This is a genomic window from Neoasaia chiangmaiensis (genome assembly GCF_002005465.1).
Classification (GTDB): Bacteria; Pseudomonadota; Alphaproteobacteria; order Acetobacterales; family Acetobacteraceae; genus Neoasaia; species Neoasaia chiangmaiensis.
Window position 1 is genome coordinate 1,992,501 of the sequence record NZ_CP014691.1, and the last position, 55,824, is coordinate 2,048,324.

53 protein-coding genes, 1 tRNA gene, 2 rRNA genes and 6 pseudogenes (2 of these 62 running past the window's edge) are annotated in these 55,824 nt (G+C 61.5%); 29 read left to right on the top strand and 33 right to left on the bottom strand.

Translation table 11 applies throughout. The annotated features are described in order from the left end of the window. From A0U93_RS09445 to A0U93_RS09455, 3 genes are all read left to right on the top strand, one after another. A 23S ribosomal RNA gene (locus A0U93_RS09445) occupies positions 1-2,383 on the top strand; it begins 356 nt to the left of the window's first position. 117 nt (positions 2,384-2,500) lie between these two features. Continuing rightward, a 5S ribosomal RNA gene (rrf, locus tag A0U93_RS09450) occupies positions 2,501-2,615 on the top strand. Positions 2,616-2,642: 27 nt separating this feature from the next. After that, positions 2,643-2,719 (top strand) — tRNA-Met (locus tag A0U93_RS09455). A gap of 171 nt (positions 2,720-2,890) precedes the next feature. Here A0U93_RS09455 and A0U93_RS09460 read toward each other — a convergent pair. Beyond that, complete coding sequence (locus A0U93_RS09460; protein WP_077807133.1) at positions 2,891-3,298, bottom strand: MerR family transcriptional regulator; 408 nt, start codon at positions 3,296-3,298, stop codon at positions 2,891-2,893. Positions 3,299-3,384: 86 nt separating this feature from the next. On the opposite strand from A0U93_RS09460, the gene A0U93_RS09465 reads away from it, so the two are divergent. Next, positions 3,385-4,044: a cation transporter gene (locus A0U93_RS09465; protein ID WP_077807134.1), complete on the top strand. Its 660-nt coding sequence runs from the start codon at positions 3,385-3,387 to the stop codon at positions 4,042-4,044. Between the two features lie 335 nt (positions 4,045-4,379). On the opposite strand, the gene A0U93_RS09470 is transcribed toward A0U93_RS09465, so the two are convergent. After that, positions 4,380-4,871, bottom strand: coding sequence for a PIN domain-containing protein (locus A0U93_RS09470; protein WP_048850366.1), 492 nt, complete (start codon positions 4,869-4,871; stop codon positions 4,380-4,382). A 3-nt stretch (positions 4,872-4,874) separates the two neighbouring features. Next, positions 4,875-5,969 (bottom strand): helix-turn-helix domain-containing protein, encoded by a 1,095-nt coding sequence (locus tag A0U93_RS09475; protein ID WP_211273997.1) that lies wholly within the window; start codon positions 5,967-5,969, stop codon positions 4,875-4,877. Between the two features lie 178 nt (positions 5,970-6,147). Here A0U93_RS09475 and A0U93_RS09480 point away from each other — a divergent pair, with 178 nt between their 5' ends. After that, the gene (locus tag A0U93_RS09480) at positions 6,148-6,858 is read left to right on the top strand and encodes an SDR family oxidoreductase (RefSeq protein WP_077808447.1); all 711 of its coding nucleotides are present in this window, start codon (positions 6,148-6,150) and stop codon (positions 6,856-6,858) included. 72 nt (positions 6,859-6,930) lie between these two features. Further along, positions 6,931-7,143: a siderophore-interacting protein gene (locus tag A0U93_RS09485; RefSeq protein ID WP_255318277.1), complete on the top strand. Its 213-nt coding sequence runs from the start codon at positions 6,931-6,933 to the stop codon at positions 7,141-7,143. Between the two features lie 97 nt (positions 7,144-7,240). Here A0U93_RS09485 and A0U93_RS09490 read toward each other — a convergent pair. The 3 genes and pseudogenes from A0U93_RS09490 to A0U93_RS09500 all read right to left on the bottom strand — a co-directional run bounded on the left by A0U93_RS09490 (position 7,241) and on the right by A0U93_RS09500 (position 9,958). Beyond that, a pseudogene (locus A0U93_RS09490) lies at positions 7,241-8,223 on the bottom strand (IS481 family transposase). 271 nt (positions 8,224-8,494) lie between these two features. Next, a pseudogene (locus tag A0U93_RS09495) lies at positions 8,495-8,605 on the bottom strand (TrbG/VirB9 family P-type conjugative transfer protein); the annotation flags it as partial. Positions 8,606-8,983: 378 nt separating this feature from the next. Continuing rightward, positions 8,984-9,958, bottom strand: coding sequence for a LysR substrate-binding domain-containing protein (locus tag A0U93_RS09500; protein ID WP_342743026.1), 975 nt, complete (start codon positions 9,956-9,958; stop codon positions 8,984-8,986). A gap of 108 nt (positions 9,959-10,066) precedes the next feature. Between A0U93_RS09500 and A0U93_RS09505 the strand changes: the two genes are divergently transcribed. From A0U93_RS09505 to A0U93_RS09540, 8 genes are all read left to right on the top strand, one after another. Continuing rightward, positions 10,067-11,695, top strand: a complete 1,629-nt coding sequence (locus A0U93_RS09505) for an MFS transporter (protein WP_245824796.1) — start codon at positions 10,067-10,069, stop codon at positions 11,693-11,695. 30 nt (positions 11,696-11,725) lie between these two features. Beyond that, complete coding sequence (locus A0U93_RS09510) at positions 11,726-12,802, top strand: HlyD family secretion protein (RefSeq protein ID WP_077807137.1); 1,077 nt, start codon at positions 11,726-11,728, stop codon at positions 12,800-12,802. Beyond that, positions 12,789-14,300, top strand: a complete 1,512-nt coding sequence (locus tag A0U93_RS09515) for an efflux transporter outer membrane subunit (protein WP_077807138.1) — start codon at positions 12,789-12,791, stop codon at positions 14,298-14,300. Before A0U93_RS09510 ends, A0U93_RS09515 begins: the two co-directional genes overlap by 14 nt. Then, positions 14,297-15,010, top strand: a complete 714-nt coding sequence (locus tag A0U93_RS09520; RefSeq protein WP_077807139.1) for a pirin family protein — start codon at positions 14,297-14,299, stop codon at positions 15,008-15,010. The genes A0U93_RS09515 and A0U93_RS09520 overlap by 4 nt, the downstream gene beginning before the upstream one ends. 265 nt (positions 15,011-15,275) lie before the next feature. Further along, positions 15,276-16,478 carry a DUF932 domain-containing protein gene (locus A0U93_RS09525; protein ID WP_077807140.1) on the top strand — a complete coding sequence of 401 codons (1,203 nt, stop codon included), beginning with the start codon at positions 15,276-15,278 and terminating at the stop codon, positions 16,476-16,478. 83 nt (positions 16,479-16,561) lie between these two features. Next, positions 16,562-17,002, top strand: coding sequence for a hypothetical protein (locus A0U93_RS09530; protein ID WP_077807141.1), 441 nt, complete (start codon positions 16,562-16,564; stop codon positions 17,000-17,002). Continuing rightward, positions 16,989-18,035 (top strand): DUF7146 domain-containing protein, encoded by a 1,047-nt coding sequence (locus A0U93_RS09535; RefSeq protein ID WP_077807142.1) that lies wholly within the window; start codon positions 16,989-16,991, stop codon positions 18,033-18,035. The genes A0U93_RS09530 and A0U93_RS09535 overlap by 14 nt, the downstream gene beginning before the upstream one ends. 257 nt (positions 18,036-18,292) lie before the next feature. Further along, positions 18,293-19,219, top strand: a complete 927-nt coding sequence (locus tag A0U93_RS09540; protein ID WP_077807143.1) for a DUF2493 domain-containing protein — start codon at positions 18,293-18,295, stop codon at positions 19,217-19,219. Positions 19,220-19,228: 9 nt separating this feature from the next. Here the strand turns inward: A0U93_RS09540 and A0U93_RS09545 are convergent, their stop codons facing one another. Further along, on the bottom strand, positions 19,229-19,438 hold the full coding sequence (locus A0U93_RS09545) for a hypothetical protein (RefSeq protein WP_077807144.1): 210 nt from the start codon (positions 19,436-19,438) through the stop codon (positions 19,229-19,231). Positions 19,439-19,602: 164 nt separating this feature from the next. On the opposite strand from A0U93_RS09545, the gene A0U93_RS09550 reads away from it, so the two are divergent. Further along, entirely contained in the window at positions 19,603-20,043 is a 441-nt protein-coding gene (locus A0U93_RS09550; RefSeq protein ID WP_077807145.1) for a hypothetical protein, read from the top strand. Positions 20,044-20,645: 602 nt separating this feature from the next. Continuing rightward, positions 20,646-20,957 (top strand): annotated as a pseudogene (locus A0U93_RS09565) (DUF736 domain-containing protein); the annotation flags it as partial. 3 nt (positions 20,958-20,960) lie between these two features. Here A0U93_RS09565 and A0U93_RS09570 read toward each other — a convergent pair. From A0U93_RS09570 to A0U93_RS17115, 9 genes and pseudogenes are all read right to left on the bottom strand, one after another. After that, positions 20,961-22,916 (bottom strand): annotated as a pseudogene (locus A0U93_RS09570) (conjugal transfer protein TraG); the annotation flags it as partial. Between the two features lie 47 nt (positions 22,917-22,963). Then, positions 22,964-23,164 (bottom strand): hypothetical protein, encoded by a 201-nt coding sequence (locus A0U93_RS09575; RefSeq protein WP_077807147.1) that lies wholly within the window; start codon positions 23,162-23,164, stop codon positions 22,964-22,966. A gap of 163 nt (positions 23,165-23,327) precedes the next feature. Further along, entirely contained in the window at positions 23,328-23,621 is a 294-nt protein-coding gene (locus tag A0U93_RS09580) for a type II toxin-antitoxin system RelE/ParE family toxin (RefSeq protein ID WP_077807148.1), read from the bottom strand. Further along, entirely contained in the window at positions 23,618-23,890 is a 273-nt protein-coding gene (locus tag A0U93_RS09585) for a ribbon-helix-helix domain-containing protein (RefSeq protein ID WP_077807149.1), read from the bottom strand. The genes A0U93_RS09580 and A0U93_RS09585 overlap by 4 nt, the downstream gene beginning before the upstream one ends. 88 nt (positions 23,891-23,978) lie before the next feature. Next, a complete protein-coding gene (locus A0U93_RS09590) occupies positions 23,979-25,733 on the bottom strand; it encodes a relaxase/mobilization nuclease domain-containing protein (RefSeq protein WP_077807150.1) in 1,755 nt (584 codons plus the stop codon). A gap of 246 nt (positions 25,734-25,979) precedes the next feature. Further along, positions 25,980-26,681 (bottom strand): lytic transglycosylase domain-containing protein, encoded by a 702-nt coding sequence (locus A0U93_RS09595; protein ID WP_077807151.1) that lies wholly within the window; start codon positions 26,679-26,681, stop codon positions 25,980-25,982. Then, positions 26,668-27,006, bottom strand: a complete 339-nt coding sequence (locus tag A0U93_RS09600) for a DUF736 domain-containing protein (protein ID WP_077807152.1) — start codon at positions 27,004-27,006, stop codon at positions 26,668-26,670. Before A0U93_RS09600 ends, A0U93_RS09595 begins: the two co-directional genes overlap by 14 nt. Position 27,007: 1 nt before the next feature. Further along, positions 27,008-27,550: a S26 family signal peptidase gene (locus A0U93_RS09605; RefSeq protein WP_077807153.1), complete on the bottom strand. Its 543-nt coding sequence runs from the start codon at positions 27,548-27,550 to the stop codon at positions 27,008-27,010. 141 nt (positions 27,551-27,691) lie between these two features. Next, positions 27,692-27,898 carry a hypothetical protein gene (locus A0U93_RS17115; RefSeq protein ID WP_174807238.1) on the bottom strand — a complete coding sequence of 69 codons (207 nt, stop codon included), beginning with the start codon at positions 27,896-27,898 and terminating at the stop codon, positions 27,692-27,694. Between the two features lie 8 nt (positions 27,899-27,906). Between A0U93_RS17115 and trbB the strand changes: the two are divergent. From trbB to A0U93_RS09635, 5 genes and pseudogenes are all read left to right on the top strand, one after another. Continuing rightward, a pseudogene (gene trbB / locus A0U93_RS09615) lies at positions 27,907-28,629 on the top strand (P-type conjugative transfer ATPase TrbB); the annotation flags it as partial. After that, positions 28,626-28,952, top strand: coding sequence for a TrbC/VirB2 family protein (locus tag A0U93_RS09620; RefSeq protein WP_025829632.1), 327 nt, complete (start codon positions 28,626-28,628; stop codon positions 28,950-28,952). The pseudogene trbB and the gene A0U93_RS09620, both read left to right, overlap by 4 nt. Continuing rightward, positions 28,952-29,218, top strand: a complete 267-nt coding sequence (locus tag A0U93_RS09625; protein ID WP_077807154.1) for a VirB3 family type IV secretion system protein — start codon at positions 28,952-28,954, stop codon at positions 29,216-29,218. Before A0U93_RS09620 ends, A0U93_RS09625 begins: the two co-directional genes overlap by 1 nt. 7 nt (positions 29,219-29,225) lie before the next feature. Next, positions 29,226-30,218, top strand: a complete 993-nt coding sequence (locus tag A0U93_RS16795; RefSeq protein ID WP_147150857.1) for a TrbI/VirB10 family protein — start codon at positions 29,226-29,228, stop codon at positions 30,216-30,218. After that, on the top strand, positions 30,215-30,448 hold the full coding sequence (locus tag A0U93_RS09635; protein WP_077807155.1) for a DUF2274 domain-containing protein: 234 nt from the start codon (positions 30,215-30,217) through the stop codon (positions 30,446-30,448). Before A0U93_RS16795 ends, A0U93_RS09635 begins: the two co-directional genes overlap by 4 nt. Here the strand turns inward: A0U93_RS09635 and A0U93_RS09640 are convergent. Beyond that, a complete protein-coding gene (locus A0U93_RS09640; RefSeq protein ID WP_077807156.1) occupies positions 30,432-31,310 on the bottom strand; it encodes a LysR family transcriptional regulator in 879 nt (292 codons plus the stop codon). The two genes, A0U93_RS09635 and A0U93_RS09640, sit on opposite strands and share 17 nt — an antisense overlap. A gap of 108 nt (positions 31,311-31,418) precedes the next feature. Next, on the bottom strand, positions 31,419-32,906 hold the full coding sequence (locus A0U93_RS09645) for an efflux transporter outer membrane subunit (protein WP_077808449.1): 1,488 nt from the start codon (positions 32,904-32,906) through the stop codon (positions 31,419-31,421). Positions 32,907-33,042: 136 nt separating this feature from the next. Here A0U93_RS09645 and A0U93_RS09650 point away from each other — a divergent pair, with 136 nt between their 5' ends. The 4 genes from A0U93_RS09650 to A0U93_RS17120 all read left to right on the top strand — a co-directional run bounded on the left by A0U93_RS09650 (position 33,043) and on the right by A0U93_RS17120 (position 38,530). Continuing rightward, the gene (locus A0U93_RS09650) at positions 33,043-33,651 is read left to right on the top strand and encodes a TetR/AcrR family transcriptional regulator (RefSeq protein WP_077807157.1); all 609 of its coding nucleotides are present in this window, start codon (positions 33,043-33,045) and stop codon (positions 33,649-33,651) included. Positions 33,652-33,737: 86 nt separating this feature from the next. Beyond that, a complete protein-coding gene (locus tag A0U93_RS09655; protein WP_077807158.1) occupies positions 33,738-34,838 on the top strand; it encodes an efflux RND transporter periplasmic adaptor subunit in 1,101 nt (366 codons plus the stop codon). Continuing rightward, positions 34,835-37,945: an efflux RND transporter permease subunit gene (locus A0U93_RS09660; protein ID WP_077807159.1), complete on the top strand. Its 3,111-nt coding sequence runs from the start codon at positions 34,835-34,837 to the stop codon at positions 37,943-37,945. The genes A0U93_RS09655 and A0U93_RS09660 overlap by 4 nt, the downstream gene beginning before the upstream one ends. A 372-nt stretch (positions 37,946-38,317) precedes the next feature. Beyond that, the gene (locus A0U93_RS17120; RefSeq protein ID WP_408887679.1) at positions 38,318-38,530 is read left to right on the top strand and encodes a GNAT family N-acetyltransferase; all 213 of its coding nucleotides are present in this window, start codon (positions 38,318-38,320) and stop codon (positions 38,528-38,530) included. A 234-nt stretch (positions 38,531-38,764) separates the two neighbouring features. Here A0U93_RS17120 and A0U93_RS09665 read toward each other — a convergent pair whose 3' ends face one another. Next, complete coding sequence (locus A0U93_RS09665; RefSeq protein ID WP_077807160.1) at positions 38,765-39,505, bottom strand: SDR family oxidoreductase; 741 nt, start codon at positions 39,503-39,505, stop codon at positions 38,765-38,767. 99 nt (positions 39,506-39,604) lie between these two features. Between A0U93_RS09665 and A0U93_RS09670 the strand changes: the two genes are divergently transcribed. Continuing rightward, entirely contained in the window at positions 39,605-40,222 is a 618-nt protein-coding gene (locus tag A0U93_RS09670) for a TetR/AcrR family transcriptional regulator (protein ID WP_077808450.1), read from the top strand. Between the two features lie 29 nt (positions 40,223-40,251). Here A0U93_RS09670 and A0U93_RS09675 read toward each other — a convergent pair whose 3' ends face one another. The 3 genes from A0U93_RS09675 to A0U93_RS09685 are packed head-to-tail and all read right to left on the bottom strand — an operon-like array spanning position 40,252 to position 42,923. Continuing rightward, entirely contained in the window at positions 40,252-40,668 is a 417-nt protein-coding gene (locus tag A0U93_RS09675; protein WP_245824800.1) for a muconolactone Delta-isomerase family protein, read from the bottom strand. A 25-nt stretch (positions 40,669-40,693) separates the two neighbouring features. Beyond that, positions 40,694-42,133 carry an MATE family efflux transporter gene (locus A0U93_RS09680; RefSeq protein WP_077808451.1) on the bottom strand — a complete coding sequence of 480 codons (1,440 nt, stop codon included), beginning with the start codon at positions 42,131-42,133 and terminating at the stop codon, positions 40,694-40,696. 10 nt (positions 42,134-42,143) lie between these two features. Then, positions 42,144-42,923: an SDR family NAD(P)-dependent oxidoreductase gene (locus tag A0U93_RS09685; protein ID WP_077807162.1), complete on the bottom strand. Its 780-nt coding sequence runs from the start codon at positions 42,921-42,923 to the stop codon at positions 42,144-42,146. A gap of 113 nt (positions 42,924-43,036) precedes the next feature. Here A0U93_RS09685 and A0U93_RS09690 point away from each other — a divergent pair, with 113 nt between their 5' ends. Next, positions 43,037-43,645, top strand: a complete 609-nt coding sequence (locus A0U93_RS09690; protein ID WP_077807163.1) for a TetR/AcrR family transcriptional regulator — start codon at positions 43,037-43,039, stop codon at positions 43,643-43,645. A gap of 4 nt (positions 43,646-43,649) precedes the next feature. On the opposite strand, the gene A0U93_RS09695 is transcribed toward A0U93_RS09690, so the two are convergent. Beyond that, a complete protein-coding gene (locus A0U93_RS09695) occupies positions 43,650-44,471 on the bottom strand; it encodes an alpha/beta fold hydrolase (RefSeq protein WP_077807164.1) in 822 nt (273 codons plus the stop codon). A 116-nt stretch (positions 44,472-44,587) separates the two neighbouring features. Between A0U93_RS09695 and A0U93_RS09700 the strand changes: the two genes are divergently transcribed. Continuing rightward, positions 44,588-45,610 (top strand): GlxA family transcriptional regulator, encoded by a 1,023-nt coding sequence (locus A0U93_RS09700; RefSeq protein ID WP_077807165.1) that lies wholly within the window; start codon positions 44,588-44,590, stop codon positions 45,608-45,610. Between the two features lie 135 nt (positions 45,611-45,745). Here A0U93_RS09700 and A0U93_RS16960 read toward each other — a convergent pair whose 3' ends face one another. Together A0U93_RS16960 and A0U93_RS16965 are read right to left on the bottom strand one after the other, a co-directional pair. Then, positions 45,746-46,105: an SDR family NAD(P)-dependent oxidoreductase gene (locus A0U93_RS16960; protein WP_211273998.1), complete on the bottom strand. Its 360-nt coding sequence runs from the start codon at positions 46,103-46,105 to the stop codon at positions 45,746-45,748. Beyond that, entirely contained in the window at positions 46,056-46,421 is a 366-nt protein-coding gene (locus A0U93_RS16965; RefSeq protein ID WP_371862844.1) for an SDR family NAD(P)-dependent oxidoreductase, read from the bottom strand. The genes A0U93_RS16960 and A0U93_RS16965 overlap by 50 nt, the downstream gene beginning before the upstream one ends. A gap of 109 nt (positions 46,422-46,530) precedes the next feature. Here A0U93_RS16965 and A0U93_RS09710 point away from each other — a divergent pair. Beyond that, positions 46,531-46,716 (top strand): annotated as a pseudogene (locus tag A0U93_RS09710) (transposase); the annotation flags it as partial. Positions 46,717-47,048: 332 nt separating this feature from the next. Here the strand turns inward: A0U93_RS09710 and A0U93_RS09715 are convergent. The 8 genes from A0U93_RS09715 to A0U93_RS09750 all read right to left on the bottom strand — a co-directional run. After that, the gene (locus tag A0U93_RS09715; RefSeq protein ID WP_245824801.1) at positions 47,049-47,741 is read right to left on the bottom strand and encodes a hypothetical protein; all 693 of its coding nucleotides are present in this window, start codon (positions 47,739-47,741) and stop codon (positions 47,049-47,051) included. Between the two features lie 127 nt (positions 47,742-47,868). Further along, the gene (locus tag A0U93_RS09720; protein ID WP_077808452.1) at positions 47,869-48,897 is read right to left on the bottom strand and encodes a methionine synthase; all 1,029 of its coding nucleotides are present in this window, start codon (positions 48,895-48,897) and stop codon (positions 47,869-47,871) included. A gap of 26 nt (positions 48,898-48,923) precedes the next feature. Next, positions 48,924-49,907, bottom strand: coding sequence for a DUF1852 domain-containing protein (locus A0U93_RS09725; protein ID WP_077807166.1), 984 nt, complete (start codon positions 49,905-49,907; stop codon positions 48,924-48,926). A 375-nt stretch (positions 49,908-50,282) separates the two neighbouring features. After that, on the bottom strand, positions 50,283-51,479 hold the full coding sequence (locus A0U93_RS09730) for a cytochrome-c peroxidase (RefSeq protein ID WP_077807167.1): 1,197 nt from the start codon (positions 51,477-51,479) through the stop codon (positions 50,283-50,285). Between the two features lie 7 nt (positions 51,480-51,486). Further along, positions 51,487-52,728, bottom strand: coding sequence for an alkaline phosphatase family protein (locus tag A0U93_RS09735; protein WP_169852734.1), 1,242 nt, complete (start codon positions 52,726-52,728; stop codon positions 51,487-51,489). A 286-nt stretch (positions 52,729-53,014) separates the two neighbouring features. After that, entirely contained in the window at positions 53,015-53,971 is a 957-nt protein-coding gene (locus A0U93_RS09740) for a D-ribose ABC transporter substrate-binding protein (protein WP_077807169.1), read from the bottom strand. A 62-nt stretch (positions 53,972-54,033) separates the two neighbouring features. Then, positions 54,034-55,152: an ABC transporter permease gene (locus A0U93_RS09745; protein ID WP_077807170.1), complete on the bottom strand. Its 1,119-nt coding sequence runs from the start codon at positions 55,150-55,152 to the stop codon at positions 54,034-54,036. A 23-nt stretch (positions 55,153-55,175) separates the two neighbouring features. Further along, a protein-coding gene (locus A0U93_RS09750) for a sugar ABC transporter ATP-binding protein (RefSeq protein WP_077807171.1) crosses the window boundary here: on the bottom strand, positions 55,176-55,824 show its end. 896 nt of this gene lie beyond the right edge of the window; only the last 649 of its 1,545 coding nucleotides appear in the window; the start codon falls outside the window, past its right edge; it ends in the stop codon at positions 55,176-55,178.

Sequence of the window (55,824 nt, forward strand, 5' to 3'; positions counted from 1 at the left end):
TAGGGCGGGGCACGTGAAACCCTGTCTGAACATGGGGGGACCACCCTCCAAGCCTAAATACTCCCTGGTGACCGATAGCGAACAAGTACCGTGAGGGAAAGGTGAAAAGCACCCCGATGAGGGGAGTGAAAGAGACCTGAAACCGGATGCCTACAAGCAGTCGGAGCCTCTTATGGGGTGACGGCGTACCTTTTGTATAATGGGTCAGCGAGTTTCTGTTTGCAGCGAGCTTAAGCCGTTAGGTGTAGGCGTAGCGAAAGCGAGTCTGAATAGGGCGCATGAGTTGCTGGCAGAAGACCCGAAACCGAGTGATCTAGCCATGGCCAGGCTGAAGGTGCGGTAACACGCACTGGAGGGCCGAACCCACGCCTGTTGAAAAAGTCGGGGATGAGCTGTGGCTAGGGGTGAAAGGCCAATCAAACTCGGAGATAGCTGGTTCTCCGCGAAATCTATTGAGGTAGATCGTCTGGTATTGCCCTCGGGGGTAGAGCACTGGATGGGCTAGGGGGGCCCAAAGCCTTACCAAACCTAACCAAACTCCGAATACCGAGGAGTATGAGCCAGACAGACAGACAGTGGGTGCTAAGGTCCATTGTCGAGAGGGAAACAGCCCAGACCACCAGCTAAGGCCCCCAAATCGTGGCTAAGTGGGAAAGGATGTGGGGATTCCAAAACAACCAGGAGGTTGGCTTAGAAGCAGCCATCCTTTAAAGAAAGCGTAATAGCTCACTGGTCTAATAGAAACCCTGCGCCGAAAATGTAACGGGGCTCAAGCCACGTGCCGAAGCTGTGGGTGCATTCTTTGAATGCGCGGTAGCGGAGCGTTCCGTAGGTCTGCGAAGGAGACGGGGTGACCCTCTCTGGAGATATCGGAAGTGCGAATGCTGACATGAGTAGCGACAAACAGTGCGAGAAACACTGTCGCCGAAAGTCCAAGGGTTCCTGCGCAAGGTTAATCCACGCAGGGTGAGCCGGCCCCTAAGGCGAGGGCGAGAGCCGTAGTCGATGGGAACCAGTTGAATATTACTGGGCCTGCCAGAAGTGACGAATGCAAGATGTTGTCTGGTCTTATTGGATTGATCAGGCTTTTGGCGCATTCCGGGAAATAGCTCTGGCGTATAGACCGTACCCGAAACCGACACAGGTGGACTGGTAGAGTATACCAAGGCGCTTGAGAGAACGATGCTGAAGGAACTAGGCAAATTGCTCGTGTAACTTCGGGATAAACGAGACCCGATCGTGGGCAACCATGACCGGGTGGCACAGACCAGGGGGTAGCGACTGTTTAGTAAAAACACAGGGCTGTGCGAAGTCGAGAGACGACGTATACGGCCTGACGCCTGCCCGGTGCCGGAAGGTTAAGAGGAGATGTGCAAGCATTGAATTGAAGCCCCGGTAAACGGCGGCCGTAACTATAACGGTCCTAAGGTAGCGAAATTCCTTGTCGGGTAAGTTCCGACCTGCACGAATGGCGTAACGACTTCCCCGCTGTCTCCAGCATCGGCTCAGCGAAATTGAATTCCCCGTGAAGATGCGGGGTACCCGCGGTCAGACGGAAAGACCCTATGAACCTTTACTGCAGCTTTGCAGTGGCATCAGAGACATTCTGTGTAGGATAGGTGGGAGGCTTTGAAACCGGGGCGCCAGTTCCGGTGGAGCCATCCTTGAAATACCACCCTGAATTTTTCTGATGTCTAACCGAGACCAGTCTAGCCTGGTCCGGGACCCTGCATGGTGGGCAGTTTGACTGGGGCGGTCGCCTCCCAAAGTGTAACGGAGGCGCGCGATGGTGGGCTCAGGTCGGTCGGACATCGACTGTTGAGTGCAATGGCATAAGCCCGCCTGACTGCGAGAGTGACAGCTCGAGCAGAGACGAAAGTCGGCCATAGTGATCCGGTGGTCCCACGTGGACGGGCCATCGCTCAACGGATAAAAGGTACTCTAGGGATAACAGGCTGATCTCCCCCAAGAGTCCACATCGACGGGGAGGTTTGGCACCTCGATGTCGGCTCATCACATCCTGGGGCTGGAGCAGGTCCCAAGGGTTCGGCTGTTCGCCGATTAAAGTGGTACGTGAGCTGGGTTTAGAACGTCGTGAGACAGTTCGGTCCCTATCTGCCGTGGGTGTATGAGACTTGAGAGGATTTGTCCCTAGTACGAGAGGACCGGGATGAACATACCTCTGGTGCACCGGTTGTCGCGCCAGCGGCACAGCCGGGTAGCTAAGTATGGACGGGATAACCGCTGAAAGCATCTAAGCGGGAAACCCACCTCAAAACGAGGTCTCACAGGGCCGTGCAAGACCAGCACGTCAATAGGCCGGGTGTGGAAGCGCAGTAATGCGCGCAGCTAACCGGTCCTAATCGCCCCTATCGCTCACACAACGCCTCCTCACCACAGCGTGACGGTAGGCACACACATGCACAGCAGTCATCCACGCAACACACACACACAACCCATCACCAACCTATCCCACCCCCAAAAAGGGTGGTTCAGAAGACCTGGTGGCCATGGCGGGAGACTTCCACCCGATCCCTTCCCGAACTCGGCCGTGAAACGCCCCAGCGCCTATGATACTGCATCTCAAGATGCGGAAAAGTCGGTCGCCGCCAGGTCCCCTGAACTACCCACACAATCACCAACGCGGGGTGGAGCAGCCCGGTAGCTCGTCAGGCTCATAACCTGAAGGCCGCAGGTTCAAATCCTGCCCCCGCAACCATGAATTAAGCGACTGATATCGCACACTAAAACCCGCCCTCACCGGCGGGTTTTTTGTTGCCCAAATCACCCCGCAGGAAACACATAGGAAACAAACGGAGTCAAAAACGCACGTAGATCGCCCCTGGAACGGAGCCATCTCACGATTGTGTGATTTTCGTTGCGACCAGAATTATCCGCGCGGTGCCAGAGCCTCGATAATCCGGCAATCGGCGATCGTGCCATGGTCGCAGTTTGCGATCATGGTGGCGAGTTCCTTTCGCAGTGCGCGCAGGTCGTGCAGCTTGCGGTCGATTTCAGCCAAATGGGCACGTGCCACGATATCCACCGCCTCGCAGGATTGATCCTTGCGGTCAGCAAGGGCAAGGAGCGTGGCGACCTGTTCCATCGAAAAGCCGAGATCGCGTGCCCGGCGGATGAAGCTCAGGCGGCCGAGATGCTCTGCGCTGTAAGCCCGGTAATTCCTGGCCGTGCGGGGTTGCGCCGGCAGAAGCCCGGATTTCTCGTAGAAACGGATCGTTTCGACCTTCGTGCCCGTGGCACGCGCCAGATCACCGATGCTCCAGACTTCCGGATCCATAGGCACTTCCGGTTCCATAGGCTTGACCCTGTAGTGGCTACAGGGTGCATGATGGTCATCTCCCCCGTTGTTGTCGAGGCATCGTCATGGCATGCTCCTGCTGTCCCGCTTCCTCCGCTGCCCAGAATGATGCCGCCCCGCACTGGCGCCGTGCGCTCTGGATCGCCCTGATAATCAATGCCGGGTTCTTCGCGGCCGAGATCGTCATGGGGATGATGGCCGGGTCAGCGGCCCTTGAGGCCGACGTGCTGGATTTCTTCGGCGATGCGGCGAATTACGCGATCAGCCTGTCCGTCGCCGGTATGGTGCTGGGGTGGCGTAGTCGGGCGGCCCTACTGAAAGGCGTGACGATGCTGGTTTTTGCCTGTTGGGTGCTGGGCAACACGGCCTGGCACGCCTGGGCCGGCACGTTGCCGCAGGCGGAAACGATGGGCGTTGTCGGCGCACTGGCACTGGCCGCCAATGCCGGCGTGGCCGGGATGTTCTGGCGCTTCCGGGACGGTGACGCGAACATGCGCTCCGTGTGGATCTGCAGCCGCAACGACGCGATCGGCAACCTTGCGGTGCTGCTGGCTGCCCTGGGCGTGTTCGGGACGGGAGCCGGCTGGCCCGATGTCGCGGTCGCCGCGATCATGGGCGGTCTCGGCCTGCATGGCGGGTGGCAGATCGTCTGTCATGCCTGGCGTGAAGGACAGGGAGTTTCACATCGGCGCGGCGAGCCTGCTATTCCCGGCAGCGCAGCTTGAACGGGAGAACGCTGGGGAGCATGTCGGCTTACGCCTTCATCTCGGTCATACAGGCGGTTGGGAGAGTTTCCCGAAAGCCGACATAAATCATCCGACGTTCTACCGGCAAAGGCGGATAGCGGATTTGCGCACGGATTCTACCCAGTCGAGGTTCGAATCTCACTAGGCGGGCCATGCGAGATACCGATGGGCACGATACCTACTCTATAGCCCTATCAATTGAATAGTGACTTCTAGCGCAACCTATTGAAATAGTTGTGCATTATGGATAATAGTGAATTCGCGGGTTCCACCGCCGTAAGGTCGGGATAGAGATATGCCAATTCCGCAGTCGGTCATTGAGTAAAGCGCGCCAATCGGCGCCGCACCTCGTTCGCGGGCAATCTACATCGAGGATGGGCAAATAGGCTGCTCAGCCCCCCATGCAAGCGATCAAAGGCCACATGATTGCCGTCCGCCAACTGATCAAAGAGCCAGAGAACGCCGTGCATATCGATCCGTTCGGCGATTGCCAGTTCGCGTAGTGTGCCGTCTCCGGTTAGCAGCCCCCAACCCCGAGCCTCGGCGATGGCGAACGCGAAAGTATCCGGAACCGAGAGTCGGCTATGCTGACGATTGACGGCAGTCGCGCGCCGCAACTCGACAGGCGTTAGTTCTTCTATTCGTAATCCAAGCTGCATCAGCCTGTCGCCGAGTTCGCCGGCCAGCTCCCTGCCGTAGAGCAGATCGGGCACGGCAAACTCGAACGGCAGAAGGAACATCTCCTCAAGCAGGTTGGCCCTTTCCAGATCAATCAGAACCGATGTGTCGGAAACGAGTACTGGCACGGGTCAAACCGCCACCTGATCAAGTCGCTTGTCGAGTTCGCGCACGGAAATCCCGAGAAGCTCTGCCGCGCGCGATTCTCCTATGACGCCCTCAGCAAGAGCGCGGAAGCATAGACGCTCAAAACGACGTGGCTCCTCAACTTCAGGAGCCAGGCTCTCAGGTTCCTCGTACGGAGCTGCCCGCCAACCTCGCTCGGCGAAGACTTTGAACAGCCGCGCGCAGGCAGGTTGGCTAATAATGCCGAGATCCTTACAGCGATAAGCGAGCGCCTGGACACTCACACCGAACCGTTTTTTCAGAGCGACCAGTTCGCCGATACTAATCGATGAACGGTGGGCGCCGACTTCCGCCCGGAGAACATCGGCCGGCATCAGGAAGGCGCCAGCGAACCGATGCGCCGCCTTCTCCTCATCGACTCCATCCGATGGGGCGATAACCATGTGACCAAGCTCGTGCGCCAGATTGAACCTTTTACGTTCGGACCAAGTGCTCCGCTTGACCACGATCACGCGTGCAGCGTCCCGCTCCTTGCGGCGCACCTTGGCGGCAAGTCCATCGACATTGTCGAGATCGAGCGAAAGCACCTTGATACCGCGCTCTTCCAGAAGCTCGGCAAGCTGTGGAATCGGATCATTGCCCAGGCCCCAATCCTCGCGAACCGACCGGGCGGCGTCTTCCGCATCGCGTATCTCCGCAACCGGGTGCGGTGCGCTGCGCGGCTGCTCCCATTCAACGCTTCGCATATGAAGCATGTCTTCCACTGCGAGGTAACGCTCCAGCATATGGATGGCGCGCGCTTCTAGAGCAGCCTCTTCCTTCGAGGACGTCCCGACCTTTTTGCGAAAATCCACGCCCTCAAGCGAAAGCTCGTCCTCACTCAAGAGATATTCCTCCGAGACGTGGAGCGCCTTGGCGAGAGCAATCAGAACCCGAGAACTCGGCATGTCCTCATTGCGCTCGTACTTGCCTATCGCCTGTGCGGACACGAGCCCATCCATCGCATCGGCAAGCGCACGCAGAGAGAGGCCTGACGCGGATCGCGCGACCTTTAGCTTGTTTCCGATCATGGTGGCCTCCTTACGGCGTTCGGTTTCCATGTCTACGATATAGAGTGAATTCTGTAAACCGAAACCTCTTGAAACAAGGTTAATTGGCGCCCATACTAACGCTAATGGTCGGACAGCCGACGATTTTGTAAACCGAATGCGTCGACACGGGGGCGGCCTGTTCCCGATCGCTTCGATCAGCATCAGCAGCAGGCCCACAGGAACCATCATGGCTCTCACCAATACCGAGCTTCGCTACTACGACAGCAATGTGCTCCGCCTTCCGGCGGACAAGCGCAAGGAATATCACGCACAAGTCGATCGGCTGATCGAGGAACTGCGCAAGAGTGTAAAGGGCAAGACCGAGATCAAGATCACCAAGGTCGTGAAGGCCGGCTCGTTCGCCAAGTTCACGATCCTGCGCAAGACGACGTATGACCCCGTCGACGTCGATGTGGTGTTTTACATTTCCGGTCGCGACGCGAGCAAGGAAACGCTCGATAGCCTGACCGACGCCGACTGGCAGGCACACCTCGCAGTCAACCTGACCGGCACCTTCAACGGCCTGCGCGAGGGTGCGCGGCGCGTGCGCGACGGCGGGCGTATCGTCAGCCTGTCGACCAGCATCGTCGGCACCTATCTGCCGGCGCACGGTGTCTATGTCGCAACCAAGGCGGCGGTGGAGGCGCTTACCCGTGTGCTTGCCAAGGAACTCGGCCCGCGCGGCATCACCGTCAACGCGGTTGCGCCCGGCCCGGTCGGGACCGAACTGTTCTTCACCGGTCGCCCGCCGGCGGTGGTCGAGCGGATTGTCGCGGACGTGCCGATGGGTCGGCTCGGAACGCCCGAGGATGTCGCGCGGGTGGTGGCGTTCCTCGCCGGTCCCGATGGCGGCTGGGTCAGCGGCCAGGTCATCCGCGCTAACGGTGGTCGGAACTGACGTGTCGGCGACGACCGTCTCTCCGATCTTCGAGCGCGTCCGCCACGACGTGCGCGTGCGCCGGTTGTCGGCATCGATCAGGTGACGCCAAGTATGCGATGCATGAGGCTGGCCGGCAACGACTTCGCCGACTTCGACAGTCGCGGGTTCGGCGATCATTTCAGGCTGCTGCTGCCGCAGGCGGGCGGCAGGGTCGAGCGAGGCGATTACACGCCTCGCCGCCTCGATCGCCAAGTGCATCGCCTTTCCGTCGGTCTGGGCCGGCCTCATGGTATTGGGACATGAATGTGCCGGCATGACACGGGGACGGCTCTCGTTTCGGACCACCCGCCTGCGCAGCGGATACTATCGCCGGGTCGTCTTTGATCAAGGCTGGGCTGAGTTAATTGTCAGGTTGTGAGACGTCATCGGCGTAGACCATGATACGGTCGACGTCGTTCATCATGCTGGCCTCACTCGTGGTTTTATAGCTGCGATTGTGCAGACGTGGTCTTTTCTTGAGGCGCTCGGCGACTTTCGCGGTGGGCGAAATGCCGCCCAGAACCCGCTGTCGGCGTTGGTTGTAGGCGTGGTTGAACCCGTGCAGCAGGGCTTCGAGATCCGCTGGTGTGCGACGTTGATCGGCAGAACCTCGGTTGCGATACGACCATTGAACCGCTCGACCATGCCGTTCGTCTGAGGGGAATACGCTCGGGTTCGCCGACGATCGACATCCTGGCAGGCTTTCTCGAAGGCGTCCGCAGTGAAGCACGAGCCTCGGTCAGTCAGGATATGCGTAACCCGGAAGGGAAAGGCGGCTTTGGCGGCCTTGAGAAACTCGACGGCATTGGGTGCATTCTCGGCGTCGTAGACGGCCAGATGCACGAAGCGCGAGCAGCGATCGATCGCGACGTAGAGGAACCGTTTGCGGGCCTCGCCATCTGCGGTCTGCAGCTTCGGCAGATGCTTCACGTCGATATGGACGTAGCCCAGGTCATAATCCCGGAAGGTGCCCTCTCCCCGCGCCGGGCGGACCTTCGCCGGCCGACGATTGAGGCCTGCGTCCTTGAGGATGCGCCAGACGCTGTCGCGGTTGAGGTGGGGCAGGAAGTGCCGCAGCACAAAGGTCAGGTCATCAAGCCCGAACTCGGTGGCGCGACGCAGATGGCAGACGATCGCGCGTTCTTCCGCGGGCGCTTTCCAGGCCAGCACTCGGGGCTTGCTGCTCCGGTCGGTGCATTCCTCAACTCCGCGCTTGCGCCACTTGCGCACCGTCTCGTCGCTGATGCCGAAGCGTCGGGCCAGCACCCCGGTCGCGTCCGTCGAGCGTGCGATCTCTGTCCGGACGGAAGGTGTCGTGCGGGCTTGCGGATGGATCTGGTGCATCAACGATCTCTCCGGCGTTCAACGTCAAACCAGGGGGCGTAGGCAGCAATAGCCCACGATACCTCATCCCAATGACGTCTCACAATATCACAGTTAATCAGTGCGTTTTGATGTCCGTTAGATTCGCTATGCATTAGCTGTCGCCGATTACGGCAGCTTCTCCCGCGCAGTGCGCGCTTCCGAGAAGTCGACGCTCATCGGGAGTATTCCCAAGCTGGAATGAACAGTCGACGTGGCTGACCGGCGCTCCCCGCCCGCCGAATAGACCGCCGTGGACGCGCTGGGTCGCGCCCGATTCGCTCTCGGTGTCGCCGAGGATCCAACGCACCGTATCGCCGGCCGCGACCGAGCCGGCGCCGGCCAGTTCCTCACCCCCTGTTAAGCGAGGCAAGAGAGCACACCCTGATTATTGCCCCGACCGCGCAGGGAACGCCCTGTTGACCAAGATGATGGTCGCAGCGAAACACGCCACGAAGGTACGAAGCCATGACTGACAAGCAGACGATCGAAACGCGGATACAATCTGTAGTAAGTTCCCTCACCAACCCGTCCTCTCTCAGGCCGGTTTATAGCTTACGCCCCTGTCCGAAAAACGGGGACCACCTCTCTGCAAGTAACAAGATGCCGCCTTAATGCGAACGCTTGGGCGTTCATCACAGGCCTTGCAAATTCTGCAGAAGCGATGACTAAAAATAGCTATAACTTCCATTTTGTTGATCAGAATCATATTAAATTTTTGATATTCAGACAGAATTTAAAATCAAGATGCTTGCCCATCTTCAAAGACATAGCCGCGAATTACTTCCCCAACGGTCTGTCGTAACCAACGACGAAGCGGATCGGCTTCATAGCGTGGGTGCCAGGCATGAAAAATGGTAACCGGCTCCAGTTCAAACGGGAAAACGAAGGCACGAAACTGCTTATCGATCGGACGCTGACGCGAAATAAATATATCGGGCAGAGAAAGAATCATATCGCTGTAGGGCAGACCGTCCAGCGCTGAAAAATAAGTCGGAACAACGAGTGCAACGTTACGCAAAAGACCAAACTGTTCTTCCAGAACCACGTCGATAGGGCCCTGGCGTCTGCCCCGACGTGAAACGGCAATGTGGTCATACTGCGTCAAGGTTTTAGGGGTTATCGGTGCGTCGAAGACTGGATGATCGCTGCGCGCGAGGCCGACAACTCGCGTGCTGAAAAGCGTCTGTCGTCGGATTTCTGCCTGCAGTTCCCGCGTGGCACCGATATAGAGGTCAACTTCCCCCTTTCTCAAGGCTTCAGTCTCATCACCGTCAGCCTCCGGCGCGAAACGCAGATGGCATCCCGGGCAATCACGCCGCAGGGCATTCAGGATCGGCGCCGCAAAAATCGCCATGACCGCATCGGCGGCCCGAATGGTCAGTGACGGCGCCATGGTTGCGAGTTCAGGCAACGCCTGCTGCTGCGCCATCGACCGGGTCGTTGCAAGAACATCCTGAAGAAATGGCTGAAGTTCCAGCGCTCGTGGCGTCAGGACCATTTTCCGCCCGCTCGGGACCAGAATGGGGTCACGAAAGGTCGTGCGGATCCGGGCCAGCGTGCGACTGACCGTGGCGCTGCTGAGGCGTAGCCGCCGCGCCGCACCGGAAACGCTGCTTTCCTCCAGGAGTGCCTGAAGCGTGTAAAGCAGGTTGAGATCGTATTGCCTGGCCATCCGGCAAGTCTGACAGAAGGGCCCGTCTTGCGACAAGCGCATCGTCGGTCTTCAGGCATGACGGAATAGGCAATTCACCTTTAGCAATTACGCAGTATTCCGTTGCAGAATCCGTCATTAATCCGGCGAGCCTGATGAGGAGACAGGCTCGTGCTCGACAAGGTCGCTGCCGAACACACCATACAAAGCAGGCCGCCCACACCGCCGCCGCCCGCGATCCCGCCGTTCAGCTTCCGTCTGGCGACGGGCATGGTGGGGGTACTTCTGGCCGTGCTGCTGGCGGGCTTCAACGAGCATGTCACGGAAATCGGGCTCACCGACATCAGCGGTCAAATGCATCTCAGCCACGATGACGCAACGTGGCTGACCGCACTGTTCGAGGCCTTCAACATCTCGGCCATGGCATTCGCGCCGTGGTGCGGCGCCACCTTCTCCATTCGCCGCGTGACAATGACGGCCACGGCGACGGCAGGATTTCTCGGGCTCGTGGCGCCTTTCATGCCCGATCTCGGGTCCATGCTGGTCCTGCGCTGCGTGCAGGGTCTGGCATGCGGCAGCCTGCCGCCGATGCTGATGACGGTCGCGCTGCGCTACCTGCCGCCGAACATCAAGATCTATGGCCTCGGCGCCTATGCGCTGACGTCGACCTTCGGACCCAACATGGGCTTGCCGCTGACCGGCATCATGTTCGAGGATTTCAGCTGGCAGTTCCTGTTCTGGGAGATCGTACCGCTTTGTGCCCTGTCGATCGCGTGCGTGGCCTGGGGCCTGCCGCAGGATCCGCTGCGGCTGGAGCGGTTCCGGCAGTTCGACTGGCGCGGCCTCGTCACGGGCCTGCCTGGCATTTGTATGATCGTCATCGCCCTTGAACAAGGCGATCGGCTGGACTGGTTCCGTTCACCGCTGATCACGCATCTGTTCTTCGGTGGCGGTTTCCTGTTCATCCTGTTCATGATCAACGAATGGACACATCCGCTGCCGTTCTTTCGCGCCTCGTTGTTGAAGAACCGCAATGTCTCCGCGTCGCTCATTACGCTGGCCGGCGCTCTGATGCTGGCGGCGGTGACACTCGATATCCCGTCGGAATACCTGACAGAGGTCCGGAATTATCGGCCGATCCAGATGGTGCCGATGGGACTTCTGCTGGCTGTGCCCCAGTTGGTCGTGCTGCCGCTGGTGGCGGCACTGTGCAATATCCGTGCTGTCGACAGCCGCCATGTTCTGATCGCCGCTTTGGCCATTCAGGGCTTCTCGTATTTCCTCGGCACCTGGATCGATGCCGATTGGGTGCGTGAGAACTTCTACGTCATCTTGCTCCTGCAGGTCGCCAGCCAGCCGATGATGGTGATTGCCGATCTGGTGATCGTTACCATGGGACTTGGCCCCGCCGACGGCCCGTTCATTTCGGGTCTGTTCAATGTCACCAAGGGCTTGGCCAACGCGATCGCGGCCGGTGTCGTGGACGCGCTGATGCGCCGTCGCGAGCAGTATCACTCCACGATGCTGCTCGACCATTATGGCAACCAACGCTTCGCCATGCAGGGCATGGGCGATCCGACGGCCGGCGAACTCGCTCCTCGTATTGCCGACCCCGCGCATGTGGACGGTACGGCAATCGGACTCTTCCACAAGGTCGTCGCCGAGCAATCGATGATTCTGGCATGTGCCGACATCTACGTCGTCATGATTGGCGTCTGCGCGGCCCTGATCGTCCTCAATTCATTCTTGCCGACGCGGGTATATCCGCCGCGCGCGCCCATCGCTGCACCAAGCCGATAATTGCCCCGCCTGTTTTCTTCTGGAGTTCCTATGTCTCGAACCCGAACCGCCCTGCTCGCGGGCGGCTGCATTCTCGTTTTAGCCGGTGTGGCCTATGCCGGGGATCGTCTCGTCCTGGGAGACGGCGTCCGCGTCGAAACCAACGACGCCTACGTGACGGCCGACTTCACGCTCGTTGCGCCGAAGGTGGCCGGACGCATCGACCGCGTGGAGGCGCAGGACAACGAGCACGTTCGCGCGGGTCAGGAACTGGCCCATATCGAAGACGACGACTACCACGCGGCGCTCGACGTGGCGCGCGGCAACGTTGCGACGGCGCACGCGGATGTGCAGAACCTGCAAGCCGAGCTGGACCGTCAGGAATCGGTTATCGACGGCGCGAAAGCGTCCGTGCAGTCCGACGAGGCTGCACAGGTCTTCGCCCAACAAAATGCCATGCGCTACCGCAACCTGTCGGCCGGGGGCGCCGCCACGACCGAACAGCAGCAAAGCGCTTTCGCGCAGTCACGTCAGGCGCAAGCCGCCATCGTGCGCGATCAGGCGGCGGTTGTGGCGGCGACGCGTCAGGTTCCCATTCTTCAGGCGCAACTCGCGCGCGCCCAAGGTGCGTTGATCCGCGCGCAAGGCCAGGAGCGTCAGGCGGCACTCGATCTGTCCTACTGCACGGTTCCCGCGCCGGTTTCCGGCGTGGTGGGCGCGCGTGGCGTGCGCGTGGGCGCGTATGTCCGTCCCGGCACGGCCCTGCTGGCGGTGGTGCCGACGCAGGCGGCGTATGTGGTGGCCAATTTCCAGGAAACGCAATTGAGCAACGTCCGTCCCGGTCAGGTGGCGACGGTATGGGTCGATACATTCCCCGGTCATCCGCTCGCCGCACATGTGGATTCGGTCGCGCCCGCGACTGGCGTAGCCTTCGCGCCCATCCAGCCGGATAACGCGACGGGCAATTTTACCAAGGTCGTGCAGCGTCTGCCGGTGAAACTGGTCTTCGATCCGAGCCAGCCTTATGCGTCGCGTGTGCGCGTCGGCATGTCTGTGGAAGCGCGCATCGACACAGGCAGTCATCCCGAAGGTCCGCATGGTCAGGATGCCCGCTATGCATGGAATTAAACACGCCGGGCTGGCAATCTGTCTGACGCTCGGCGCCTGTAATGTCGGCCCGAATTTCAAACCGCCCGCGACGATCGCCCCGCGCGACTGGCATCAGAGCACCGCGCCTGCCGCAAGCCGCACATTGCAGACACGTATCGACCCGCAATGGTGGCGGATCTATCGCGATCCGATCCTGAGCGATCTGGAGGCGCAGGTCGCCAACGCCAATTTCGACCTCAAGGCAGCCGCCTATCGTTATGCCGAGAGTCTGGATGAACGGCGTATCGCGGGCGCCGCGCAATTCCCACAAGCGACGGCCAATGCGTCCTATGCCCGTGAGCGCGCGAGCCCGAACGGTGTGCTGGGTCTGCTCGGAACGCTGGATAATCCGGGCGCCGGCGACATTGCGAACGGCACACAAGGATTTGGCCCTACCTACCTGCCTGGGCGCTCCGGAGCAGGTTCCTTCAACCTGCCGCAATTCGGCCTGGGCGCTTCGTGGGAAGTCGATTTCTGGGGCCATGTCCGCCGACAGGTCGAATCCGCCGATGCCGCCACGCAGGCGACGAACGACGTGCGCCGCGATCTTCTGGTCTCGCTGATGGCCCGGACGGCGCAGGATTATGTCGACCTGCGCAGCGTCCAAGCGCAGATTGCGATCGTCAATCAGAACCTCGATATCGCGCGCCATAGCGTTCAACTCACGACACTGCGCTTCAGCCAGGGCGCGGCGACACGCATGGACGTGGCGGATGCGACCGGACAACTGAACACGTTCGAATCCCGCCTGCCGGTGCTGAAGCGGCAGGAAGTGCATCTCATCAATGCGCTGAGCTTTCTCGTGGCGCGCCCGCCCGGTGCGCTGACGGCGCAGCTTGGGCCACCGCGTAACATTCCGTCGGTGCCGCAGAATGTACCGGTGGGTTTACCCTCTGAATTGGCGGAACGGCGTCCCGATATTCGCGTCGCTGCCGAGCGGCTGCATGCGGCAACGGCAAACGTGGGTGTGGCAATTGCCGATTTCTTTCCGCGTGTGACCCTGACCGGTAGTCTCGACATTCAGGCCTTGCAGTTTAGCGGCCTCGGCACCTGGGCATCGCGCCAATACGGCTTCGGCCCCACCGTCAGTTTGCCGATTTTCCAGGGCGGGCGTTTGATCGGACAGTTGAAACTGCGGCGCGAGCAGCAGCGTGAAGCCGCGGTGATGTTCCAGAGCACAGTGCTGAAAGCCTGGCAGGAGATCGACGACGCCATGGCCGATTTCTCGACTGCGCAAGCACAGCGCGACCGTCTGGCGGCGGCCGTTGCCCAGAACCGCGAGGCGGTGCGGATCGCGCAGGTGCAATATGCACAAGGCTCCGCTGACTTCCTGAACGTCCTGACGTTGCAGAACGCCTTGTTATCGACACAGCGAGATCTCGTATCCGCAACGGCGGATGTCTCGGGTTCCGTGGCGCGGCTCTATCGCGCGCTGGGTGGCGGCTGGGAAACAAAGTATCCGGAGCATCATGCATGATCGAACTTCGTCGGATTTCCGCGCCCTTCGAACAGGACGGTGCCTGCCTTCAGTGTCATTTCACGTTCGCGGGACAAGGCGACCCGCGACACGTTCACTGGGGTCACCTGCGCGCGCTGAACGAAGGGCAGATCGATCCGGGGGGCGCCTATCGTCTTGGCCCGCATCAGGATGTTGATATTCTCACGCTGGTTCTGGACGGAACAATGCGCGCCTCCGTCGCGGAACGACCGGATGTGATTCTGAAAACCGGCGACTTTCATCTGGCGCGCACAGGCGTTGGCGTCGCATCGCTGAGGTGGGCAGGGCGTGCACGCTTCGTCCAGCTCTGGCTACTGTCCGAGGAAGAAGGCGGCCGGCCCGAAAGCGTTTTCCACCATTGTCAGCGTCATCATGAAAGCGGGCGCCTGGTTATCCTTGCCAGTGGCTTCACCGAGGATGCGCCGGAGGACAAGGACGAGGGTATTGAGGATGAACCACTCCCTCTTGCCTGCAACGCTCGCATTATGCAGGCCTGGCTTGCCGCAGGTCAAAGCACCGCCTACGAAACCGCCCCGGACCGGCTGCTTTATGTCGCCATTCTCTCGGGCGCTCTTCAGATCAACGACGTCCTCGTCAAGCAGGGTGTCGCCATCCAAGGTGGCCTGGGCATAAAAATCCTGGCCCGAGACGATGCCAATTTTCTATTGGTCGATACGTCGCCCCGCTGACGCAACTCAACAAGTGGATCTTATCATTCTCCTTCTCTGTCTTTCTCCTCGTGTCCGCTTATCCATGGCGTGCTGGATGAGCGGACATTCCGCCTCCCCCCCATTGCAGTCGTGATTTCCGGTAGATGACGGGGACGCCGTGTTCCGGAACGAGGGGCTAGGTGTCTCTGGGATTGGATGGGATCCCGCGTGGGAAGTGGTGATCAGAGGAAGAGGGCGGCTTCGCCTTTGGTGCCGAATAACCGGCATCAGAGGAGAGTTTTCCATGACCACGACCACCATCCTGCCCCCTGCGTCCCGCGGTGCTGCGTCCGGCGGCTTCAGGATCGACCCTTCGCGCGGGGAGCGCAGCGCCCGCGTTTCGTCCGAGTGGTTCTCGCGCCCCGATGACGAGCGCTACCTGTCCTTGTCCGACCTGCATGCCGCCACACTTGCCCGTGCCGAGCGCGCCACGGCCCGCACGGTGGAGAGCCGAGCCATTCGCGTGGAGGCGTCGCGCGACAATGCCGAGCGCCTGACCCTGAGCGTGCCGGGACAGAATGACCCGATTGCGCCCACGCACTGGTCGTTCGGTCAGATGTGCAGCCTGGTCGGCGCGCCATCGTCATACCTGCGTAACCTGCCGGCCCCACTGGCGGCGATCAACCTGCAGCACGGTCTGCTGTCGCACCGCGCCGAACTGGTGAAAACGCTGGAAACCGAGGACGGCCGCGTCGAGCTACGCGCCGTCACGGGGCCGGATTACGGCCGCATCTGGGATCATGAACTGGTCGGCGCGGTGCGGAAAATTGCCGGTGACGGCACAGGCGATACCAACTGGAAGGTGCCGGGTGTGATCGACTGGGCGACCATGACCCATAATCCCTATGTCGACATTACGAAAGAAACCACGACGCTCTACGCATCGGATCGCGATGTCTTCCTGTTCCTTGTCGACGATACATACCCGATCGAGGCCGGACGCCTGCCCAATGGTGACCCCGATCTCTATTTCCGGGGCTTCTATGCCTGGAATTCGGAAGTCGGCAGCAAGAGCCTCGGCATCGCCTCCTTCTATCTGCGCGGGGTGTGCCAAAATCGCATGCTCTGGGGCGTGGAAAATTTCGAACAGATCACGATCCGGCATAGCAAGTTCGCCGCCTCGCGTTTCGTGCATCAGGCAACGCCCGCGTTGCGGAATTTCGCCACGGCCAGCCCGGTCTCGTTCGTCTCCGGCATTCAGGCCTCGCGTCGGGCGTTGGTGGCGAAGACCGACGAGGACCGCGAGAGCTTCCTGCGTCGGCGTGGGTTCTCGAAACCGGAAACCACCAAAATCATCGAAACTGTGCTGCACGAGGAGGGGCGCAAGCCCGAGAGCGTGTTCGATTTCGTGCAGGGGATTACCGCACTGGCGCGGACGAAAGCCAATCAGGACACGCGGCTGGATCTGGAGGAGAAGGCCCGCAGGCTGATGGAGCGTGTGTCCTGAAAGCCGCTTCTCTGTCTTTCCGCCAATACGTTTTTACGAGCCCGGTCCCTGCGCCGGGCTTTTTCGTTTCGGGGTTTTTTCCGATGGCTGATTTCTTCACGCATTTTTCCTGCGTGCTCGATGTGGGCACAGTGGAAAACGCTGCCAAGGCGCTCGACCTCTACAACGCGTTCATGGACGAACTGGCGGCAGAAGACCCGCCCTCTGACGGTTTTGTCCTGTCGATCGTGCCTGAATATGGCGGCACGAAACTCTGGATGCACGATGAGACAACCGGCGATCCGCAGCAGGTGGTGGAATTCGTGCTACGCTGTGCGCGAACATTTCGGTTGCGGGGCCGATGGGGATTCCAGTGGGCTAATAGCTGTTCACGTCCCCGGATCGGCGCGTTCAGCGGTGGTGCGCATCTGCTTGACCTTGGCAGGCGCAAGACGATTTCATGGATGACTACCGATCGCTGGCTGGCGATCACCCTCGACGGAGGCGATCCCGACACAGGAGGGCAGGGCGATGACCTTGCATGACGCGGGCGATCTGGCCCGCCGCCTGGCGGAGAACGCGGAGGCGGTGTGCCGGCGGTATCTGTCCGCCGGTCGCCGTCACGGTAATTACTGGCTGGTCGGTGACGTACGCAACACGCCGGGGCGGTCGCTGTTTGTCCGGCTGCACGACACCGCCAATGGCAGGGCGGGAAAATGGACGGACGCACAGTCGGGCGAGCATGGCGACCTGCTCGACATGATCCGCGAAAGCCTCGGCCTGGTGGATTTCCGTGACGTGGCCGACGAGGCGCGTGCCTTCCTCAGCCTGCCGCGTCCCGATCCGGTCCCGTTATCGCGCGATCGTCCGGCTCAGGAACGCGCACCGGCCAGTTCGTCGGAAGCCGCGCATCGGCTCTGGGCGATGTCTGGGCCGATCGCGGGCACGTCCGTAGAAGCGTATCTCCGTAGACGCGATATTGCGCTTTTGCACGGAGCCGGAGCCCTGCGCTTCCATTCGCATTGCTATTATCGCCCGGACGAGGACAGTCCGACCGAGACCTGGCCCGCGATGATCGCCGCCGTCACCGACCTCGACGGCACTCTGACTGGGGTGCATCGCACCTGGCTGGCGGCGGAAGGGCGCGGCAAGGCGCCGGTCGATCATCCGCGTCGTGCCCTGGGCGGGCTGCTCGGCCATGCCGTGCGCTTCGGGGTGGCATCCGATGTGCTCGCCGCCGGGGAAGGCATCGAGACGGTGCTGTCGCTGCGGCAGGTTCTGCCCGACCTGCCGCTCGCCGCCTGCCTGTCCTCAGCGCATCTCGCTTCCCTGATCTTTCCGCCGCGGCTGCGCCGGCTCTACGTCCTGCGCGATGACGATCCGGCCGGGGATCAGGCGCTGGCGACGCTGCACGCCCGCGCGGATAACGCCGGGATCGAGCTGATCGGTCTGTCGCCGCGGCTGGGCGATTTCAACGATGATCTCCGTGCCCTTGGACGCGGCGCGCTGCGGGTAATCCTGCATCCGCAACTCGCGCCATCGGACGTGGCCCGGTTTCTGGAGGCCGCCGGCACCTGAGCGGGCCGGAAAGAGGGGCGGGCGGTTTCCGTTTTCGTCTGGCGGTCCTGTTGTGCCTCCCGTCCGGCTGGTCCGCGCCTCCGCCTTTCTGGAGGGGAGCGGGCGTCAGCCGGGTCAGGCCTTCAATGGCTCCCTGCCATCCTTCGCTGCGCTGCGGCCGCGCGCGAGCGCGCGGTTCCGGCCCGTCCCTGGTCTGCCGCTATCCGCCCCCGGAAAGGCCGCGAAGGGCGCGGCCGGAGACTTGGGAGGACCGCATCATGACCCGCACCGACGATATCGAACCGCTACACGCCGCTTCATCCACCGCCTATGTGCTGGCTGAACTTCAGATGTATGGCTACCGTCCCTTCGAGGCCGAGCCCGATCCAAGGTCGCTGCCAGAAGCTCCGCGCATCGGGGGTGCGGTGGCTGACATCTTCGACGCCATCGCCGCGACCCTGACCGACACGCGGCTGGAACCCGACCTCGAAACCCTGCTCTGGTCCACGGTCAACATCTTCCACCGCATGGTCGGCCAGGTCGAACGCGAGCTTGACCGCAACGAGCAGGCGCAGAAACGCAGCCAGCAGGAGCAGGACGGCAGTGAGATCCGCTCGGTGGAACTGGAGCGGCTGATCGCCGAAGGGCTGACTCTGATCGAGCGCCGCAACGCCTACGAGATTTTCCGCGACGAGGCGCAGGAGCAGTTCGAGCGCCTGACCCTGAGCGCGTGGCGTCCGAAGACCGGCTCGCTGGTGTCACGCCGCACCATGACCGCCTCCATGATCGACAGCCGCGACTTCCTCAATGCCCGACGTCGCGCTGAGGGCGAATTGCTGGTCCCGCCCGGCCCCAAGGTAGTCGTGACCGGCGGTCTCGATTTCGACGACCATATCCTGATCTGGGACCGGCTCGACAGGGTCCGGGCCAAGCACCCCGACATGGTGCTGCTGCACGGCGGTTCGCCTAAAGGCGCCGAATTCATTGCCGCACGCTGGGCCGATCACCGCGAGATCGTGCAGATTGCCTTCAAGCCGGACTGGACGAAGCATGCCAAGGCAGCGCCCTTCCGGCGTAACGATGCCATGCTCGACACCATGCCGATCGGTGTCATCGTCTTTCCCGGAACCGGCATTCAGGAAAATCTGGCCGACAAGGCGAAAAAGCTCGGCATCCCGGTCCTGCGGTTCGGGGGCGGCGCGTGAGCGCCGTCTTCAGTCCGGATCGCCCGTGACCGCGATCCGCGCGGAACGGGCGTAGAAGGCCAGTTCGGTGTCGCCGGGCACCAGGAGATCGAGCAGGTCCTTCATGTCCTGCATGTCCGAATAGGATTGAAACGGCCCTGGTTTCTGCTCGATCGCCAGCACTGCAATGGCGAGCGCCTTCTTGACCAGATGCAGTTCGCGCCCCGTGATTTCCGCCATGACGTTCTCTCCCTGAGAGACGATAACGATGCACGTCCGCGTGCCGGACGCCAGTACGATTCTCGTTCCGTCAACGCATCGTTTTCGCTATGATGGGGGTTGCGCCGTGGTGGTGGTGGCAGGCGCGACCGTCAGATCATGTCATCTCTACGGGAGCCGCCACCATGGTGATCTTCGCACCTTTTCTGATCGTCGCCGGCATCGGATTTTTCTGCTGGCTCATGTTCACGCTCGCGGTCTTCGCCTTGCCGTTTGCCGGCGGGCTGTATGCCGGGCTCTGGGCGTTTCATACCGGCGCCGGAGTGATCGGCGCCCTTATCGTGGGCGTCATGGCAGGCATTGCGACTTTCACGGTCGGCCAGATTGCACTTTCCTGCGCACCGTGGCTCTGGCTGCGAGGGCTGATCGTCCTGCTCTATGCCGTGCCCGCCATCATTGCCGGCTTTAGCGCCACGCACGGCCTCGCCCAGATGATGATGCCGTCCGCAGTTTGGCAGTTCTTCTTTTCGGTGATCGGCGCGATTGCGGTCGGCATCACGGCGTTCGTTCGCTTTACCGGCATGGCCCCGCCCGAACCGACCGGCGGGAATATCGCGCGGGTCTGACGGCCTGCACGGTAGCCGGTGGGCAGGCCTGGATCAGGCACTTCGTGGAGATGCGCGTCCTTTCGTCATGAGAAAGGCGGGGTGTGGCGATAAAGCCTGGCGCAACGTGCATCCGCCCCTGATGGTCCCTTTCGCGGGGCTGCCGGCTCCGGACCGTTTTCCTGTTCTGCGCGCGTTGACGAAAACAGTGGCCGACGCGGTGTGCCCGCAGGGCACGCGCCCACGAGAACGGGTCATGGTCACGGCCGGAACGGCCAGGTGACGATGCCTGGCTTTTTCCCTGCCGGATCCTGCACGTCGAGGGGGCATCATGTCCTCCGTGATGTGCGCTCTGTCGGGCCGCGCACGCATACGGCCTCTGAAAATGGCTGATCTAGCCGAAGGGCAGCTTCGCCTCGATCGGCCGTGGCGCAACAGCGGGCCATAATTTTCTTCCCCTGACGGCTGCGCCGTCATTCCTCGCGCATCAAGAAAATTCCGTCCCGCCGTCCTCCGCTGCGCTTCGGTCCCTGCGGGATGCACCGCCGCTCGCCTCCGGCTCGTCGATCGCCATCGAGGCCGCAATGGTGCGGGCTCGATAACAGAGATCACGGAGCAGTATCATGGCCACCATCGGCACCTTCAAGAAAGTCGGCAACGGGTATAACGGCGAGATCGTCACCCTCTCGCTCCAGACCCCCAACGTCCGCATTGCCCCCGAGACCACGCGCGCGAACGAGAACGCCCCCAGCCACCGCGTCTTCGTCGGTCGGGTGGAGATCGGAGCGGCCTGGTCCCGCCGCTCCAACGAGGGGCGCGATTATCTGAGCCTCAAGCTCGACGACCCGAGCTTCAATGCCCCGATCTTCGCCAATCTCTTCGATGACGAGGACGGCGAGGGCTACAGCTTGATCTGGTCCCGCCCCAACGGTCGCCGCAAGCGAGACCTGCCGGGCGAGAGTTCGCTCGCCGCGCCGCAGGGTCTGTGCCCGTGTCGCATCATCCTCAGGCTCATCCTCAGGCAGATCGAACTCATGGACCGGCTTTCTCGGTGCCTGCACCACCTCTTCCTGCTCCGGCAATTCCGGCTCAAGACGGATGCCAGCATTGGCGGGATCATCATCCGCATTGGTTGCAGGAGGTGGCTGCACCACATCGGCCCAGTCGCCCGGCGGCTGCGGTCCGATGGGCGGCGTTCCCTCCGGAGACGGCGGTGGTTTGAACCTGGGTGGCGGGAGGACGCGCGCGGCCAGTTCGGCGTCTTCGAAATACCGCGCCTTGCGCGCCCGCACCGGCGGGCAGCCGGACACCAGCACCAGTTCCTCGTCGGGAGGAAGCTGCATGATCTCGCCGGGCGTCAACAGCGGCCGCGCGGTTTCGTGCCGCGTCACCATCAGATGCCCTAGCCACGGCGACAGTCGGTGTCCGGCATAGTTCTTGGCGTCACGGATCTCTGTGGCTGTGCCAAGCGCGTCGGAGACGCGCTTGGCAGTCCGCTCGTCATTGGTCGCGAAGCTGACCCGGACATGACAGTTATCGAGAATCGAGTTGTTCTGGCCGTAGGCTTTCTCGATCTGGTTCAGGCTCTGGCCGATCAGGAAGCTCTTGATGCCATAGCCTGCCATGAAGGCCAGAGCACTCTCGAAGAAATCCAGCCGCCCCAACGCCGGGAATTCATCGAGCATCAGCAGCAGGCGATGGCGGCGCTTTGCCTCCAGTTCCTCGGTCAGCCGACGGCCGATCTGATTCAGCACCAGGCGGACCAGCGGCTTGGTGCGGCTGATGTCCGAAGGGGGCACCACCAGATAGAGCGTCGCCGGATGGGTGCCAGCCACGAGGTCGCGGATCCGCCAGTCGCAGCGGCGCGTCACATGGGCCAAGACCGGATCGCGATAGAGGCCAAGGAACGACATGGCGGTGGAGAGTACGCCGGAGCGTTCATTGTCGCTCTTGTTGAGCAATTCCCGCGCTGAACTGGCGACCACCGGATGCACACCCTTCGTCCCGAGATGCGGCGTAGTCATCATGGCACGCAGTGTGGTCTCAATCGCGCGCTTGGGGTCGGAGAGGAAATTGGCGACCCCGGCCAGGGTCTTGTCCTGCTCGGCGTAGAGAACATGGAGGATGGTACCGACCAGCAGGGCGTGGCTGGTCTTCTCCCAATGGTTGCGCTTCTCCAGGGCGCCCTCGGGATCGACCAGCACGTCGGCGATGTTCTGCACGTCGCGGACCTCGCGCTCGCCACGCCGGACTTCGAGCAGCGGATTGTAAGCGGCGCTGGCGAGGTTGGTCGGATCGAACAGCAGCACCCGGCCGAAGCGGGCGCGCCAGCCGGCGGTCAGAGTCCAGTTCTCGCCCTTGATGTCATGGACGATGGCCGCCCCCGGCCAGGTCAGCAGCGTCGGTACCACCAAGCCGACGCCCTTGCCGGAGCGGGTGGGCGCAAAGCACAGCACATGTTCCGGCCCGTCATGGCGGAGATAGGCATCGGCCGAGCGGCCCAGCACCACGCCATCGGGGGCGAGCAGCCCGGCACGGCGGATCTCGCGCGGGTCGGCCCAATGCGCCGAACCATAGGTGGTGGCGCGTTTCTTCTCGCGGGCGCGCCAGACGGACATCGTGATCGCGACGATCACAGCGACAATGCCCCCCGACCCCGCGATGTAACCGCCGATGGTGAAGATGTCCGGAGCGTAGGCGTCGTAGGCGAACCACCACCAGAAGAATTCCGGCGGATAATAGACCGGCCAGCCGAGCAGCGTGACCCACGGCGCGCCAAGCTGCGCCTGGAAGCCGAGCCGCCAGGCAGTCCACTGCGTCGCGGCCCAGGTGAAGGCGAGGATCACGGTGCTGACGGCGAACACCGAGCCCCAGAGGATCTTGGTCTGGTTCATGACAGGAACCAACCAAACGGCTCGCTTCGCCAGCGTTCAAGGTCTAATTATGACGTCTCGGGCCGCCGGATAGGCGCGGACAATAAACGGACGGCCTGCCTGTCCGCCTGCACGGCGGCAAGAATATCGAGAATCGTGCGCCTGCTGACGCCGCTTCGCTCGCCCTGTTCCAGCAACTCGACAAGCGTGCGCTCATCTTGACGAGTGGCCGGATAATAGGTCGATGGCACCTTATTTCTCCCTGTCATGCTGAGAAACTCCGATCGCCTTGTCGTCGCATGTGGAGAAGAATCCGGTGCGGCAAAGGTATCTCCACCTGATGATCACATCCATGTTCTGATCGTCGTGAGGGCGTCGAAGTTCATCGTCATTGCCGGCCGCTGCGCGCGATCTCACGGGGAAACCCTGGTCTTACGAGTCGAATATCTGCGGCAGATCCCGTGCGCCATGAAGCACGCGGACGATGCGTACCTCATCGATCAGTTCACGGAAGAACAGCAGGTAGCGACCGTGAACAATGACTCTCGATCCGGGACTGATCTCATCGCGCGCCGGAAAGCTCCCCGGATGCTCAGCCGCAACGGCGGCCTTCGCTTCCAGTTCGGCAACGAAGCTCATGGCCCGCTCGGGATTATCTTCGGCGATGTAGAGCGCGATCTCCAGAAGGTCGGCACGCGCTGCCGGAGCGAAGCCGAGCCGTTTCATCCCTGCGAACGGCGCCGGGCAATTGCATCCCGCAATTCGGCGAAGACGGTCTCGCCCGGGATGCTCGACCCGCTCTCGTCCCCAAGCCGGATCGCCTCCCGTAGGGCGTCGAGATCGCGACGGTCGGTATCGCGCCGGCGCATCCATTCGCGCAACGCCTCGCGCACGACCTCGCTGGTCGAAGCATATTCGCCGCCATCGACGGACTGGCGCAGGGTCGCCGCCATCTCGGACGGCACGGTGATGGTCATACGTTCGATCGTGGACATAAAGCGGCTCCTCCCAAGCGGGCATACTTTATCATACTTATGAAGCACCCGCTTTGTCAGCCGAAAACCCGTAGGCGGCCACCCGACGTCAAATCCCGAGCCCGCGCTTCCGCCCAAAATTCCAATCGACGTTGCCACCCGGCGACATGGTGCCGGAAACCTGCCGCCCGAGCTTCTGCTCCAGCGCCGGGCGCCAGGGCACGAGCTGGAAACCCAGACCGTCATCGACCATGGCAAACCGACCCGAGGACAGGTTGACCCGCTGGCGATAGACCCCCGAGACGATCTCGCCTTCCTTCGCGGGCCGGTGCTCCAGCCCGGTCTGCGCTGCAAGCCTGGCCGCCGCCTGATCGAGATCGCGCTGGCGCAGGGTGCCGATCAGGTCGGGCGCGAACACCACGCGCTCGCCCTGCCGCCGGGCCAGCCCCTCGGACGCCAGATGGTCGATCCTCTGCCTCATCGCCTCACGGACCTCGGTCCCGAAGCCCGCATTGGCCAAGGCTGGATCCTTGGCGAGCAACTGGCGATCGAGCCAGGTCGCGCCGGGCGCCGTCACCTGCTCGGCCAGCGTGAAATCCGAGCGCGTCGCGAGCGACAGGCGCTGCGTACCCTTCGCATCCTCCCAACTCCGGGTCTCAACGATCGCGCCGGTCCTGGCATCGCCGGTCAGGTCCAGATCGGGGAAGCGGACATGATGCGCCCGCCCGTCGGTGCCCGCGATGACCACGTAGCCAGAGCCCTTCAGTTCGTCATCCAGCCCGCGCTCGACCAGCCGGCCAAGAACGGGATCGGCCAGCGTCTCGCCGTGGATCGCGAAACCCGCGACATCGGGTTCCGCCCCGCCGCCAGACATAGCGCGGTGCATGGTCTTGATGATGTCGCCCCGGATGGAGAGATCGCGCAGCGTGGTTTCCAGCCCCGGCTTGAGGGTCCAGCGCGCCACGCCAACGCCATCGGCCAGGCCAAGCCCTTCCAGCTTGGTCGCCCGGCCCACCAGCAGACGCCGCAGTTCCGGGTCTTCGGCACCCGCGCCCGGCCGCAGATCGACGATGCCGCCGCCCTCGTCGCTGATGTTCTGCAACGCGCGATCGAGACTGGTCCAGCGGTCGGCACCGATTTCGGTCTCCAGGGCAGTGCGGATTTCCTGTTCGCTGCGCGGGCCAAGCTCCAGCGTCACCCGTTCGGCGGCACGATCGCGCAGGCCCTGGCTGATATAGGCGCGGCTGATCACCAGATCCTTGCCGTCATCGGCCACTCCGCCCACCAGGATGTGGACGTGCGGATTGTCGGTGTTCCAGTGATCGACCCCGACCCAGTCCAGCCTTGTGCCGAGATCGCGCTCCATGTCCTGCATCAGTTCCCGCGCGAAACCCCGCAGATCCTCCATCCGTGCCGCGTCTTCAGGAGAGACGATAAAACGGAAATGGTGCCGGTCATCTTCGCACCTTTCCGCGAAGGCCTTGCTGTCCGCTTCGTCGGAGCCGGCATCGAACAGATGAGCCCTGGCACCATCGCGGGTGACACCTTCACGGCGGAGATAGGCGATGTGCCGGGCGAGCGGCGCGGAACGAAACCGCGTGCCCTGCTGGCGAACAACGCGCGCCTTGACCACGACGCGACGGGCATTGCTGCGCAGCCGCATGGACAATGCCGCACGCCGGCCGCGTCCGAAGCGGGAGCCGCCACCGCCTCCCCTGCCCTTCGCGCCGAACCGGGTGCCGGTATGACCGGCTCTTTTCGCGGCACGCATGACCTCGCCGACGAAGGATTTCGGTCGTGCGCCCTGATTGCCATGCTGGATGCGTCCGGGCCGGACAGTCAGGTTGTCATCGTGCGTCGCCATGGCCCGCTCTCCGTTTCGATGTGCACCTGACGGCGCTCGGATTGTTGAAAAGATTATGGAAAATACCCGGACAGCCGCAGGCAGTGCGTGGTGAGAGGACAAATTCCCCAATCAAACCAACCACATGCAGCCCCGAAGGGGCGCTGCTTTTACCTTGCCGTCCTTCCCTCCGTTGCCTGTCTCCCCCCAGCACCCCATCCCCAAGGCACCCATAGCCCGCCAGCGCCCGATGGACCGGAACGGGGATCATCGGCGCGCCTCCCCATGCCCTGACGCGATAAACAGCCCGACCGATTGCGGTGCGAGCGCCGCCCAGTCGGTCAGCCGGGAACCAGATGAACGTGCCGGATCGTGTGTGCTCTCGACGGGTCGGGACGCATCGCCCATGCGCAGGAATGAGGCCGGAAAGAGGGAAGAATCCTGCCAGGATCGTGCCAATGGAGCGCCGATCGCGATGTTATCGGCAAGCGGAAGAGCCAGCCGCGCGCTGACCGACGCGACGTAGTTCCGCGTCTCGACAGGGAGCGGCCGGCCGGTCGCGAGATGTTCGTCATAGCGCGCGGGACCGGCATTATAGGCGGCGAGAAACCCGGCCTCGCCGTAGCGGTCCCGCATCCAGCGCAGATAGGTCGCACCCGCCAGAATGTTGTCGTGCGGGTCGAACGGATCGTCGCCGAGGCCGAGCGATGTGCGCAGGCTGGCCCATGTGCTGGGCATCACCTGCATGAGCCCCATCGCACCCGCCGATGACACGGCATGCGCATCGCCTCGGCTCTCCGCGTGCAGGACGGCAGCAATCCAGGACGCCGGAATCTGCGCGCGCGTGGCGGCTTCCGCGATCATGTCGGCGTAGGGATCGGCGACCGCGACATGCCCCGGTATCATCATGGACGCGACGACCGGAAGCATGACACCGAGCAGCCGGGATCCTATTTTACAGCCGGTCATCGCGCTTCACCGGACGGCTCCAGACCAGGTGAAAGGCGCGTCCCTGACGGTCTGACTGGAACAGGTTGGCACGGATAGGCTGCGCCAGCATGGGGTCGTCGAGAACGAGCGAGAGGTAGGTGCCCGCTTTCTCGCCGGTGCGTTTCCGGCCTGCGCCGATCTCCGGTCCGGCGTCAGCGTCACCGAGATGGACACGATAGTCGGGCGCATGCTCGGCGTCCGACGATGTCGCCGGCACGATCGTCAGTTCGACGTCGAGGGCGAGCGTGCGCAGACGACCGGCGAAGCCGTCAGCCGTGCGCGTGAAAGTACCGATCTGGGCCATGTCAGCCTCGTTTCTGCTTGGGATTGGGAGACATTGGTGACGGCGCGAGCCACAGCGGCAGCGCGCGGCCGAGCACCGCGGCGACCGGCAGGACGCCGAAATAGCGGCCGTCGAGACTGGTCGGGACTGCCGGGTTCATGACGAAGATCTGGCCGGGCAGGACGTGCCGGCAGCCTTGCCAGACCGGCAGCGGACGGCCGCGATGATCACGAGCCAACGCATCGCCGAGCGGCTGGCCGTCAACCGACACGACGACGCCGATGCGACAGACCGATTGTCCCGGCAGTGCGGCTACCGGTTTGAGTAGCGGCACGCCGAGCGGCAGATAACCACCGCGTGCCAGCATCCCAGCGATGTCGGCCGGGGGCCTGATTGCGATCAGGTCGCCGACATGCAATCCGCGCACCGATTGCAGGCGATACAGGCCGACCGGTGTGCTGGCGGTGGCATTCCAGATCAGCCGAGGTGCTGGATGGATCGCCACTGACGTGCCACCACCGAGTATTGCGAAATACGTGGCAAAGAACCAACCAAGCCGGCTCATGACACCGCCCTCCGGCGCAGCCAGGCATGATCGCGGGCGCCTCAGTCGCCGTTGATCCCGGCGACAGGATGGGACTGTGACTGCCATGCGAATCAAGCACACGATCCGGCTGCCGGCCGAACTCAGTGTCAGGCTTGCCGATTACGCCACCCGCAAGAAGGTGCCGCAGGCGCTGATCGTGGAAACGGCGCTGGCGTCCTTCCTTTCACCAGATGGACCCGAGCGGCTGGAAGCCGCGTTGGCCCGGCGGCTGGACCGGATGACGCGGCAGTTGGAGCGCATGGAACGGCGCGTGACGATCGCTAATGAATCGTTGGCGGTGTTCGTACGATTCTGGTTGACCAGCACGCCACCGCCATCCGGGCAGCCCGCGCGTCTCCGCCGAATTGCCGGGAAGCGGGGAGCGGTTCGAAGGACTGGTGCCCCCGGTGGTGACCGCGCCCTGCTTCGCGATCCGGCGCCCGGCCATCGCGGTATTCTCGCTCGACGATTACGTGGCCGCCGGGATCATGACCGCCGCACAGGCCGCGTTTCTGCGCCGCGCCGTCGCCGAGCGGAAGAACATCCTGGTCGCCGGCGGCACCTCCACCGGCAAGACCACCTTGGTCAACGCGCTGCTGGCCGAGATCGCGCAGACTGGCGACCGAGTGGTGCTGATCGAGGACACCCGCGAACTGCAATGCGCGGCCCCCAATCTGGTCGCCCTGCGCACCAGGGACGGCGCGGCCTCGCTTTCCGACCTGGTGCGCTCCTCGCTGCGCCTGCGCCCCGACCGGATTCCGATCGGCGAGGTGCGCGGCGCCGAGGCGCTCGATCTCTTGAAAGCCTGGGGCACCGGCCATCCCGGCGGCGTCGGCACGCTACATGCCGGATCCGCGATCGGGGTCCTGCGCCGACTGGAGCAGCTGATCCAGGAAGCCGTCGTCACCGTGCCGCGCGCCCTGATCGCCGAGACCATCGACGTGCTCGCGGTGCTGTCCGGGCGCGGCAACGCGCGGCGGCTGGCCGAACTCGCTACCGTCCAGGGCCTGACCCCGGACGGGGACTACATCCTCGCACCCGCCGGAGACCCGTCATGACAAGTATGATCGCCCTGCGCCGCCGCTTTGCCGTGGCCGGCGCCACACTCTCGCTCGCCCTGCTGTCGGCCCCGGCCTACGCCTCGGGCTCCAGCATGCCGTGGGAAACCCCGCTCAACGAGATCCTGGAATCCGTGCAGGGGCCGGTGGCCAAGATCATCTCGGTGATCATCATCACCGTGACCGGTCTGACCCTGGCCTTTGGGGAGACCTCGGGCGGCTTTCGCCGCCTGATCCAGATCGTCTTCGGCCTGTCGATCGCCTTTGCCGCGTCCAGCTTCTTCCTGTCCTTCTTCTCCTTCTCGGGCGGGGCGCTGATCTGATGGAGCCGGACGCCATTCCCGGCTTCACCGCCCCGGTGCATCGTGCCCTGATCGAGCCGATCCTGCTTGGCGGGGCGCCGCGCACGGTGGCGATCGTCAACGGCACGCTGGCAGCCGCCATCGGGCTCGGCCTGCGGCTGTGGATCGCGGGCGGGATCTTCTGGCTGGTCGGCCATCTCGCCGCCGTCTGGGCCGCCAAGCGTGATCCCGCCTTCGTCGACGTGGTGCGCCGGCACCTGCGTTACCCCACCCATCTGGTCGGGTGAGGACGCCATGCTGAACCTCGCCGAATACCGTCATCGCCGCGACCGGCTGGCCGACTTCCTGCCCTGGGCGGCGCTGGTCGCCAGGGGCGTGGTGCTGAACAAGGACGGCGCCTTCCAGCGCACCGCCCGGTTCCGCGGCCCGGACCTGGACTCCTCGACGGCTTCCGAACTGGTCGCGATCACGTCCCGCCTGAACAATGCCCTGCGCCGGCTTGGCTCCGGCTGGGCGATTTTTGTCGAGGCGCAACGCCGGCAAGCACGCGGCTATCCCGCGAGCCTGTTCCCCGACCCCGCCTCCGAACTGGTCGACGCCGAACGCCGGGCGCAGTTCGAGGAGGAGGGCGCGCATTATGAGAGCCATTATTTCCTGACCCTGGTCTGGCTGCCTCCAGCGGACGACGCTGCCCGCGCGGAAGCCTGGCTCTATGAGAACCGCGCCCGTGGCGGCACCGACTGGCGGGCGGTGGTCGCGGGTTTCATCGACCAGACCGATCGGGTGCTGGCGCTGCTCGACGGTTTCATGCCCGAGGCCGATTGGCTCGATGACGGCGAAACCCTGACATATCTCCACTCCTGTGTTTCGACCCGGATGCAGCGGGTTCGGGTGCCCGAGATCCCGACCCGTGTGCTGCTGGTCTGGACCCGGCTGATGCGCGGGGCCGGGGATTCGATCGTGCTGGAGAACGAGCCAGCCGCTGATGCGGCGGGCTTCGCGGGGTTGCAGGACCAGACCGACAATCATTGGGGCGAGGTGTTCAAGGCCGCCCTGGTCTCAACTGTCCTCAGCGTCGGTTCCGAAGCCGATATCAGCGGCGGCAATGGCATTGCCCAGGCGTTACGCACCGGCGGCTCGCAGGGTTTCAATCAGATCGGTGAGCAGACGGTCGGACGGTCGCTGAATATCCAGCCCACCAACATCATCCGGCGCGGCTTTCCGGTGCGGGTCATGGTGCATCGTGACCTGGTTCTCACCCCTTATGGACAGGAGGTTTCCCGATGACGAAGCTCAGGCTTGGGCCAATTGCGGATGACAGGCCGATACGCGTGACCGTCGAGCTTCCCGCTGCCTTGCATCGCGATCTGGTTGAATACGGGCGGCTGCTGGCGCGGGAGAGCGGTCAGGCCGAGATCACGCCAGCAAAGCTGATTGGGCCGATGCTCGCGCGCTTTATGGGAGGAGACAGGGTCTTTTCTAAGACAAAGCGTCACGGTATCAACTCTGGCGGATAAAATCACGGATGAAGGCGACGAAGCGTCCCGTGGCAGCATCTTGGCGATTGGCAGCCCATCCGAGACGAATTTGCAAATGTGCGTCACGCTCCCGGAGTGGCCGAAAGACAACTCCCGGAAAGCCATTTTCCGCTTGGCTCTGCGCAGCGAGCGTCAGACCATATCCAGCACTTACAAGCGCGAAAACCGACTGTTTTCCGGCTGGATGCGTCTCGATGGTCACATCTTTGCCCAGAACGTCATTATAGCGGCGTCGTACGCTATAATCTTGTCCCCAGTCCTGGATCAGGAATGTTTGATTCCGCAACTCGTTCCGAGTCAGACTCCGACAGCGGCTTAACGGGTGTTCGCTCGGTAAAGCCAAAACCAGATTTTCGCTGAAAAACGGAAGCGATTCGATGGATTCGGATCGAACGTACGACGTAAAAAATATTACCTCTAAACGATTTCGAAACAACGCAGATCGAAGGTCTTGTGTTCCCATCTCATAAAAAACTATTCCAACGTCGGGGTTTCTTTTCTTCCAAACCGATAACGCCAGCCTGAATTGTCCGCTGACCGGAGGAAACAGGCTGCCGATCCGAACGACACCCCGGCGACCCGTTCCAAACATCTGGCACAAAGCTTGGATCTCATGGAGCTCATCGAGCAGAGAAGACGTCCCCTGAATGATCGCGTTCCCCACTGTTGTCAGGCGAATGCCGGCGCGACTTCGATCTAGAAGAGTGACACCCAACTCATCTTCAAGTCTGTCGATGGCACGGGTAAGGGTCGAAACGGTTACGCCGCGAATCATGGCGGCCCGAGTCAGGCTTCCTGTCTCCGCGGCAAGTTTGAAATATTCAAGGCTTATGCTTTGCATAATACAAGCGCGCGTGGGTCACGAGCGCCTCCCCTTTGACTTACAGGACGACAATCATGCAGAAGAGCAAAGAGCTTATCTTCTGCCACGTCTGCCGGATCAACTCCGTCATGTGGGCCAGCCTCCACCCAGCGCTCTGAATGAACTTACGGCCGCGCGTGCCGTGTTCGCCCGGTTGAGGGCCAGCTGATCCTGCGAGTCCAGAAGCTGCCGATCAGCGTCGAGCACATCCGTCAATGGAATAACGCCCGCCTGGAAGGATTGCTGCGATAGGTTGCGGGCACGGGTCAGGGATGCGACTTCGATTTGCAGGTCGCTTGTGCGCTGCTCCGTCTGCACCAGGGTCGTGAAAGCATTTTCGACATCCTCGGCAGCATGCAGGACCGTCAACCGGTAGCGCGCCAGGGCCTCGGCATTGGCGCCGCGCGCCTGCTGTACTTCGGCGTCGATCTTGCCGAAATCGAAGATTCGCCAGCGAATGGCGCCCGATCCGGTAGCCTGAAAGCCGGGTGCCGTGAACAACCGCTGCGGGTTGATGCTCTGGAATCCCAGAATGCCCGAAAGGGAGAGTTTTGGGTAATAATCGCCCAGCGCCTCGCCAATCCGTGCATTCGATGCGGCCAGCCGACGTTCCGCTGCCAGAATGTCTGGCCGACGCCGGAGCATGTCGGTCGGCGTGTCGGTGCTTCCGATAGCCGGAACGGTCGGGATTTCGGAAGGCACTCCCAGTTCTGCGGCATAAGTGCCAGGCTGCGCACCCATCAGCACGTCGAGGCGATTGAGCTGAGCTTCGAGGGCGATGCGGAGCTGCGGCACGGTCTGGCGCGCGGATTGCAGCAACGCTTCGGCCTGGGCCAGTTCGCGCTCGTTCGAAATGTCCTGTGCGCGTCGCTGGCGAACCAGATCCAGCAGGTGGGTGTCCACGGTAATCTGCTGTTCCGCGACGGCGAGCCGTGCCTGATCTCCCCGGATCTGGAAATAAGCATCGGCGGCGTCGGCCGCCACGGTAATACGCTCCCCCACGCGTTCCACCTGCGCGGCCTCTTCCTCGTCCTGCGCGGCTTCCTGCCCGCGCCTAAGGCCGCCGAACAAATCGATTTCCCAGCTTGCAGCGCCGCTGACGTCGTAGGTGCGATAATCGCGATGGAAACCCGGGACGGTCCGTACGACATGGCCGATCAGCCCCTCCTGCGACAACCGGTTCGCGGAGGCCTGCGGATTGAAATCCAGTGTTGGCAGCAGGCGCGCGGTGGCGGCTTCCGCGGCGCCCCGCGCCTGGCGGACCCGGGCCATGGCGGCAGCGAGGTCCAGATTCTGGGTCAGCACGCGCTGTTCGATGCGCACCAGTTCGGGATCGTGAAATCCCTCCCACCATGCGTCGAGCGGGGGCGCCGCCGCTGCATGCCGGGCGTCGATCGCTGTCGCGCTGTGAAAAGCACGAAGACGCGTATCCGGTGCCCTGTAATCCGGGCCGACCGCACAGGCGGACATCATCAGTGTCATGGACAGGGCAATGGCCGGCTTCAGTAATCCGGTCGTTGCCCGGTGGCGCGGAGGTGCCGTATTCCGCCCTGTTGCAGGAAGCATGGGATTCATGGCGTTCGACCTTCGATAAGCCTCGGACATGTGTAGCCCGGCTGTCGTCGAGTGACCGATATACATAATCGTCACTCGTTGTCAATTCAGCACCTGTGTCTTATCTAGCATGTCACATTCAGCTAGGGGAAACAGGATGCGCGCGCCTCACACTGGACAGCGTGGCCCGGTCGATCACGAGCGTCGGGATCAGATCATGACGGCGGCCATCGAGCATTTCGGGCATTACGGATACAAGAAGACTACGATCGCCGATCTGGCCGACGCCATCGGTCTGTCGAAAGCCTATATCTATAAATTCTTCGACTCGAAGAAGGCGATCGGGGAAGCGATCTGCGCGCTCCAGCACGGCAGGATGCAGGCGGATATCGAAGCGATCGTCCGGGACGACAAGCCGGCTTCCGACAAAATGCGCAGGATCTTCCTCTCTCTGGCGCGCAATACGCTCGCCCTGTTTTCGCATGAACGGAGACTGCATGACATCGTCTATTCAGCGGTGGAAGAAGAATGGGCGTCCGCTCGGAATTTTGCCGATGCGCTTCGCGGGATGGTCGAGCACCTGATCCGCGAAGGTCGCGAGGGTGGTGAGTTCGAGCGCAAGACGCCCGTTGACGAGACCTGTCACGCCATCATGCTGGTCCTGCAGTCGATCTATCATCCCCTCCTGCTCGAACAGCACATGGACACGCTTGACGATGATGCGGCGAACCTTGCCAGTCTCGTCTTGAGAAGCCTCGCGCCGTGAATTTAGTATGGGATTTTCCTGTGACCAATTGACAATATGGTCACTAGTGTACAATTAGGGCTTCCAACCCCGCTGGGAGCTCGAACATGGCTGGAACACGCCTATCCCTTCTTGCAGCGGCCGGCATCTGCACCGCATTCGGGCTGTCGGCCTGCAAGCCCAAAGACGATCCAGATCCACGCACGGCCGACCGTATCGTGGAGACGGTGCGGATCGAATCCGCAGCGACTGCCGAGCATGTCTACACGGGGGTCGTAGCGGCCCGCGTCCAAAGCGATCTCGGCTTTCGCGTGTCCGGCAAGATCGTCGAACGCCTGGTCGACACGGGACAGACTGTCTCAAAGGGGCAGGTGCTGATGCGTCTGGACCCGACGGATTACCTCCATGCCGTGACGACCCAGATCGGTGGCGTTGCATCGTTGCACGCCCGCTGGGTCCAGGCCGCGGCGGACGAGCGCCGCTATCGCGGGCTTGTCGTCACCGGCGCCGTGGCGGCGTCTGCCTATGATCAGGTGAAGGCGGCGTCAGACAGTGCGCGCGCGCAACTGGATGCGGCGCTGGCCCAGGAAAAGATTGCCCGCAACCAGGACGATTATTCCCTCCTGCGGGCGGATGAAGACGGTGTCGTCGTCCAGACGCTGGCGGAACCGGGGCATGTCGTCGCGGCTGGCCAGACCGTGATCGTGCTGGCCCACGCCGGCCCGCGCGAGGCGGCGGTCGATCTGCCGGAAGGAGTTCGGCCCGCTCTTCATTCGGCGGCGGATGCCGAACTCTACGATGGTGCATTCAGGGTGCCATCGCATCTTCGCCAGCTTTCCGACGCCGCCGATGCAAGCACGCGGACCTTCGAGGCGCGTTACGTGATGGATGGCGCGGGTGCCAAGGCCCCGCTGGGTGCCACGGTGCGCATCCGTTTGCCTGACACAGATATGGTTTCGAGCGCTTATGTCGTGCCGCTCAGTGCCATTGATGATGAAGGTCATGGGCCGGGGATCTGGAGCGTCAATGACAAGAGCTCCACAGTCGGTTACCACCCCGTGAAGCTGATCAGCCTGGGCGAGGATACGGCGACGATCGTTCCCGGTGTAGATCTTCGTCCGGGCATGCTGATCGCGGCGGCTGGCGGTCACGAACTGCATGACGGCGAACACATCCGGATCGCCTCTACAAAGGTCGCGATGCAATGAGCGGATTCAACCTGTCCGCGCTGGCAGTGCGCGAGCGCGGGATCACATTGTTCCTGATCGTGGCACTGGCTTTGTCGGGTGCTTATGCGTTCTTCAGCCTCGGGCGTGCCGAGGACCCCGCCTTCACCGTCAAGACGATGACCGCGATCGCGGTATGGCCAGGCGCCACGGCGCAGGAAATGCAGGACCTGGTGGCCGACCCTCTGGAAAAGCGCGCTCAGGAACTGCAATGGTACGATCGGGTGGAAACTTTGGCTCGACCCGGCATAGCACTGATGATGATCACGCTGAAGGACAACACCCCGCCTGCGGCCGTGCCCGAGCAGTTCTACCAGACGCGCAAGAAGCTGTACGACACCATGCCCCTTCTGCCGAAGGGCGTGCAGGGGCCGTTCGTCAATGACGAATATTCCGATGTCGATTTCGCGGTCTATGCGCTGGACGGTCATGGATTGCCCGAACGGCTTCTGGTCCGGCAGGCGGAAACGGTGCGGCAGCGCCTGCTGCATGTGCCGGGCGTGCGCAAGGTCGATATTGTCGGTGAACGGCCGGAACAGATCTTCGTCAATTTTTCCAATGCCCGACTGGTCACGCTCGGGATCAGCGCGCAGGACGTGTTTGGGGCATTGCAGCGCCAGAATGCGGTGACGGCCGCCGGTTCGATCGATACGCGCGGCCCGCAGGTCTTTGTGCGACTGGACGGCGCGCTGGACGATCTGCAGAAAATTCGCGATGTTCCGATCGCGGCGAACGGAAGGACGCTCAAGATCTCCGACATCGCGACGGTGGAGCGGGGTTACGAGGAGCCACCGACCTATCTGGTCCGGCATGCCGGGGCCCAGACTTTGGTGCTGAACGTTGTGATGCAAGATCACTGGAACGGGCTGAAGCTCGGCCAGTCCCTGGCTGCGGCGGAGAAGACGCTGGGGGCAGGGCTACCCGCCGGCGTCACGCTGACGAAAATCGTCGACCAAGCCGGCATCATTCATGCCGCCGTGGGCGAGTTCATGCTGAAGTTTTTCGTGGCCCTCGCGGTGGTGATGGTCGTGAGCCTGCTTAGCCTGGGCTGGCGGGTGGGCATCGTCGTCGCGGCGGCCGTGCCGCTGACGCTGTCGATCGTCATGGTCATCATGCTGGTGACGGGCCGGGCGCTGGATCGCATCACGCTCGGCGCGTTGATCATCTCGCTGGGCCTTTTGGTCGATGACGCGATCATCGCGATCGAAATGATGGTGGTGAAGCTGGAGGAAGGGTACGAACGCACGAAGGCCGCTGCCTATGCTTGGAGTCACACGGCGGCCCCGATGCTGGCGGGCACGCTGGTCACGATCATCGGTTTCACCCCGATCGGCTTCGCGCGCTCGACTGCCGGCGAATATGCCGGCAATATTTTCTGGATCGTCGGCTATGCGCTGCTGACCTCCTGGGTCGTGGCCGTGGTGTTCACGCCCTATCTCGGCGTCAAGCTGTTGCCGGACATCAAGCGGATCGACGGCGCCTACGAACATATCTACGCCACGCCCAATTACCGCCGCTTCCGGCGTCTGGTCGTGTGGGTCGTGCGCCGCAAGTTCATGGTCGCGGGGGCGGTGCTGGCGTTGTTCCTGCTGGCCTTCGTCGGGATGGGTTCTGTCCGGCAGCAATTCTTCCCCAGTTCGGACCGCCCGGAACTGCTGGCCGAGGTGCAGATGCCGGAGGGCACCAGTATCGAAGCCACCACGCGGGTCACGGCCCGTGTGGAGGCCTGGTTGAAGACGCAGCCCGAGGCGAGGATCGTCACCAGCTATGTGGGCGCCGGCGCGCCGCGTTTCTTCCTGGCGTACAACCCCGAACTGCCCGACCCTTCCTTCGCGAAGATCGTCGTCCTGACACCGAGTGCCCAGGACCGCGACCGCTTGCGCGATCGCATGCGCCAGGCCGTGGCCCAGGGGATGGCGCCTGATGCCCGGATCCGCGTGACGCAGTTCGTCTTCGGCCCCTACACCCATTTCCCGGTCATGTTCCGTGTCATGGGACCGGATGCGGATCGGGTGCGCGATATCGCGGCCCAGGTCGGCACGATCATGCGTAACAATACGCATACGCGTCAGGTCAATACCGACTGGGGCGAGCGCGTACAGACGGCGCATTTCGTGCTGGACCAGGCGCGGCTGCAACTGATCGGCCTGTCCCCCCAGGAGGCATCCGAACAGATCCAGTTCCTGCTACTGGGCGTGCCGGTCACGCAGGTTCGCGAGGACGTCCGGACCGTCGATCTCGTGGTTCGCAGCGCGGGACCCGATCGTCTGGACCCGGCGAAGCTAGGTGACATGACCATCAGCAACCGCACGGGCCAATTGATACCGCTCAGCCAGATCGGTCATGTCGAGATCCGTGCCGAAGACCCCATCCTGCGTCGGCGCGACCGAGTCCCGACGATCACGGTGCAGAGCGATATCGACGAAAACCTGCAGCCCCCGCAGGTCACTGCGGAGGTCGATCAGGCCTTGGCACCGATCCGCGCGACGCTGCCCCCCGGCTATCGCATCGAAGCCGGCGGCAACGCGGAAGAATCCGGAAAAGCCAACAAGGCCCTGGTGCCGATCTTTCCGGTGATGGTCCTGCTGACCCTGATCGTCCTGGTGTTCGAGACCCGGTCCATCTCCGGCATGTTCATGGTGTTCCTGACGGCCCCGCTGGGCCTGATCGGGACAGTGCCGACCCTTCTGATCTTCCATCAGCCGTTCGGCTTCAACGCGATCCTGGGGCTGATCGGCCTGTCGGGCATCCTGATGCGCAATACGCTGATCCTGATAGGACAGATCAAGGTCAATCAGGCGGCGGGACTCGATCCGTTCCATTCGGTGGTCGAGGCAACCGTGCAGCGTGCCCGCCCGGTCATTCTGACAGCCCTGGCGGCGGTTCTTGCCTTCATCCCGCTGACGGAATCGGTGTTCTGGGGATCGCTGGCCTATACGCTGATCGGCGGCACGGCGGCCGGCACCGGCCTAATCCTGATGTTCCTGCCCGCACTTTACGCGATCTGGTATCGCATAAAGCCTGCACAGGACGTCGATCCCGGGAAGCTGCGTGTTGCAAGTAGCTTTATTGGTGCGAACCAGGAATGATAATGTTCTTGCGCGATTGCTTCACGGAAGTTGATTGATATGACCGCCTTGTTGGACAATCCGGTTTGGGCCGCCTGACATTGGGCAATCGGCTTGGGGTTTGGGCGGCCCGCTGGCTGTTCGCTACAAGTCGGACGTCGCGCCGTTCGGCGCGATCGCAGAACGAAGCGATGCGGCCTTCATGGCACTTGCATCGCTCGTCAGTCCGGCTGAACGCGTTGTGCTCCAGACGCGGGATCCTTTGTCTGCGCCGCCAGGTTCGAGATCGCGATACAAGCGCCGATCCTGCAAATGATATTGAACGCACCGATTATGATCCGCGGTTCTCAACCGGATGATGTTCTTCTGAGGCAGTCTGACGTCCCGGAAATGATGGAGCTTGCTGATCGCACAAGACCTGGCCCTTTTGCGCGTCGAACGATCGAGCTGGGCACGTATATAGGCATCCGGCGTGGCGGCGCGCTGGTGGCCATGACTGGTGAGCGGATGCGTTTCGACCGTTTTACGGAGATAAGCGCCGTTTGCGTTGATCCGGCGTTACGAGGCTGCGGCTGCGCCGGGTCATTGATAACGCGGCTTGCATAGGACATTCAGGCAGCAGGATGTACGCCCTTCCTGGATGTGTTCAGCGCCAACGAAGGTGCGATCGCCTTGCACAAAAAAACTCGGCTTCATCACGCGCACGACCTTTTTCATGACTGTCCTCACCCGATTGTAAGGATTAGGGGGTATATCTGTAATAGACCCTCAAGAGGGCGTCACTGCGGACGATCGCAAATCAGCCTGAGCCCACCATAGGGGCTCAAACGATATCCGCGATCAGGCGTTGGCGCCGCCATCGACGGTCAGTGTGGCGCCGGTGATATACTGCGCTTTTGGCCCGGCGAGAAAAGCCACCATGTTTCCGATGTCCTCGACAGTGCCGTATCGACCTAAAGCGGTCAGCGACCGTAGCGTGTCGTGGAAAGGGCCCTGGACCGGGTTCATGTCCGTGTCGATGGAGCCTGGCTGGACGACGTTCACGGTGATGTCGCGTGGGCCGAGTTCCCGGGCCAGCCCTTTTGTAAATGCCGTCAGCGCCGACTTCGAAAGGGCGTAGACGGACAGTCCCGCGCCGCCGGGAACCCTGTCCGCGAAAAAGCTCCCGATGCTGATGATACGGCCGCCTTTTCCAAGGTGGGGGATGGCGGCCTTGCTCGCGACGATCGGCGCGCGGACGTTCACGTTCAGGGTTGCGTCGATATCGTCCAGCGCCATGCTCTCGACTGCCGACAATCGGAGAATCCCGGCATTGTTGACCAGGATATCGAGACCGCCCAGTTCAGCGACCGTCTGCTCGACCGAGGCGGAAACCGCTGCGGCATCCGCGCTGTCGGCCTGAAGAGCGACGGCACGGCGTCCGAGTGCCTCGATATCGCGCACGATTTTCGCGGCGGCATCGGCGGATCGCTCGTAGGTAATGGCGACATCGGCGCCTTCGGCTGCCAGCGCCTTTGCGATCGCAGCCCCGATCCCTCTACTGGCACCTGTTACAAGTGCGCGTTTTCCTGTCAGCGTCATTGCCGGACCCTTTCTGTGTTGATTGACACAGAAAGGGCTATCGCGGTTGATCTGGCGCGTCAATCTATTTATGTGTCGTTCGTCACAGAAGGTGGGATCATGGTGAGTATCGGACGACCCAGAGCATTCGATCGGGAAGCGGCCCTGCAGGCGGCGATGCTCGTTTTCTGGCGCAAGGGCTTCGCCTCGGCGTCGATGACGGATCTTTGCGATGCGATGGGCATCCGCTCGCCAAGCCTCTATGCGGCTTTCGGCAGCAAGGAGGCACTCTATCTCGAAGCAGCGCGGCGCTATGCCGATACTGTGGGAGCAGCGGTTTGGGACTGCTTGCTGAACGGGGACAGCGCGCGTGCGGGTATCGAAAGTCTTTTGATAGCTGCGGCGAAGAACCTGCCGGAGTGCGGCGAGATGCCGGCCGGCTGCATGGTTGCGCTGGCGACCGTGGGCGAGGCTTGTCCCGACGCGATCATTTCTACCATGAAAGCCATCAGGGCGGACTGTCTCGCGCGCCTGCAATCCCGCTTGAGCGATGCCGTGGAGTCAGGTGAATTGCCTATCTCCACGGATACTGTCCGTTGGAGCCGGTTTTACATGGGGATCTATCTGGGGATGTCGATCCAGGCGCGAGACGGTGCGCATTTCGCCGACCTCGCTGGCATCGCGGAAGCGGCGATGGGTGCATGGCCCGGTGCCTGCGGTGATGAAACGACCGTGTAGAACACGCTTCTTACGCAGTCGTATCTGTCTTAGTGATTGTCGGTTAAAATACGCAACGGGCTAAGCGGACCGACCGGGATCAATGTAAAACGCATCAGCCCGGCTTTTCCCAGGGGCAGCTTAGAGAGCATCGCATTGGCCTCGTCTGGCGAGGTGACATTCAGAAGGAAGATGACGCCCGTCCGATCCTGCATGGCCCACCATTGATCGATCTTGCCCGCGAGAGCCAGGTTGACGGTATCGCGCACTTCCTGGGGCATGATGGCCTTGCGTTGTGACGGCGTTGCCGTGCCCGTCAGCTTTCCGATCGCCAGAATATGGGTCGTCGGCACTTGCGCCTGCGAAGACACTGATGCTGCCTGAGCCGGGATGGTGCCGGTAAAAAATGTGTATAGGGCAACGGCGGCCAACACTTGTGTGGAGAGAAACTTGCGATACAGGGTCACGAGGAATTCCTTTCTAGGGATTCGGTCACGTTGAGATTTTTCGAGTGGCGCCATGCCAGACGCGATGGGAGATCATCGCGATCCCGCTGATGGGCGCGAAAATGATGTAGGAGAGCGCCACAATGAGCGAGAGCGTCGGCATCCCGGCGTGGAACACATTCACGGCGACGAGGCTGGCTCCGGCGGCGAGCAATGTTCGCGCGGTGTAGGCCAGGAACGGCCACAGCGCGTGGCCCGCACCCTGCGCCGAGAAGGCGAACACGAAGCCCGCCGCCATAAATCCGTAAGTCGGTGCGACAATTTGGAGGTAGGTCGATGCCGGATCGATGACGGAGAGTTCGTCCGTGAATAGTCCTGCCCACAGGCTTGGTGCCAGAGCGACGCCCACGCCGACGATTTCGGCGAACCCGGCCCCGACATAGGTTCCGATCCATGCGATCCTGCGGGCGCGTTCGACATGTCCGGCCCCCATCGCGATGCCGACCATGGTCAATACGGCCGAGGAGAGACCGAACAGAATGGGGATCATCACGTAATCGAGGCGTGAGGCGATGCCATAGCCGGCGATGGCGTCGATCCCGAAACGACCGACGGCGCTGGTCACGAGAATGACCGTCAGATTGGTCTGGATCGTATTGAGAGCGGTCGGAATGCCGACCTTGAGGATATCGGCGAACAGGCGCCATTCCAGGCGGGACATGCCGAGTTTCAGCCCGGAACGACCTGACGCCATGTAGCGCAGCAGGAACACGAGTGCGCCTGCGTAATAAATGATGAACGCGGCACCCGCACCGGCCACGCCCAGTCTGGGGATCGGGCCGAAGCCGAAGATCAGTGCTGGAGAAGCGGGAATCATGATCAGGGCACCGGTCAGCGTGACCAGTGCCGGAACCTTCACATTGCCGGAGCCGCGCAAGGCACAGGCAATCAGATTGACGATCCAGACGATGATCGCGCCGCCGAAGATTGTATTGGAGTATCCCAGTGCGGCGTGAAGTGACGCTTGTTTGCCGCCAAGCGTCCCGTAAAGCGCAGGCGCTGCCCAGATCAGCCCGAAGGTAAAGATTGCGCCCATGATCGCGGCGAGGACGATCGCATGCAATACGAGCGCATCCGCGTCACGCTGTCGTCCAGCGCCGATCGCGCGGGCGACAGCGGAGGCGACGCCACTCCCCAGGCCGCCGTTCGACATCGTGACCATCAGCATATAGACGGGGAAAACCAGCGAGACGCCGGCCAGCGCATTGGTGCCGAGATAGCCGACATAATAGGTCTCGGCCACGCTCACGGCCGTCTGCGCCAGCAGTACGGCGATCGTCGGAAGCGCCAGCCGCATCAGGGTGGTTGTGATGGGGCCGTTCAGGATCGCGGCACGCGCTCGTGTTTTACGATCCTGAACGCGGATTTCCCTTATCGGCGTGATTTCGACCAAATCGACCATCGTCTCGTTCGTCATGTCCGTCATGGCACGCGACCTATGCCGCGGGGCGGTAGACAGGAGCCCCCGCTGGCGCGCCGATCGTGCCGCCATCGACGACGATTTCGGTGGCCGTGATGCTTTTCGCCTCGTCGGAAGCCAGGAACACGATGGCGTTGGCGATGTCCACGGCCTCGCTCCATTGCCCAAGCGGTATGGCGCGGGCGAAGCCTGCCTCCAACTGCGTCACGGCCTCCGGCGTCGAAGCACGCGTGCTCCAGATCGGCGTGCGTGTCGCACCGGGCACGACGCTGTTCACGCGGATGCCGCGCGGTGCGAGTTCGGACGCCAGCACGCGGTTCATCGCCCCGATCCCGCCCTTGCTGGCGGCATAGGCGGAGGCGCCTGGAATGCCGAGCACCTGATGCACGGACCCGTTCAGGATCACCGAGGCGCCGGATTTGAGATGGGGCAGGGCGGCCTGCACCGTGAAGAACGCGGAGGTCAGGTTGGTATTGAGAATATGCTCGAAACCGGCGCGATCGGTCCCGCCAAGCGGTGTGGCGCCCGGAATGCCGGCATTGGCGAACACGATGTCGAGGCCGCCAAAGTGGTCGACGGCAGTGGTGATGGCTTTTTTGATCGCGGCATCGTCCGTGATGTCCGCGCGCACGGCGACGGCGTTGGGGCCGAGCTTTGCAGCGGCGGCATCCAAGGTTTCCTGATTGCGCCCTGTGATGACGACTTTCGCGCCTTCTTCGATGAAGCGTTCGGCGGTGGCGAGGCCGATGCCGCTGTTGCCGCCGGTGATGAGCGCGATCTTGTTCTGAAGTCTCATGGTCTGTTCCTCATTTAGAATTATGACCATAATGTATAATGATGATTGTAATGCAATGGGTAGACGCCTAAATTTTCGTGCGACAGTCAGATCGAGACAGGTGAGAACGACCCATGCGATATCGGAAAGGCCAGCGGGAGGAGACGCGGCAGCATATTATCGACGTCGCGGCACGGCGTTTTCGGGAAGACGGGATCGCGGCAGCGGGCATCGCCGGGTTGATGGCGGATGCCGGGCTGACCAATGGCGCGTTCTATACGCATTTCGAATCCAAGGAGGATCTGGTCCGTGAGACGCTGCGCGAGACACAGGAGCGCCGTCGCACGATGGTCGAAAGCGCGATCGATGACGGTGCGGATGTCGAGACCTGGTTGCGGCGTTATCTGAGTCCGCGCCACCGCGATCATCCAGGTGACGGGTGTGTTGCATCGGCGCTGGTGGCCGAGATCGCACGTCATCCGGAAGCGACCCGCGATGTGTTTCATATCGGTTATGAGCGGATGATTGCGATCATCGGCCGGGGACTACCGTTCGGAACGTCCGAGCAGCGTCATGCGGTGGCATTGGCGCTCTACGGGTTGATGATCGGCACGCTGCAACTGGCGCGGGCAGCGGGAAAGAACGCGGAATCGGATGCGATTTTGGAGAATGGCGTTCAGGCTGGCTTGAAATTGGTCGAGACCGACCGCCCCCGGCGACAGGGGCGGTCGGCCGCTGGCTGAGGGTTCAGCCCTGGATAAAGGCGAGGACGTCGGCGTTGAACCGGTCCTGCTGGATCTGCGCCAGGCCGTGGCTTGCGCCCGGATATATCTTCAGCGTCGCATTTGGCACCAGTTTTGCCGAGAGCAGGGCGGAGGTGCCAATCGGCACGATCTGGTCGTCATCGCCATGGACGATTAGGGTCGGCACGTCGATCCGCTTCAGGTCTTCGGTGAAGTCGATTTCCGAAAACTGCTTGATGGAATCGATCTGCGGTTTCAGGCCGCCTTGCATGCCCATCAGCCAGAACGACCGCCGGATGCCTTCCGATACCGTCGCGCCATCGCGGTTGTAGCCATAGAACGGGATCGTCAGATCCTCGAAGAACTGCGCGCGGTTGTCGAACGTGCTGTTGCGGATGCCGTCGAACACGGCCAACGGCACGCCGTCCGGATTGGCATCGGTTTTCAGCATCAGCGGGGGCACCGCGCCCACCAGAACGGCCTTGGCCACGCGGGCCGTGCCATGACGGCTGAGATAGCGCGTCACCTCGCCCCCGCCGGTCGAATGGCCGACCAGGATGACGTCGTGCAGGTCGAGCTGCTCGATCAGCTCCGACAGATCGTCGGCATAGCGGTCCATCGTGTTGTCGTCCCAGGTTTGGGTCGAGCGCCCATGGCCGCGCCGGTCATGGGCAATGACGCGAAAGCCATTCTGACCGAAGAAAACCATCTGCCCGTCCCACGCATCGGCCGAAAGTGGCCAGCCGTGGGAGAAGACGATCGGCTGGCCGTGGCCCCAATCCTTGTAGAAAATCTCGACGCCCTGCCTGGTGGTGATGGTGCTCATGACACATTGTCCCGTTCGACGAAGGGCTGGATGCGCTTCGTGATGACAGGATCATTGCACTGCGGCAGTCGAACAGGCATTGTCAGAAACGACAATGAAAGAGCCGGAAGTGACATATGGACAAGCCGGGGTTGATCGCGGAAATCGGACTGGTCGCGTATCCGGACGCGCAGCTTTCGGCTCTGCATGGTCTGACGGACCTGTTCCGCATTGCCAACTGGCAGAATGCGGCTTTGGGAGGCCGGGACGCCAGGGCGATCCGGATCACTCACTGGCGTGCCGCGGATGATGACCATGTGGACTGTGTCTACGATACGCATCCTGGGCAACCCAACGCGCCGCGTTTCCTGATTGCGCCGCCAAGCCTCGTCATGCCGGTGGACATGGCACGGACGGACGCCTTTACGGTCTGGATGCGCGATCTGCATGAACACGGCGCGACACTCTGCTCCGTCTGTGCGGGAGCGTTCGTGCTTGCGGAAACCGGGCTGCTGGCGGGACGTCAGGTCACGACGCATTGGGCGTTTGCCGAAGCACTGGCCGCGCGGTTCCCCGAGATTCAGGTTGCAGCCGAGCACATGGTGATCGACGGGGGCGATGTGATCACGGCCGGCGGAATTCTGGCCTGGACGGATCTCGGCCTGCGGCTGGTCGAGCACCTGATGGGGGCAAGCGTCATGTTGGCGACAGCGCGCTTCTTGCTGGTCGATCCGCCCGGGCGGGAACAACGGTCCTATGCGTTGTTCGTGCCGCGCTTCGATCACGGCGACGGGGCAGTCCTCAAGGCGCAGCACTGGCTGCACGCCCATCTTGCTGAAGAGACGGCGGTGCCCGATCTGGGCCGCCTTGCAGGGCTGGAGCCCCGAACATTTCTGCGCCGGTTCCAGAAGGCGACCGGGCTAAAGCCCGTGGAATACCGCCAGCAGATGCGGATCGCGAAAGCGCGTGAAGGGCTCGAACTGACGCGGCGCAGCATCGACGAGATCGGCTGGCGTGTCGGCTACAGCGATCCGGCGGCGTTCCGACGGATTTTCCATCGCGTGACCGGTCTGGCGCCCGGCGACTATCGGCGTCGGTTTGGTGTGGCTGCTCAAGGTGCCGACATTATGGCCGATACGCACGACAAACTTCCGGTCTGACGACCATGAGCATTGCGCTCATCGTCGTTTAATCTCGTTGTGAAAGGAATCCCCCATCCTTTAATTTTATGCCAAAGTAGTTCTGGAGGCGAAGTGCCACGATTATTTACGGAAAGAATACTAATAAAGACACTTCTATTCTCGTTGGTGGTGCTTATTTTGATCCCATTTCGCTTGCATCGCCGCTTCAAGTTCGGTTGGATTTGAGCACCTTGCTCGCCAGATTTCATGCGCTCGCTCGTCGGCGAGAGCATGGTCGACGCCTGCCTCGATGCCTTCCAATGTGCGGGCCGACACATCCGCTGGATTAGTCTTGGCTGAGTCGATTTGAGCCGCCATTTCGGTATCGAGATATCCCGCGTAGACGCCGAGCACCTGGGTCCCTTGGGCCTTGAGTTCGATGCGCGCCGCATTGGTCACGACCAGTTCCGCGTGCTTGGAAGCACTATACGTGGCGATAAACGGCGAGGTGATCCAACTCGTGATCGATAACATGTTCACGATCGCCCGGCCGCCATTGACGGCAAGGATTGGTGAAGGCGCTGATCATGTTCAGCGTGCCGAATACATTGACATCAAACTCTTTCCGCATCGCGGATGGGGAATTTTCAACCAACATCGGGCTGTTCATAAGAATGCCCGCGTTATTGATTAGCAGCGTTACATCACGACAGGTCGACGCCGCGGCTTCAACCTGGGCAATATTCGTAATGTCCAGCTCGATAGGAACGGCGTGCGAGTTCTTGACCGAGGAAGGCGTGCGGGCGCCTGCGTAGACTTTCGACGCGCCCGCCGCGACCAGCGCGTCCACGTAGAAAGACCCGAGGCCGCGGTTTGCTCCAGTCACGAGAGTGAACCGCTCCGGGATTGGCGGAGACCTATTCACCTGAGGAGACCTATTCACCTGAGAAGAAGGTCTGATGAGCAATTCTGTGAAGAAGTTTTCCCCTGAGGTTCGTGCCCGCGCGGTTCGACTGGTTCTGGAGCATGAGGGCGAGCATCCGTCGCGTTGGACGGCTATGGTATCGATTGCTGGCAAGATTGGCTGTTCGGCGCATACGCTGAACGAATGGGTCAAGAAGGCAGAGGTCGAGACCGGTATCCGGAGGACGTGGAATGTCTGGGTCCGGTGTAGACCTAAAAATACCGAATATTGATCCGGATTGATCGGCCTTCGCTTATTCCGAGCGAAATGGCAATAGGGCTGACCGGCGCATTTGCGGCTATTATTGAAGAGCGTGAACTGTGGTCGAGATTCCTCCGCAGAACATCCCCAGCACTGGGGCTTCCATCATTTTCTGATCTTCAGTCGGAGCTGAGGAAATTTTTCGGTCCAATCACTGCAAATTTGGGTGCTCCGGAGGGCGCTCAGAGTGTTTGACATCCAGACAGTAGAAGCTGGCACAACAGTTAGAGGTGTCTGACATGGTCGCCCTGCTCACGCGGCGAGCTTGGTTACCTGACGGTTCACCAATCGCAAGTATCGTTGGTTGTTTTCCCCCGCAACCATCTGAACTTGCGATGCGAACGCATCATGAACGCCACTGTCCGGATGGACCGTGGCGTTTTTCTTGTGCGCCGCAAACTGCAGGATCGCCGCCAGGTCGCCGCGCAGAATGATCGCCAGTTCGCCGTCGGCCGGCTGAAGCGTGATCTGCGAGACCAGGGTGCGCAGGCGCTCGGCCGCTTCGGTCTTCGTCTCCTCGGCCTGAAGGCTCTCGTAGAGAGACGCGATCCGCTGCTGGTAGATCTCCGCCATGTTCGGATGGAGAAGGGGAGGCGGCTCCTCCGTGTTGGCAACCTTCTGTTCCAGTTCCTCCTTGCGGGCTTCGAGCACCGTCATTTTCTTCATGACCCGCTTGGAGGCCTCAATGTCATCTGAGGCAAGGATAAGATTCAGCAGTTTATCCAGCTCCCTGTCGATGCGAGGAATTTCATTCCGCATCGCTGCAAGGTCGGCGCCCAGTTCCATGCGCATGCGGTTCACCTCACGGGTGAACTCGTTGCAGAACTCCTTGAACAGCGCAGGGTCCATGAGGCGCGTCCGCAGCCCGTTAATTACAGACTTCTCAAGCATGTCGCGCCGGATCGTCATCCGGTTGTCACAGGTGCCCTTGTTGCGGGCCGCCACCGCCACCGAGCCTCCCGGCTGTGCGTCAGGCCATCCTTGACCGCTTCTTGCGCCCACCACCACGCCATTGTCCTCGTTGCGGCGAAGGCATAACCGATGAACATCTCACGCTTCTGCCAAAGTAGTGCTAGACTGAAAATTCTTTTCGAACGATTTCCGCGCCTGCACCCAGAGCGTTTAGCTTTTCTGTCGCGACATGACGAGGCAGAGGCGTCATGCCGCAGTTGGTCGATGGATAAAGCTTGTCCGCATCAACGAACCTAAGGGCTTTTCGCAGAGTGCTGGCAACCTCTTCCGGGGTCTCAATCGTATTGGTCGCCACGTCAATGGCGCCGACCATCACCTTTTTACCACGGATGAGTTCGATAATGTCCATCGGAACGCGCGAGTTCTGGCATTCCAGAGAGATCAGATCGATATTCGACTTCTGCAGCTTGGGAAAGATCTCTTCATACTGTCTCCACTCTGAGCCCAGAGCATTTTTCCAGTCGATATTTGCCTTGATGCCATACCCGTAGCAGATATGAACAGCCGTTTCACATTTTAGCCCTTCGATGGCTTTTTCTAATGTCGCGATGCCCCAGTCATTCACTTCGTCGAAGAAAACATTGAATGCAGGCTCATCGAACTGGATGATATCGACACCAGCAGCCTCCAGCTCCCGGGCTTCCTGATTGAGAATTTTGGCAAATTCCCAAGCCAGCTTCTCGCGGCTTTTATAATGAGCGTCATGCAGTGTATCGATCATGGTCATAGGGCCCGGAAGAGCCCATTTGATCGGCTTTTTTGTCAGTTTGCGTAAAAAACTGGCGTCCTCGACGAAGACGGGTTTTTCACGTGTCACGACCCCAACGACGGACGGCACACTCGCATCATAACGATTGCGGATTTTAACGGTCTGGCGGTTCTCAAAATCCACGCCGCTGAGATGCTCGATGAATGTCGTCACGAAATGCTGGCGCGTTTGTTCACCATCGCTGACGATGTCGATGCCAGCACGATCCTGGTCGTCCAACGTCAGGCGCAAGGCATCCTGTTTGCCTTCGATCAGTTCTTCACCCTGCAATTTCCAGGGTGACCAGAGTGTCTCTGGCTTCGCGAGCCAGGAAGGCTTAGGCAGGCTGCCAGCGGTCGAAGTGGGCAGTAACGTTTTCATAATTGCGGCCTTATGTTTTTGATTGATCAAACAGGAGAATGAGCAGACCACCGCTCAAGAATATCTTGATACGGCCTGATAAAATGCTCCTCCGCGAATTTTCCCTGCTCAATGGCCAGCCTGCCGCGTTCCTCGCGATCATAGACAATCCGAGTTAGCGAATAATCCTTATGTTTCAAACTCGGTTGATAGCATTCGGCAGCCGGCGAGTTGGCGTTGTAGATTTCAGGCCGGTAAATTTTCTGGAAAGATTCCATCGTGCTGATCGTGCCGATCAGTTCCAGATTGGAGTAGTCCGACAGAAGATCGCCAAAAAAATAGAAGGCCAAAGGGGCCGCGGCATAGGGAGGCATAAAATACCGCACCTTCATGCCCATCTTCCCGAAATACTGGTCTGTCAGGGAGAACTCTGTCTGCTCGTATTCTGAACCTAGGACCGGATGATAATTGCCAGTCTTTCGATAGGTTCGATTACTTGAAACGCTCAGGCATATCACAGGCATCTTTCCAAAGTTACGTTTGTAGATATCCGAATGGATGAATGCCTTGAATAAATTCCCATGTAGGTCCCCGAAGCGCTCAGGTACTCGGAATTTTTCATGATTCTGATTTTGATTTAACAGGAGGACGCTGAAGTCATAATCTCGGACGTAGGAAGAAAAATTATTCCCTACAATGCCTGCGATATGTTCGCCTCTGGTTTTATCGGCGATAGACGTATTAAGAACCTCTATCAGCGGGAATACTTTGCGGTTCCCATTGGAATCAAGGTGCATCTCAACCGAAACGATTTCAAGTTCGACGGAGTAGCGATCTGCTTTGTGGTTGTCCCAGCCCGCTAGAGAATTGAAACGACGATCGATCATCTGCAAGACATTTTGCAAATTTTCCTGCCGATGCTCTCCTCTGGCCAGATTGGCAAAATTGGTCGTCAACCGTGTGTCAGTTGATGGATTGTATTTGTCATCAAACTTGGTTTTTTTAATATTGAACGAAAAATCCATATGCATTCTCATCTAACCTTTTTAAAAAGAATTACCTGTTTATAGTTTAGGTTGTTCCTAAATTTTGCGGTTTCTATTGGGAGGTTTTCGTACCTAATGTGCTGAAAAGCATGGGAAAACGTTATGTCAGAGGCAGACGATGAAAAAAAATGATTTTTTTTCATTGATGTATGAATTTCATTCATAAATAGCTTTTGTTAAATACGTTTGCAGGTTTTTTTGGACAATCGTCGATGCTGTGGTGTCCGCCATAGACGAAAACACTTTATGTTTTGAACTTTATCTTTCTCGTCCGCATGCGGCTGGATTTTTCGCATTGGAAAAGTCAGAGAGTTCGACATCCAGGACACATTTATTGAAGATGACGCGGGACGAAAATCGTCAGTGCGGTTTCCTGCCTGTCGGGATGGTGTAACCGTCTGTCAGCGTTCCCATGAACGCAATGATATCGTCTTCCTCCTGCTGCGACAGAACAGGTCTGGCGCCCGGATGCTGGGCAGCGAACGGCATGTCGTCATGGTCGATCAGTGCCGCCGCGCCGATCGGCAGATCGTCGTAAATGCGTTTGCGATACCATCGCTGGGGTGTGATATCGCGCGTGACGTAGAAATCTATCACGTCCCGCAGGGATCGAAAGACACCATTGTGAAAGAAGACGTGCCTTGTCGCGACGTTCCGCAACGTGGGTGTCATGAACTGGCCGCAGAACCGCCGGTTCGCCGGGTCGCGGGCGGGCGACAGATCGCGCCGCAACGGCCCGCACAGTCCCAGATCGTTTCCTTCGGGGAGATCCTTGTCAATCGCAGGGTTATGCGGCGCGCCGACGGCACGAAAAAAGAAATCGGTGAACTGCCCGGATGACAATGCCCCATCCCGTCCCGGGCCGACACCGGCGGTGTGACACGCGGCGCAATTGGCGCGCTCGGCGTCATTGAACAGGATCATTCCGCGCGCTTCCGCGGGCGTCAGGGTCGCAAGGCCGCGTACATAGAAATCGTATTTGCTCGTATAGGGGTGAAAACTCGAATCCTCATGCTGGTAGGCCCCGAACACACGCGACAGTGCTTTCGCACCCTGCTTCTCATCCATCAGAACCGTTTTACCGAACAAGGCCCTGAAACGGGTGGCGTATCCGGTATTGTCGGCCAGCCGTCGGAGGATCGACATGATATCCGGATTTGCCATCTCATACGCCGTCGTCAACGGCATAAGGGACTGCGCACCGATACTGTCGAACCGTCCATCCCAGTCGAAACCGCCGCCGGGTCCACTCTCGGAGCCATCCGGATTGCCGAGTGCCGTGGAGAAGGCGGGCGCTTCGTCGAGGTAGGTCAGACTGGGCACGGCGCGTATGCCGTGGCGCTCCATATGCCTGCCGCCCGGCTGCACGGCCAGGTCGTTCGATGGCGCGTAATGGTTCGCCGGATCGTGACACGATGCACAGGATTGCCGCCCGGAGGCGGACAGGATGGGATCGGTGAAGAGATCGCGCCCCAGGCTGGCCGCCGGCGACAACGGTGCGGCCTGCGCAAGCGCCATGTCCGCCACGATAAGCAGCGCGACAAGAAGCGTGCGCATCACCGGATCAGCGGGACGCTCTGGAGGGTTGAACGCTGAACAGCTTGACCATCGGCAGGACCGGCGTCTGCACGAAACTGCCGTCGGCGGGCTGAACGGGCCTGATATCGGCCGCGTGCCCGAGATGCTCCGCTATCCCGAAGGCGTCCTCGACCGTGCGCAACAGGGAATAATGATTATACGGGGTCGCATCCTGCATCCTGGCGGCCCCGTGATTCGTGATCACGATGGTCGGGATATGGCCACCGCCCTGATTCAGGGTGTCGAAACGCGCGCCACCCTCGGCAACCGGATGATAACCGCAGCACCCCTGGATGCCGGCACTACCGTAATCGTCCTCGTCGAACGTGACGACAACCGCAACGTTCTCCGCACTGTTCCACAGCGGTGAATGACGCACCGCCTCGACGAGCTGCTGCACTTTCTGGTCGCCGAGCGTCAGCAGCGGCGATGGACCCGCCCCATGGTGGCGGCATTGCAGCGCCGTGTTCATCGGACCGGACGCGCCATGGTCGTCATGGCACAGATCGGGAATGAAATAGGAGAAACGGGGCAGCGTCCCCGCAGCGGCTTCATCCAGGAATTGTTGCTCCGTTCGGTTGTGCGTCAGAAAATCCGGCGCGCTGCGGATATTGTCGAAATTATCGGCAGGGTTGTGTTTGCTGACGTAAAGCGCATGGAAATCCGGATTCTGTTTCTTGTCCGGATAAATGGCGACCTCCGGATGGGGAGTGCCATCGGGATCGAGCGGCATGGTCTGATTGAACATCGACCAGCTGATTCCTGCATCATTCAACTGCGCAAACAGACTGCGTGTCGAGAAATGATGGGCAGTATAAGGGGCGCTCGCGCTGCCATGTCCCTCGCAGGTCGTGCTCATGGACGCAGCATCCGGCTTGCCCGCGACAATTGCGCGATCACGCGGCATCGGCGCGTGGCTGGCGTCGCAATACCACGGATCGTCGTCCGTGATGCCCTGCTGATCCCCGGAGACGAACGCGATGTAATTCGGCTGGCTGACGTGCGAGATACCATAATAATTCGTCGCCACGCCAAATTGGTGAGCCAGTTCCGTCATGCCCGGCGACGTCGGCGGATCGGCGTCGATGATCTGTCCGTATTGCCGGTTTTCCATTTCGATCACGACGATATGGCCGTAGGCGGGAACGCCTTCCAGTCCGGGCGCGGCCATGGCACGTGACATGGAAACAAGAGCAAGCACGGCCGTCAGACCAAAACGTAACATCATCGGCAAGTTGGACATTCCTGAGAAATGGCGGGAATCTTGGTTTGCGAGCCCGCAAAATGAACGGATTGGCGCATGTGTGCAATCCATGGACCATGATCGGGGAAGTCGAAAGCGGACTGGCTGGCGTCTGCCGCAAAACGAAAAACCCCGCGAACCTTTCGGGTTCGCGGGGTGGCGGCCAGGAAGCCTCGGCATCGTGTCCGTTGCCGTCCATCGGCCACACGGAATCTCTGTTCAGACCGGCCCGGACGACACGGAGAAAAATCCGGGCCGCTCAGCCGCTACATCAGTCGGACAGCGTGAACGGCGCCGTGTATTTCGCGACATTGGTCTTGTCGATAATCACGCAATCGAAAAGCTGCTTTTCAGCGGTCACCCCGGTCTTGCCGGTCTTGAGGAACTGATCGGCCTGATCTATCGCCTTACGCGAGAAAATGGCGACCGGCTGCATCACCGTATATTGCAGTTCGCCAGATTTGACGGCCGCGACCGCATCCGGCGTACCGTCGAATCCCCCGACCTTGACGTTGCCCAGCTTGCCGGCTTCCTTCAGGGCCGCGATCGCGCCAAGCGCCATCTCATCATTGCCGCTGATGACACCGACGATATCGGGATGCGCCTGAAGCATGCTCTGCATCTTGTCGTGGCCCTGGGTCCGATCCCAGTTGCCAACCTGCGATGCGACCTTGTGCAGGTCGGTATACTGGCTCAGCACGGTCTCATAGCCATTCGAACGCGTCGCGGCGTTGTTGTCGGAAGGCGAGCCGAGAAGTTCGGCGTAATTGCCTTTCTCACCGACCCGCTTGACCCATTCCTGGGCGCCGACCGCCGCGCCCTGCGCGTTGTTGGAGACAAGCTGTGCCTTGGCGAGGCCGGACTGGTTGATTTCCGCGTTAATCAGGAAAACCGGAATATGCGCCGCAATCGCCTTGCGCACCGCGCCGATCGAGCCGCTGGCGTTGGCGGGATCGAGGATCAGCGCCACGGAATGGTTCGTGATGGCGGTGTCGACAAGATTGCTCTCGACGTTCGTATCGCCCTTGTGAGCCGATACGTTGGCCTTGTAGCCCAGCTTGGTGGCCTCGTCCGAAGCGATCTTGCCTTCCGCCATCCAGTAGGGATTGGCCGGATCGTTGACGATGATCGAAATCAGGCCGCCGGCCGCGTGCGCCGAATGCGCCGTGCCGAAAACCAGGGGCATGGCCGTCGAGAGAACCATCGCCATCTTCGTGAACTTGGACATGTCTTTATGCCTTTTTGGACAATGCGGCCGGAGCGTTGCCGGCCGTTCCGAAAGCCGCGCCCTCAGACGGGGCGGCTGGGAAGGGTTTGACCCGGCTGGGTCAACGTTGCGGCGGGACCGCCCGGCACCGGGGCGCGCTTGCCCGGTCGACGGTATTGCAGCGCGTTCAGCAACACGGCGAGCACGATCACCGCGCCGGTGAAAACGGTCTGCCAGTAGGACGAGATGCCGATGATCACGAGGCCATCCGACAGGAAACCGATCACGAACGCGCCCAGCAGCGCGCCGCGCACCGTGCCGCGTCCGCCCGTCAGTGCCGCGCCGCCGACCACGACGGCGGCGATGGCCGTCAGTTCATACGTCGTGCCGGCCGTGGGACCGGCGGAGGTGAGTTGGGAGGACAGGATCAACCCGCCGATCGCCGCACAGATGCCGGACAGCACATAGACGCTGATCTTCACCGTCCGCACGGGCACGCCGGAGAGTTCCGCGGCCCGTTCGTTGCCGCCGGACGCATAAAGCCAGCGACCGAAGGCCGCACGTCCCAGCAGGATCGTGGTGCCGAGGGCGATGACCGCGAAAACGAGCACGCCGATCGGAATGCCGGCGACGCGATTGAAGCCCAGCCAGTCGAAACCCGTGTTGCCGAGCGCCGCCTGACCGCCGAGATCGTTATAGGTGAGACCATTGGTCATCAGCAGCGCCAGGCCGCGCACCATGTACATAACGCCCAGCGTGGCGACGAAGGCGGGCACCCTGAAGCGGGCGATCAGCACACCGTTGATCAGCCCCACGAACGCGCCGACCAGACAGCAGACGATCGCCACGACCCAGACCGGCGGATAGGCGACGACGCCAAGCCACGAGAGCGTGACACCCTGCATCAGGAAGCCGGCGATCATGCCGGACAGGCCCAGCGTGGAACCGACCGAGAGGTCGATCCCGCCGTTGAGCACCACCAGCAGCATGCCGATCGCCAGAATGCCGAAGATGGCGACATGCGAGGACATCGTCATCATGTTCGCGACGGTCAGGTAATAGGGGGACAGGCTCGAAAAGACCGCGATGATGACGATCAGCGCGAGAAACGCCCGTCCTTCGAGCAGTAAACGCCCGATATCGAACCGGGCTTTCATCGGGACATTCTTGCGCGCCCCGAGCGATGCAGTGAAACCGGTCATGATAATTCGTCCTGTTCTGTCCGCTAGGCCGCGACAACCGCTTCGCCGGATGCCGCCATGATGTCGTCCTTGGTCGCGTTCGCATTGAATTGCGCCGCGATCCGCCCGCGCCGCATGACGATGATCCGGTGCGCGATGCTCAGGCACTCGGAGACCTCCGATGTGGTGAACACGACGGCAAGCCCCGCCTCGGCGCGGCGGGAGAGGATGCGGAACACCTCCGTCTTCGCGCCGATATCGATGCCTCGGCTCGGCTCGTCGAGCAGGATCGCCTTTGGCTGGGTCGCCAGCATCTTGCCGATCACCACCTTCTGCTGGTTGCCGCCGGACAGCGATCCGATCGCCGCCGCGCCGCCCGCCGTCTTGATGTGCACGTCCTGGATCGAATGATCGACGAGGCCCCCCTCGCGGCTCGATGACAGGACGAAATGCCGCACGAAGGAAGCGATGCTGGCCAGCGACAGATTGCGCCCGACCGTCATGGTCTGCACCAGCCCGTCACGCTGCCGGTCCTCGGGCACGAGCGCCAGCCCGCGCCCGATCCGCTCGGCGATCGTCAGTTTCCCGACATCCTGGCCCAGCAGCCTGACCGAGCCGGAAAGCGGCGCCACCCGCCCGGCAACGCATTCCAGCAGTTCCGTGCGGCCCGCGCCCATCAGGCCGTAGATGCAG

What these genes read in the sequence shown, in the direction of transcription:
- A0U93_RS09690 (WP_077807163.1), top strand. Translation starts at nt 43,037, where the DNA reads ATGCGATATCGGAAAGGCCAGCGGGAGGAGACGCGGCAGCATATTATC.
- A0U93_RS09725 (WP_077807166.1), bottom strand. Translation starts at nt 49,907, where the DNA reads ATGCATATGGATTTTTCGTTCAATATTAAAAAAACCAAGTTTGATGAC.
- A0U93_RS09480 (WP_077808447.1), top strand. Translation starts at nt 6,148, where the DNA reads ATGGCTCTCACCAATACCGAGCTTCGCTACTACGACAGCAATGTGCTC.
- A0U93_RS16960 (WP_211273998.1), bottom strand. Translation starts at nt 46,105, where the DNA reads ATGTTATCGATCACGAGTTGGATCACCTCGCCGTTTATCGCCACGTAT.
- A0U93_RS09620 (WP_025829632.1), top strand. Translation starts at nt 28,626, where the DNA reads ATGACAAGTATGATCGCCCTGCGCCGCCGCTTTGCCGTGGCCGGCGCC.
- A0U93_RS09645 (WP_077808449.1), bottom strand. Translation starts at nt 32,906, where the DNA reads ATGAATCCCATGCTTCCTGCAACAGGGCGGAATACGGCACCTCCGCGC.
- A0U93_RS09515 (WP_077807138.1), top strand. Translation starts at nt 12,789, where the DNA reads ATGCATGGAATTAAACACGCCGGGCTGGCAATCTGTCTGACGCTCGGC.
- A0U93_RS09635 (WP_077807155.1), top strand. Translation starts at nt 30,215, where the DNA reads ATGACGAAGCTCAGGCTTGGGCCAATTGCGGATGACAGGCCGATACGC.
- A0U93_RS09740 (WP_077807169.1), bottom strand. Translation starts at nt 53,971, where the DNA reads ATGTCCAAGTTCACGAAGATGGCGATGGTTCTCTCGACGGCCATGCCC.
- A0U93_RS09465 (WP_077807134.1), top strand. Translation starts at nt 3,385, where the DNA reads ATGGCATGCTCCTGCTGTCCCGCTTCCTCCGCTGCCCAGAATGATGCC.
- A0U93_RS09475 (WP_211273997.1), bottom strand. Translation starts at nt 5,969, where the DNA reads ATGGAAACCGAACGCCGTAAGGAGGCCACCATGATCGGAAACAAGCTA.
- A0U93_RS09720 (WP_077808452.1), bottom strand. Translation starts at nt 48,897, where the DNA reads ATGAAAACGTTACTGCCCACTTCGACCGCTGGCAGCCTGCCTAAGCCT.
- A0U93_RS09530 (WP_077807141.1), top strand. Translation starts at nt 16,562, where the DNA reads ATGGCTGATTTCTTCACGCATTTTTCCTGCGTGCTCGATGTGGGCACA.
- A0U93_RS09545 (WP_077807144.1), bottom strand. Translation starts at nt 19,438, where the DNA reads ATGGCGGAAATCACGGGGCGCGAACTGCATCTGGTCAAGAAGGCGCTC.
- A0U93_RS09590 (WP_077807150.1), bottom strand. Translation starts at nt 25,733, where the DNA reads ATGGCGACGCACGATGACAACCTGACTGTCCGGCCCGGACGCATCCAG.
- A0U93_RS09605 (WP_077807153.1), bottom strand. Translation starts at nt 27,550, where the DNA reads ATGAGCCGGCTTGGTTGGTTCTTTGCCACGTATTTCGCAATACTCGGT.
- A0U93_RS09550 (WP_077807145.1), top strand. Translation starts at nt 19,603, where the DNA reads ATGGTGATCTTCGCACCTTTTCTGATCGTCGCCGGCATCGGATTTTTC.
- A0U93_RS09525 (WP_077807140.1), top strand. Translation starts at nt 15,276, where the DNA reads ATGACCACGACCACCATCCTGCCCCCTGCGTCCCGCGGTGCTGCGTCC.
- A0U93_RS17120 (WP_408887679.1), top strand. Translation starts at nt 38,318, where the DNA reads ATGGAGCTTGCTGATCGCACAAGACCTGGCCCTTTTGCGCGTCGAACG.
- A0U93_RS09595 (WP_077807151.1), bottom strand. Translation starts at nt 26,681, where the DNA reads ATGACCGGCTGTAAAATAGGATCCCGGCTGCTCGGTGTCATGCTTCCG.
- A0U93_RS09685 (WP_077807162.1), bottom strand. Translation starts at nt 42,923, where the DNA reads ATGAGACTTCAGAACAAGATCGCGCTCATCACCGGCGGCAACAGCGGC.
- A0U93_RS09670 (WP_077808450.1), top strand. Translation starts at nt 39,605, where the DNA reads ATGGTGAGTATCGGACGACCCAGAGCATTCGATCGGGAAGCGGCCCTG.
- A0U93_RS09695 (WP_077807164.1), bottom strand. Translation starts at nt 44,471, where the DNA reads ATGAGCACCATCACCACCAGGCAGGGCGTCGAGATTTTCTACAAGGAT.
- A0U93_RS09625 (WP_077807154.1), top strand. Translation starts at nt 28,952, where the DNA reads ATGGAGCCGGACGCCATTCCCGGCTTCACCGCCCCGGTGCATCGTGCC.
- A0U93_RS09500 (WP_342743026.1), bottom strand. Translation starts at nt 9,958, where the DNA reads ATGCGCTTGTCGCAAGACGGGCCCTTCTGTCAGACTTGCCGGATGGCC.
- A0U93_RS09665 (WP_077807160.1), bottom strand. Translation starts at nt 39,505, where the DNA reads ATGACGCTGACAGGAAAACGCGCACTTGTAACAGGTGCCAGTAGAGGG.
- A0U93_RS09700 (WP_077807165.1), top strand. Translation starts at nt 44,588, where the DNA reads ATGGACAAGCCGGGGTTGATCGCGGAAATCGGACTGGTCGCGTATCCG.
- A0U93_RS09660 (WP_077807159.1), top strand. Translation starts at nt 34,835, where the DNA reads ATGAGCGGATTCAACCTGTCCGCGCTGGCAGTGCGCGAGCGCGGGATC.
- A0U93_RS09585 (WP_077807149.1), bottom strand. Translation starts at nt 23,890, where the DNA reads ATGTCCACGATCGAACGTATGACCATCACCGTGCCGTCCGAGATGGCG.
- A0U93_RS09510 (WP_077807137.1), top strand. Translation starts at nt 11,726, where the DNA reads ATGTCTCGAACCCGAACCGCCCTGCTCGCGGGCGGCTGCATTCTCGTT.
- A0U93_RS09650 (WP_077807157.1), top strand. Translation starts at nt 33,043, where the DNA reads ATGCGCGCGCCTCACACTGGACAGCGTGGCCCGGTCGATCACGAGCGT.
- A0U93_RS09520 (WP_077807139.1), top strand. Translation starts at nt 14,297, where the DNA reads ATGATCGAACTTCGTCGGATTTCCGCGCCCTTCGAACAGGACGGTGCC.
- A0U93_RS09540 (WP_077807143.1), top strand. Translation starts at nt 18,293, where the DNA reads ATGACCCGCACCGACGATATCGAACCGCTACACGCCGCTTCATCCACC.
- A0U93_RS09735 (WP_169852734.1), bottom strand. Translation starts at nt 52,728, where the DNA reads ATGATGTTACGTTTTGGTCTGACGGCCGTGCTTGCTCTTGTTTCCATG.
- A0U93_RS09730 (WP_077807167.1), bottom strand. Translation starts at nt 51,479, where the DNA reads ATGCGCACGCTTCTTGTCGCGCTGCTTATCGTGGCGGACATGGCGCTT.
- A0U93_RS09640 (WP_077807156.1), bottom strand. Translation starts at nt 31,310, where the DNA reads ATGCAAAGCATAAGCCTTGAATATTTCAAACTTGCCGCGGAGACAGGA.
- A0U93_RS09460 (WP_077807133.1), bottom strand. Translation starts at nt 3,298, where the DNA reads ATGGATCCGGAAGTCTGGAGCATCGGTGATCTGGCGCGTGCCACGGGC.
- A0U93_RS16795 (WP_147150857.1), top strand. Translation starts at nt 29,226, where the DNA reads ATGCTGAACCTCGCCGAATACCGTCATCGCCGCGACCGGCTGGCCGAC.
- A0U93_RS09655 (WP_077807158.1), top strand. Translation starts at nt 33,738, where the DNA reads ATGGCTGGAACACGCCTATCCCTTCTTGCAGCGGCCGGCATCTGCACC.
- A0U93_RS09745 (WP_077807170.1), bottom strand. Translation starts at nt 55,152, where the DNA reads ATGACCGGTTTCACTGCATCGCTCGGGGCGCGCAAGAATGTCCCGATG.
- A0U93_RS09680 (WP_077808451.1), bottom strand. Translation starts at nt 42,133, where the DNA reads ATGACGGACATGACGAACGAGACGATGGTCGATTTGGTCGAAATCACG.
- A0U93_RS09600 (WP_077807152.1), bottom strand. Translation starts at nt 27,006, where the DNA reads ATGGCCCAGATCGGTACTTTCACGCGCACGGCTGACGGCTTCGCCGGT.
- A0U93_RS09535 (WP_077807142.1), top strand. Translation starts at nt 16,989, where the DNA reads ATGACCTTGCATGACGCGGGCGATCTGGCCCGCCGCCTGGCGGAGAAC.
- A0U93_RS09580 (WP_077807148.1), bottom strand. Translation starts at nt 23,621, where the DNA reads ATGAAACGGCTCGGCTTCGCTCCGGCAGCGCGTGCCGACCTTCTGGAG.
- A0U93_RS09575 (WP_077807147.1), bottom strand. Translation starts at nt 23,164, where the DNA reads ATGACAGGGAGAAATAAGGTGCCATCGACCTATTATCCGGCCACTCGT.